Genomic DNA, 55,723 nt, shown 5'->3' on the forward strand with positions numbered 1-55,723 from the left:
TGCTGCAGGCGCGCGGGGCGATCGCCTCCGCGTTCATCCGCAAGCCGGGTCCCAAGCTCTCGGCCCAGGACATCGCGGACCTCGACCGCCTGGTGCGCCGCCAGGACAAGCGCCTGGCCGAACTCGGCTGACGACGCATGGACCTGGCTCGCGCCTTCGACGCCCTGGCCACGCAGCGCCGCTCGGTGCGCGGCTTCCTCGGCACGCCCGTGCCGCAGGCGACGCTGCGCGAGCTGCTGGCGCTGGCGCGGCGCGCGCCCAGCGGCGCCAACCTGCAGCCGGGCGCCTTCCTCCTCGTGGAGGGTGAGGCGCGCCAGCGACTGAGCGAGGCGCTGGTCAACGCCTTCCGCGCCGGCGAGGAGGAGGCCGAGGACTACGACTACTTCCCCCGTCCCATGCCGATGACGCTGCGCAGGCGGCAGGTGGCCTCGGCGCAGGCGCTCTATGGCGCGCTGGGCATCGCCCGCGACGACCGCGCCGGGCGCGACGCGCAGTTCGAGCGCAACTTCCGCTTTTTCGATGCGCCGGCGGCCCTGGTCGTCACCATCGAGCGCGGCATGGGCGCCGGCTGCTTCATGGACCTGGGCATGTGCCTGCACGGGCTGATGCTCGCCGCGCAATCGCGCGGCCTGGCCACCTGCGCCATCGGCGCGATCGCCTCCTACCCCACCCTGGTGCGCCGCGCGCTGGGGCTGGACGACCGCTCGCTGGTGGTGTGCGGCCTGGCGATCGGCCAGGCGGACCCGCAAGCGCCGGTGAATGCGACGCAGACCGAGCGCTGCGAGGTGGACGAGTATTTCCGGGTGATCCGCTAGGGCCTGCCGGCGGATTCGCCGGCGCGCTCCCGGCGCAATCTGCCCCGCCCGGACGGCCCGCGCCGCCGCCGGCGTCAGAGCCGCTCGACGACCGCCGCCGCGCCCAGCCCGCCGGCCCCCGCCACCGCCGCCAGCCCGCGCGCGCCGCGCACCGCGTCGCGCTCCAGGTCCGACAGCAGACGCACCAGCGCGATCGCCCCCGACGCCCCGATCGGGTGGCCGCGCGCCAGCCCGCCGCCGCGCCGATTGAGCGCACCCGGCTCCAGGCCCAGCGCCTGCGCGAAGTCCAGCCCCTGCGCCGCGAAGGCGTCGTGCAGCTCGACCACCGCCATCGCCTGCGCATCGGCCTCGCCGCTGCGCCGCAGGGCCTCCTGCGCGGCGCGGGCCGCACCGAGCAGCGGCGTCTCGGGCGCCACGCCCACGCTGGCCCCGGCGACCCAGCGCGCGCGAGGCAGCAGGCCCAGGCGCTCGCAGGCCTGCGCCGAGGCGAGCAGCACGAAGGCCGCGCCATCCGCCTTGGCGGACACGTGCAGCGTGCTCATCGCGCAGTCGCCGGGGCCGCCCGCGGCACCGGCGTCGCCAGCCTCCCGGGCCGCGCCTTTCAGGACGGCGGGCATGCGCGCCGCCCTGCGCGCGTCGATGCGGCGCGGGTAGGCGTCGCGTGCCTGCCCCTGCACCGGCACGATTTCGCCGGCGAGGTCGGCCTCGGCCGCCACCGCGCGCTCGTGGCCGAGGCAGGCGTGGGCATCCTGCTGCGCCCGCGTCCAGCCGCGCGCCGCGGCATGGCGCTGGGCGGACTCCAGCATGTCCGGGTCGCGCGCCGGGTCGGGCGCGAAGGCGGGCCGCTCGTAGGGCACCGCCGCCTCGCCGGCCTGCAGCGGACGGTGCGCCCGCACCGGCGCGCGGCTCCAGGCCTCCACGCCGCCGGCCAGCACCACCTGCGCCTCGCCGCTGGCCACCAGGGCCGCGCCCAGGGCCACCGCGTCCAGGCCGGCGCAGCACTGCGTGTCCACCGTCAGCGCGGGGCAGGCGTCGGGCAGGCCGGCCGCCAGGGCCAGCATGCGGGCCGGGTTGCCGCCCGCGCCCAGGGCATTGCCCGCCACCACCGCGTCGACAGCGCCGGGCGGCACGCCGGCGCGCCGCAGCACCTCGCGCACCACCGGCGCGGCGATCTCGTGCGCCGCGAGCCCGCCGAAGCCGCCGCCATGCGGCAGCACCGCGCTGCGGGCCCAGGCCGCGATCAGGACAGCGGGCGAAGGCATGGCGTGCCCTCCTGCATCGCCAGCATCGCGGCGATGCGCGCGTGGTCGGTCTTGCCGCTGGTGGTCAGGGGCCAGTCCTCGCAGGCCAGGAAGCGGCGCGGCGCCTTGTACGGCTCGAGGCGCTCGCGGCAGGCCGCGGCGAGGTCCTGCGCGGTGGCGGGCGCCACGCCGGGCGCGGGGCGCACCACCGCCACCACCTGCTGGCCGCGCACCGGGTCCGGCACGCCGTGCACCGAGGCCGCGGCCACGCCGGCACAGGCGCCCAGCACCGCCTCGACCTCCTCGGGAAACAGGTTCTTGCCCTGGGTCACGACCATGCGGTTGCGTCGGCCGGCCAGGCACAGCCGGCCGGCGTCGTCGATCCAGCCCATATCGCCCACCGAGAGCCAGGCGCCGTCACGCACCGCCGCCGTCGGGTCGGCCTGGCCGCCCACGTAGTCCGTGAACAGCATCGGGCTGCGCACGAAGATCGCGCCGCTGCCGTCGGCCTGGCGCTCGCGGATCTCGAGGTCCACGCCCGCGAAGGGGCGGCCCACCGCCTGCGCGGGGGCGTTCTCGTCGGCGTCCATCCAGGCGATGAAGCTGGTCTCGGAGGCGCCATAGAACTCCACGATCCGCGCCCGCGGGAACAGCGCCCGCAGTTGCGGGGTGCGCTCGCGCATCCAGCGCGCACCACTGATCAGGATGAGGCGCACACCCTCCACCGGCGCGAGCGCGCGGCGCGCGGCCAGCTCCAGCATCATCGCCAGCTGGCTCGGCACGGCCACCAGGCAGGGCGTGCGGCCCTCGCGCAGGGTCTCCAGCGCGCGCGCCGCGGAGAAGCGCTCCTGCACCACCGCGCCGCCGCCGCTCCACACCCCCAGCAACATCGCGAAGAGGAACAGCGAATGCGAGATGCGCCCGGGCGCCAGCACGCAGGCCGCGGCGTCGGGCCCGAAGGTGTCCACGCACAGGCGGAAGCTCTCGGCCCAGGAGCGGTGGTCGCGGCGGAAGCCCTTGGGCAGGCCGGTGCTGCCCGAGGTGAAGCCGATGTAGAAGGGGTCGCCCGGCGACGGCGGGGCCGCGTCGGCGGGCGCGCTGGGCAGCGCCGCGTGCACGCGCTCGCGCACCGGGGCGCTCCAGTCCGGGTCGCCGACCGCGGCGCAGCGGCCGCTGGCGATGATGGCCAGGAACTGCACCACCTGGTCCAGCGTGGGACGCTGGCCGTCGACGAGGACGGTGCGCGGCGCGCGCGCCGCCGCGAGCGCCTGCGCGCCGCGCTGCACCGCCTCGTGCAGCTGCCGGAAATCCAGGGCCTGGCGGCCGTCCGCGAGGGCCGGCGCGTCACCGCGGACGGCGGCCCAGTGCGCCAGGGGCGCATGGACCAGGTCGGCCGGCGCGGCGGGGGTCACGGCCTCTCAGTGCGCGGCGCGGCCGCCGAAGCGCCAGTCCGGCAGGCCGCGGGCCACGGTGTGGACCACCAGGGCGCAGACCGCGCACTTGACCAGGTCGCCGGGCACGAAGGCCAGGGTGGCGGTGGCGGCCTGCAGCCAGGTCATCTGGGTCATGAAGACCAGGCCGGCCACGCCGCTGGCATGCACCACCAGCAGGCCGCCGACGAGGCTGGCGACGAAGGCGCTGGCCGCCGCACGGCGCGGCGTGGCCGCCGGCAGCGAGGCCATCACCAGGCCAGCCACCAGGGCGCCGACGGGCCAGGCCACCAGGTAGCCCACCGAGGGGCTGGCGAACACGCCCAGGCCGCCGCGGCCACCGGACAGCAGCGGCAGGCCCAGGGCCACCGCGCCGAGGAACAAGAGCAGCGCCTGCAGGCCGCGGCGCGGGCCGAGCATGCAGCCGGCGAGCATCACGCCCAGGGTCTGCAGGGTGATGGGCACGCCGAACGGCAGGTCGATCTTGGGGATGAGGCCCAGCACCGCGACCAGCGCGGCGAACAGGGAGACGAGGGCCAGGGAATGGCGGGAGGTGTTCATGGAATCGCTTTCGAATGGGGAGCCGGGGCTGGCGGCGGGGCCGTCACTTGCCGAGGCGGACCTGGAGTGTATCGGCCACGCGCCGGGCGGCCGTCAGCATGTGGATCACCAGGGGGCCGAGGATGCGCACGCCCCCGGGGCGGCCGGTACGCAGGCGGTGCGCCTCGTCCAGCCGGGACCAGACCACGAAGAACTGCTCGGTCCACCGCAGCATCAGCGCGAACTGCAAGGCGATGTCGCCGGTGCGCACGCCCACCCGCCGCAGCGGCGACAGCAGGCACTCGAGCACATGCAGCGACTCGTCGTAGCGCGTGGTGAGGGTGTAGGCCGCGCCGAGCAGCGCCGCCCCGAGCAGGCGCAGGGCGCTGGCCACGCCCAGCACCCATTGGCCCATGAGGGCCTGGAAGGCGATGACCAGCAGGCCGGCGACGAGCACCGCGACGACCAGCCTGCGCGCGCGCAGGCCGGCCGCGCCGAGCGAGGCGAATACCGCCACGCAGGCCGCGGTGACGGCCAGCAGCGGGCCGAGGCGGCCGGTCATGAACAGGCCGGTGCCGACGCCGGCGATCACCGCCAGCTTCACCCCGGCCGGCACGCGGTGCAGCCAGGTGCGCTGGTCGCTGTAGAGGCTGACCACGGCTTCTCAGTCCGACGCCGTGGCGGCGGACAGGTCGAAGGACAGCACGTGCTCGCGCGCGCGCCGGGCGATGTCGGCCTCGTAGTCGGCGCAGACCTGCGCGCCCGGGCCGTCGCCGCGCACGCGGCCGCGGTCCAGCCAGATCACGCGCTCGAAGCGGCGCACGTGGTCCAGCAGGTGGGTGGAGACCAGCACCTGCTGCGGCGCCCGGGCGATCTCCTCGCGCAGCAGGGCCTGGCCGGGCAGGTCGAGGCTGGCATAGGGCTCGTCGAGCAGCAGCACGCGGGGCGCGGCGATCAGCAGCGCGAGCCAGCACACATGCTGGCGCTGGCCCTGGCTCAGGCTGGAGATCGCGCGCCCGGCCCAGTGGCCGAGGCCGCGGCCGGCGAGCCATTCGCGCGCACGGGCCTGCGCCTCGCGCCGCGCCAGGCCCTGCGCGGTCAGGCCCAGGGCGAGCTCCTCGTCCACCGTGGGGAAGATGATCTGCTCGTCGGGGCTCTGGAACATCATGCCGATGCGGCGGCCCGCGCCGGCGCCCTCGCCCGGCGCCTCGCCGTCCACCAGCACCCGGCCGGCGCGCGGGCGCTCCAGGCCGCAGGCCAGGCGGAACAGGCTGCTCTTGCCCGCGCCGTTGTCGCCGATGAGGCCGATGCGGGGCTCGCGCAGGTGCAGGCTCAGGCCCTCGAATACGGGGCTGGCGCCGCGCACGAGGGTGATGTCCTGCAGGCTGATTCCGGTGGCGTCGGGTGGCATGGCGGGGAGCGCTGGCCGCGAGGCCAGGGCGTGCATGAAAACCTTCGATTATCCGGGGCCGCAGGCGGCGCACTTCGCCAGGCGCCTGGTCCACGGCGCCAGGGCCGCCGGCGCGAGGCCCCCGAGCAGGTCCACGTCGACCACCTGGAGGCCGTCCGCCATGGCGACGTGGCAGCCAACGGTGAAGGCGACCTCCAGCTCAACGAGCGGGACCCGCGCCGCAAACCGAGCGCGGGCTGAGGCCGGCGCAGCTCCCCGTCAAGCCAGCGTGGCGGTCGCCTGCATGGCCAGCGCGCCGGCCGGCGAGCGCGCCCACAGCGTGGCCACGCGCCCTTCCAGCCGTCCGCACACCTCGAAGGGCGCGATGTCGAACAGCGGGCTCACCGCACGGAACTCGTAGGCCGCGATGCGCGCGCCCGGGTGCGCCTGGCGCAGGTTGTCCAGCAGCAGCGTGGCGATCAGCGGGCCGTGCACGATCAGGCCCGGGTAGCCCTCCACCTGCGTGACGTAGGGCTGGTCGTAGTGGATGCGGTGGCCGTTGAAGGTCAGCGCGGAGTACCGGAACAGGAGCACCGGGTCCGGCACGATGGTGCGGGCGAACTGTTCGTCGGTGGGCGCGGCCTTCGCCGCCGCAGGGGCCTGGCCGGGCGCCGGCGCCTCGCGGTACACGATGTCGTGGAACTCGGAGATGCACAGTCCCTGCGCGTCGCTCACCTCGTGGGCCACCTTGACGAACACCAGCGGGCCGGTGCTGCCGGCCTTCTGGCTCACGTCGGCGATGCGCGAGACGCGGCGGATCTGCGCGCCCACGTGCAGGTCGCGGTGGAAGGTGAACTGGCTGCCCGCCCACATGCGGCGGGGCAGGTCCACAGGCGGCAGGAAGTCGCCGCGGCGCGCGTGGCCGTCGGGGCCGATGGCCGACTGCCGCTCGCCGGGCAGGAAGTACATCCAGTGGCCCAGCGGCGGCACCACGCCGCCGGGGGCGAAGGCCTCCAGGTCGCGGTCCAGGGTGGCGGCCAGCAGGCGCATGGGGGCGGGGCTGGCCACATCGTCCAGCGTCATGCTGCGGCCAATCCACTGCGTCAGGTCGGGGGTCGTCATCGGGGGTCCTTTCAGGGGGCGCGCGCGCCCCCTGAAGTATCAGTCGGCGTAGACACCGGCGGCGCGGATCACCGGCCCCCAGCGGTCGGTCTCGGCCACCAGCCAGGTGCGCAGGCCTTCCGGCGTCTGCTTGGCCTCGGGCACCACCTCCGCGCCCAGGTCCTTCATGCGGGCCTGGAACTGCGGGTCCTTGAGCGCGGCGCGCACGGCGCCATTGAGCCTGGCGATCACCGGCTGCGGCGTTCCCTTGGGCGCATAGACGCCGTGCCACACCACCACCTGGAAGCCCTTGAGGCCCTGCTCGTCGAGCGTGGGCGCATCGGGCATCGAGCCCAGGCGGGCCGTCGAGGTGAGGCCGAAGTTGCGCACGGTGCCGGCCTTGATCTGCGGCGTGGTGCTGGTGGTCTGGTCGCACAGCAGGTCGACCTGGCCGGCGAGCAGCGCATTCATGGCCGGCGCGGTGCCCTGGTAAGGCACCGTCTGCAGGTCCAGGCCGATGGCCTGCCGGAACATCAGGCTGCACAGGTGCGACACCGCGCCGAGGCCGGCGTGCGCCATGTTGATCTTGGACGCGTTGGCGCGCAGGTAGGGCACCAGCTCGCGCAGGTTGCTCGCGGGCAGGTCCTTGCGACCCAGCAGGGTCATGGGCACATCGATCGCCTGGCTGATGTACTCGAAGTCGTTCAGCGGCGTCGCCTGCAGCTTGCGGTACAGGGCCGGCGCGGTGGCCATGCCGTTGTGGTGGATCAGGATGGTGTAGCCGTCGGGCGCGCTGCGCGCCACGTGCGCCGCCGCCACGGTGCCGCCGGCGCCCAGCTTGTTCTCCACCACCACGGACTGGCCGAGGTGGTTGCCCATGAGGGTGGCCATCGTGCGGGCCACCACGTCGGTGGGACCGCCGGCGGCGAAGGGCACCACCAGCGTCACGGGCTTGCGGGGGAAGGTGTCAGCCTGGGCCTGGGCCTGGGGCTGGGTCGGGGCCTGGGCCAGCGCAGCGCCAGAGGCGAGCGCGAGCGCCAGGCCCAACAGGGTCTTGCGGCGAATCATGGGTGTGTCTCCTCGGTTCTTGTGGGAAGGCCTGTCGGCCCGCGGGCGCTTCATGCGGCGCCCTGACTGGCAGCCCCGATCATAGGAATCGATCGATAACCCTTCTAGATAGAATTTGGGCGTCATTTCACGGGCGCCGCGCGATCTTTCCGCCGCATGCCGGCCCCACCCCGCGGCAGCATCCCCGAAGGCCGGCGAATGATCGACCACCTGGACCACCTGGTCCTCACCACCGCGCGGCCCGAGGCCTGCGTCGACTTCTACACCCGCGTGCTCGGCATGCAGCTGGAGACCTTCATCGGCGGCACGCCGCCCGTGGCGCGCCAGGCCTTGCGCTTCGGCCAGCAGAAGATCAACCTGCACGTGCAGGGCCGCGAGTTCGAGCCCAAGGCCCACCTGCCGGTGCCCGGCGCGCTGGACCTGTGCTTCATCGCCTCGATCCCGCTGCAGCAGGTGATCGAGCGGCTCGGGGCCTGCGGCTGGCCCGTGATCGAGGGCCCGGTCGTGCGCACCGGGGCCACCGGGAAAATCCGCTCCGTCTACGTGCGCGATCCGGACTACAACCTCATCGAGATTTCCGAACCGGTCGCCTGACCGGCCCCAGCCCTCCCCCACCCTCCGCCATGAAGATCGTCTTCCTGGACCGCGACACCCTGTCGCCCCAGACCACGCTGCGCCGCCCCCGTTTCGAGCACGACCTCACCCTGTACGACCGCACCGCGCCCGCCGAGGTCGCGGCGCGCATCGCCGAGGCCGACATCGTGATCCTGAACAAGGTGCGGCTCACCGCCGACCACCTCGCCGCCGCGCCGCGCCTCAAGCTGGTGGCCGTGGCCGCCACCGGCACCGACAACGTGGACCTCGCCGCCTGCCGCGCCCGCGGCGTCGTGGTGAGCAACATCCGCAACTACGCGGTGCACACGGTGCCCGAGCACACCTTCGCGCTGATCTTCGCCCTGCGCCGCAGCGTCTGCGCCTACCGCGACGCGGTGCGCGCCGGCCGCTGGCAGCAGGCCGGCCAGTTCTGCTTCTTCGACCACCCGATCCGCGACCTCGCCAACTCCACGCTCGGCGTGATCGGCGACGGCGTGCTGGGCCAGGCCGTCGCCGCCATGGGCCGCGCCCTGGGCATGCGCGTGCTCATGTCAGGCCACAAGGGCCGCACCGGCCAGGGCCGCCTCTACACCCCCTTCGAGCAGGTGCTGGCGCAGTCCGACGTGATCACCCTGCACTGCCCGCTCACGCCCGCCACCCGCCACATGATCGGCGCGCCCGAGTTCGCCGCCATGGCCCGCCGCCCGCTGCTGGTGAACACCGCGCGCGGCGGCCTGGTCGACGAGGCCGCGGTGGGCCCGGCGCTGCAGGCCGGCCACATCGGCGGCGCGGCGTTCGACGTCACCTCCACCGAGCCGCCGCCGGCCGACCACCCGTTCATGGCCCTGCTGGATCGCCCCGACTTCATCCTCACCCCGCACGTCGCCTGGGCCAGCGACGAGGCCGTGCAGTCCCTGGCCGACCAGCTGGTGGACAACATCGAGGCCTTCGTCGCCGGCACGCCGGTGAACGTGGTGGAGCCCAAGGCGTGACGGCCGTCCTCCAGGACCCGGGCAGCCTGAAGGACCTGAACGACCCGCGCGCGCTGCTTCGGCACCTCTACGAGGTCGCCGTGCGCAGCGCCCAGCCCCTGCACGGCCTCGGCCCGCACCTGCCTGCGGTGCCGCGCGGGCGCACCGTCGTCATCGGCGCGGGCAAGGCCGGCGCCGCCATGGCCCAGGCCGTGGAGGCGCTGTGGCCCGCCGACGCGCCGCTGTCGGGGCTGGTCATCACCCGCTACCACCACACCCCGCCGCGCCCCGCGGGCCTGGCGCAACGCATCGCCGTGCGCGAGGCCTCGCACCCGGTGCCCGACGCCGCCGGCCTCGCCGCCACGCGCGAGATGGTCGCGTTGTTGCAAGACCTGACCCCGGACGACCTCGTCCTGTGCCTGATCTCCGGCGGCGGGTCGGCGCTGCTGGTGCAGCCGGCCCAGGGCCTCACGCTGGAGGACAAGCAGCGCATCAACCGCGAGCTGCTGCTCTCGGGCGCGCACATCGGCGAGATGAACTGCGTGCGCAAGCACCTCTCGCAGATCAAGGGCGGGCGCCTGGCCGCCGCCTGCGCGCCCGCGCAGCTGGTGACGCTGGCGATCAGCGACGTGCCGGGCGACGACCCGGCGGTGATCGCCTCCGGCCCCACCGTGCCCGACCCGACCACCTGCGCCGACGCGCTGGAGATCCTGGACCGCTACCGCATCACGGTGCCCGCCGAGGTGCGCGCGCGCCTGGAGCGCGGCGAGCTGGAGACGCCCAAGCCCGGCGACGCCGCCTTCGCCCGCAGCCGCTTCACCCTGGTGGCCACGCCCTGGCAGTCGCTGCAGGACGCGGCGCAGGCCGCGCGCGCCCTGGGCCTGCCGGCCCACGTGCTGGGCGACGACCTGGAAGGCGAGTCGCGCGAGGTGGGCAAGGTCCATGCGGCGCTGGCACGCAGCGTCGCCCGCCGCGGCCAGCCCTTCACCCGGCCCTGCGTGATCCTTTCCGGCGGCGAGACCACGGTGACGGTACGCCCGGTGCCCGAGGGCCAGCCGCGCGGGCGCGGCGGGCGCGCCGGCGAGTTCTGCCTGGGCCTGGCCCAGGCCCTGCAGGGCGAGCCGGGCGTGTGGGCCCTGGCGGCCGACACCGACGGCATCGACGGCGTGGAGGACAACGCCGGCGCCTGGGTCACGCCCGATACGCTGGCGCGCGCCGCCGCCGCCGGCCGGTCCGCCCTGCAGCACCTGGAGCGCAACGACGCCTACGGCTTCTTCGCGCCCCTGGGCGACCTGCTGGTCACCGGGCCCACGAACACCAACGTGAACGACTTCCGCGCGCTCCTGGTGCTCTGAGACGCCGCGAACGGGCCCGCCCCAGGCCCGCCAGGCCCGCCTTTCCCGCGCCCGGGGCGCGGGCCGGCAGGCTCAGCCCGCCACCAGGCTCGCCGGCCAGGCCTTGGAGCGCACCAGCGCGCGCAGTTCCTCGCACACCAGCTCCCGCACCGCGGCCGCCGCCGGCGTGAGCGGGCGCGTGAGCGAGCTGGCGCAGACGATGGTGCGCACGATGTGCGGCGCGCGCAGCGTGGCGCTGGCCAGCCGGCCGGCGGCCACCTCCTCGGCCACCGCCCCGGGCGAGAGCACGGTGCAGGCCATGCCGGCCTCGACGGCCTTCTTGATCGCCGGCAGCGAGTCGATCTCGCCCACCACGTCGAGCGCGACATCGTGCTGCTGGCAGGCCTCGTCGACGATCCGCCGCAGGCCATGGTCGCGCCCGGGCAGCAGCAGCGGGTAATGCGCGAGCCGCGCCAGCGGCAGGCTCGCGGGCAGGTGCTGCCCGGCCGCCGCAGGGAGGCCGGCGCCACCGCAGGGGCCGATCAGCGAGAGCTTCTCCCGCAGCAGCGGCGTCTGCAGCAGCCAGGCCTCCGCAGGCCCCTCGAACAGCACGCACAGGTCCAGCCGGCCGTCACGCAGCCATTCGCGCAGGTAGCCGCTGTGGCTCTCGACGAGGCGGGGCCGCACGCGCGGGAAGCGCTCGCGCAGCCGCAGCAGCAGGGGCAGCGTGGCCACCAGGGCCACGGTGGTGGGCAGGCCGATGCTGACCTCGCCCGCGAAGTCCTGCTCGCCGGCCTGCACCGAGATGCGCGCGCGCTCCACATCGGCCAGCACCACGCGGGCATGCTCGAGGAAGCGGCGGCCGCTGGCGGTGAGCGCCATGCCGCGGCTGGAGCGCTCGAACAGCGTCGCGCCGAGCTCGGCCTCCAGGGCCGCCATGTGCTGGCTCAGCGCGGGCTGGGCCACGTGCAGGGTGCGCGAGGCCTTGAGCAGGCTGCCGGCGTCGCTGACGCCGACGAAGTAACGGAGTTGTCGCAGGTCCATGGGCAAGCGCGGTCGGGGCCGCAGCTTAGCCGACGGCCTGCCGGCGCTCCGGGGCGCCGCCTCGATCAGTCGACGCTGGCGCCCGACGCGAGCACGATCGGCTTCCACGCCGCGAGGTCGTTGCGCAGCATGGTGGCCAGCGTGTCCGGCCCGCCGGTGAGCTTCTCCACGCCGAGGGTGGCGAACTTCTCGATCACGTCCGGCGCGGAGACCGCGGCCTCCACCTCCTGGGCCAGCTTGCGCACGATCGCGTCCGGCGTGCCGGCAGCGACGAACAGGCCCACCCACAGCTCCCCCGAGAACCCGGGCAGCGTCTCGGCGATCGCCGGGATCTCCGGCGCATAGGGCGAGCGGCGCGGCGAGCTCACGCCCAGGGCGCGCAGCTTGCCCGCCTTGATGTGCTGGATGCACGAGGGCAGGCTGGCGAAAGCCATGGGGATCTGGCCGGCGAGCACGTCGTTCAGCGCGGGGGCCACGCCCTTGTACGGCACATGGCCCAGGGTCAGGCCGGCGGCCTGGTTCAACATGGCGCCGAGCAGGTGGTTCAGCGAGCCGTTGCCGGCCGAGGCGTACTGGTACGGCGGCTTCTGCGCCTTCGCGGCCTCGACGAACTCGCGCATGGTGCGCGCCGGGAACGAGGGGTGGACCACCAGCACGTTGGGCACCACGCCCACCGGCGCCACCGGGGTGAAGTCCTTCACCGGGTCGAAGCCGGTGCGCTTGTACAGCCAGGGGTTGATGGCCTGGGCGCTGCTGATCGTGAGCAGCAGCGTGTGGCCGTCCTTGGGCTGCTGCGCGGCGTGCACCGTGCCGATGTTGCCGCCGGCACCGGGGCGGTTGTCCACCACCACGGACTGGCCCAGCTTCTCGCCCAGCTTCTGGGCCAGGATGCGGCCGACCGCGTCGTTGGTGCCGCCGGGGGCCTGGGGCACCACCATCTGGAGGGTGCGGCTCGGCCAGGCCTGGGCGAAGGCGGAGCCGGCCAGGCCGGCGGCGGTGGTGGCGATGCAGAAGTCGCGGCGGGAAATCATGGGAGTCTCCTGTGTGTCTCGGTGTTTGTCTTGGAAGGGGACGGGCCGTGGCCGGCAATCAGCGGGACGCGAGCCCGGCCTCGCGCAGCAGGCCCAGGGCCCGCAGGTACACGGGCTTGTCGATCATGCGGCCCTCGAACTTGATGGCGCCCTGCCCCTGCGCGTAGCCGTCCTCGAAGGCGGCCACCAACGCGCGGGCGTCGGCGACCTGGGCGTCGGTGGGCGTGTAGCAGGCATTGACCGCCTCCAGGAACTTGGGGTGGACCACCACCGCGCCGCGGAAGCCCAGCGAGCGGGCCTGCTCCAGCACGCGCGTGAAGGCCTCGACCTCGCCGAGGTCGGCGATGGAGGCGATGAAGCCGATCGGCTGGATGCCCGCCGCGCGCGCCGCGTGCAGCAGCATCAGGCTGGGGCCGTACAGGGCCTCGGGCGTGGGGTGGCCGCCGCAGTCCAGCGAGAAGTCCTCGCTGCCGAGCATCATCCCCAGGGTGCGCGGGTCGGCCGCGGCGATCTCGTGCAGGCGCGGCAGGGCCACGCAGCTCTCGACCTGCAGCACGAAGCGCACGCCGCCGGGCGGCATGCCGGCAGCGGCCTCCAGCGCGCCCACCAGGCCGGACAGCAGCTGCACGTCGCGCGGGTGTTCCACCTTGGGCAGCAGCACCACGTCCAGCCCCGGCCGCACCGCGGCGCGCAGGTCGGTGACGGCGGTGTCCAGGTCGCCGTTGATGCGCACGGCCGCGGCCTGGCCCGCGGCCTTCACGGCGGCGATGCTGGCGGCCAGGCGGTCGCGCGCCAGGGCCTTGCGCGCCGGGTGCGTGCCGTCCTCCAGGTCGAGGATCACCACGTCGGCCGGCTTGCCGGTGGCGCTGGCGAGCAGGCGCTCGTTGTCGGCGGGGACGAAGAGGAAGGAGCGGTACAGGCCGCGGGCCGTGGCCTGGGTCGCGGCCCGGGTCATTGCGCGCCCTCCCTGGCGGCCGGGCGCAGCCAGCGTTCGTTGTCCTGCCCGATCGCGGGCGCGGCGCGGCGGATCGGGGGGCGCTGGCCGTTGATCTTGTAGGGCGCGGCATGGATCGCGAGCGCCTGGCCGTCGGGCGCCTGCGTGGGCACCAGCAGTTCGCGGTCGCGGATGTAGGGGTGGTCCATCAGGTCGGCGATGTCGCAGACCGGGCCGGCGGTGATGTCGCGCTCGGCGAAGAAGTCGAGCGCCTCCTCCAGCGTGAGGGTGGCCAGGTGGTCCTGGATCAGGCCGTCCAGCGCGTCGATGTTGGCCAGGCGCGCCTCGTGCGTGGCAAAGCGCGGGTCGCTCAGGCCCTGGGGGTAGCCGATGCCCTCGAACAGGCGCGCCAGCGTGCCCTCCATGCCGGCCGAGAGCGCGACCCAGCGGTCGTCACGGGTGCGGTAGGCGTTGCGCGGGGCGTGGGTGGGCGAACGGCTGCCGGAGCGCGGCACGACCTGGCCCGTGAGCTGGTACTCGGCGGCCTGCGGGCCGAGCACCGAGAACAGCGGCTCGAACAGCGACAGGTCGATCTCCTGCACCTGGGGCGCGGCGCTGGACTTCTGGCGGTGGAAGGCGGCCAGGGCCAGGGTGGCGCCGTAGAGGCCGGCCACCGAGTCGGCCATGGCGAAGGGCGGCAGCACGGGCGGTCGGTCGGCGAAGCCGTTCATGGCGGCGAAGCCGCTCATGGCCTCGATCAGCGAGCCGAAGCCGCCCTTGCCGGCGAACAGGCCGGTCTGGCCCCAGCCCGAGATGCGGGCCACGACCAGGCGCGGGTTGAGGGACTGCAGCGTGTCCTTGCCCAGGCCCATGCGCTCCAGGGTGCCGGGACGGAAGTTCTCGACGAGGATGTCGGCGCGGGCGATGAGGTCGCGCAGGTGGGCCATGCCGGCGTCGGTGCGCAGGTCCAGCTCCACGCTCTGCTTGTTGCGGGCATAGGCCAGCCAGTAGGTGCTGACGCCCTTGCGGCGCCAGCCGCGCAGCTCGTCGCCCTTGCCGGGAGGCTCGACCTTGACGACATCGGCGCCCAGGTCGGCCAGCACGTGGGTCATCAGGTTGCCCGACACCAGCCGCGAGAGGTCGATGACGGTGACCCCGGCCAGGGGCAGTTCGGCAGGGGGAAGGGATGCGGATTCTTGGGTCATGGGGCTCCTCGGAGCCCGCATCCTAGGCACACGCAAGATATCGGGGAAATAGAGTCTTCACCTACCGGGTAGACGGATTCCGTCTACCCCGGCGACCCCAGCTCCCCCGCCAGCCGGTCCAGGTTCTGCTCGTTCGCCGGCTCGACGATGTGGGCCACGGCCGGCGGAAGCGCCGGCCCGGGCGCAGGAAGGGTCAGGCGACCTTGGCCTTGCGCCGGTACATGTCCTGGTCGGCGTGCATCAGCAGGGCATCGGCGCTGTCGCCGTCGTCCGGGTAGACCGCCAGGCCGATGCTGGCGCCGACCTGCATCTCGATGCCGCCGATCGAGATGGGCGCGGTGAGCGTGCGGGCGATGCGCGCGCGCAGCTGGACCAGCGCATCGTCCTCCGGCAGCGGGTCGAGGACCACCACGAACTCGTCGCCGCCGATGCGCGCCGCCATGTCGCCGCCGCGCACGCAGGCGCGGATGCGGCCGCCCACCACCCGCAGCACCTGGTCGCCGGCCGCATGGCCGAAGCGGTCGTTCACCGGCTTGAAGCCATTCAGGTCCATGTACAGCAGGCCCACCCGCTCGCCATTGCGCGCCGCATGCGCGACGGCCTCGTTCAGGTGGTTCATCAGCGCATGGCGGCTTTGCAGCCCGGTCATCGAATCGGTCATGGCCACCTGCTCCAGTTCTTCGCGTTGACGGGCCTGCGCGCTGACCCGCCGCGCCAGCAGGGCCATGCCGATGCCCGTCACCCACATCAGGCCCAGGCCGACGACGGTCTTGAGCTGGTCCTCGGCGATGGCCCACTCCACCGGCTGGTAGACCGTGCGCGAGCTCAGGCCCAGGACGACGTACACCGGGTAGGGGTCCAGCCGCTGCCAGTGGCTGATGCGCTCGACGTCGTCGATCAGGGAACGGGCGATGAAGCGGCCGGCCGGTGCCGCGCCCGGCGCCAGGAACGGGCGCGTGGGGTCAGCGCTCTTGCCCAGGGCCGATTCCATCTCGCGGTTGCGGGCCATGAACTCGCCGGTCTGGCGGATCACCGTGAGGCTGTCGTCGGAACCCAGCGTCACGGCGGCCAGCGCCTCCTGCAGGTAGCCGGGCGACATCGACATCACCAGCACCCCGGCGAACTGCCCGTCCCGCGTGATGGGCCGGCTGAACTGGATGGACCACTGCCGGGAGACGCGCCCCAGCAGCGGCTTGCTGATGAAGAGGCGGTCACCGCCGCCCTCGCGGTGGACGGTGAAATGCTCGCGGTCGCCGAGGAAGACCTTCCCGGACATGCCGAGGTTGGAGTAGGCGAGGTAGCCGTCGGCGCCGATGACGGCGATCTGCAGCACCGCGCCGGCGGGCAGCCGCTCGATGGCCGTGCGCACCAGCGGCTCGAACCCGGCGCCACGCCCTTGCGCATAAGCCGCGGCGAGGTCGCGCGCGGTGATGTCGACGGTGCGGAACAGGAGGGAGACGGCCGAGGTCGCCGCGCTGGTGACCTGGGCCGCGCGCAGCTGGGCCTGGGCCTCGGTTTCCGCGCGCAGGCGGGCGGAGGAATTGGCGTGCTGCCACACCAGCGCCCCCGAGACGAGCAGCAGCAACGCGACGACCGCCGTCCCGAAGGTGCGGGATTCGCTCCAGTGCTTTTTCTGTTGGGGCACCACAGGGGCGCCCTGCGGGGGCTGGGGGGACATGGGCGACCGCGCGGCGCGGGCGAAACGTCAATGACGCAAATAGTAGTCCAAAAACGGATTCATTTGCATACAAACATAACAATCGAAGTACAAAAAACGCTCGATTCGAACGGTAAGTGTTGCATCCGGGACACAACGAAGTCTCCGGCATTCACCGTCGCCGATTCGCAACTTTCGAAATAGATTATTTGTCCCGTATTTCCAGCGAAAACGGGGTTTTCTCGCATCAAATAATTTCTAATATGGCGAGAATGGGTGGTTCCGTCCGCGCGGCCGATGCCGGCCCGTGGCGTCGCAGGAGATCGAATGCTGGGACTGGTATTTACCGAACTCATTGAAATGGTCGAGGACCGGTTTTCGCCGGAGGTCGCGGATCGCATGCTCGAGGCCGTGGAGGACCAGGGCGGCGGCGTCTACACCGCGGTCGGCTCCTACCCCCACGAGCAGGTCGGCGCCATGGTGGCGCGCCTGGCCGAAATCACCGGCGTGCCCGCCGACGACCTGGTGCGCGCCTTCGGCCGGCACCTGCTCACGCGCTTCGCCTCCTCCCACCCGGCGCCCTTCGTGCGCCACCCCGACGTCTTCGACTTCCTGGCCTCGATCGACACCGACATCCACGTCCAGGTGCGCAAGCTGTACGCCGCGGCTACGCCGCCGCGCTTCCAGGTCCTCGAGCGTGACGAGCGCACGCTGCGCCTGCAGTACCTCTCGCCGCGGCGCATGGAATCGCTGGCCCTGGGGCTGATGGAGCAGCTCGGCGAGCACCTCGGCCAGCCGTTGCACATCGAGGTCGAGCCGGGCGACGGGCCCACCGTCTTCAGGATCCACAAGGTGGCTGCGTGAGCGTTCGCGAGCCGCCGCAGGAAGCCGCGCCCGGGCTCCTGCAGGAACTGCACGAGAAACTGCAGGCGCAGGCCCTGCAGTTCAAGCGCCTGGAGCGCCGCAGCGAGCGCGAGCGCCTGGCGCGCAAGGAGGCCGAGCGCCTGCTGGACTTCAAGAGCGCCGAGCTGTTCGAGGCCCTGCAGCAGACCCGCGAGAGCGAGCGTCACCTGCAGCTGGCCCTGTGGGCCAGCGGCGAGGGCATCTGGTCCTGGCAGGCCGAGGGCGACCTGATGGAGGTGCGCCACCTGGTCATGGCCGACCAGCCCGTCGAGCCGCTGCAGGACACCGCCACCCGCCTGCGCCACATCGTCCACCGCGAGGACATGCTCGGGTTCTCGCTGGCCTGGAGCCTGGTGACCACCGGCTCGCGCGCCGACATCGACGCCGCCTGCCGCGTGCGCTGGCGGGGCGAGTGGCGCTGGGTGCGCCTGCGCGGTCGCGGCGTGGAGCACGGCGCGCAGGGCCAGGCCCGCCGCATCGTCGGCACCATCAAGGACATCACCCGCCAGCGTGAGGCCGACCGCTCCCTGCGCCTCATGGCCCACGCCTTCGCCAACACGCATGACGCGATGGCGGTGGTCGACGGGCGCTGGCGCGTCGTCGAGGGCAACGTGGCCCTGGCGCGCCTGCTCGCGATGCCTCCCGCGGAACTCCCCGGCCTCGCGCTGCTGGACCACCTGAACCTGCCCGTCTACAAGCTCACGAAGGACGAGGCCTGGCGCGGCGAGCTGCTCCTGAGCGGCCGCGGCCAGCCGGTCGAGGTCGACGTGGTCGTGACCGCGGTCGACCCGATCGAGGGCGAGAGCCAGTACACCGTGGTCGCCCTGCAGGACGCGCGCGAGCGCAAGCGTGCGCAGGAGGAGCTGCGCCGCCAGGCGCTGTCCGACGCGCTGACCGGCCTTCCCAACCGGACAGCCATCCTCAAGCACCTCGAGGAGGTGCTCCAGCGCGGCGAGCCGGCCGGGCTGCTGTTCATCGACCTGGACGGCTTCAAGCAGGTGAACGACGCCGCCGGCCACGCGGCGGGCGACGACCTGCTGCGCGAGCTCGCCATGCGCCTGGGCTTCGCGGTGCCCCCGCCCGCCTTCGTCGGCCGCTGGGGCGGCGACGAGTTCGTGGTCGTGGCGCCCGGCCAGGCCGAGGAGCACCAGGTCCGCGCGCTGGGCCACGCCATCCTGGAGCGCTGCCGCCAGACCGTGCCCACGCTGGACCGGCAGGTCGCGGTGGGCGCCAGCCTGGGCGCGGTGCTGGCCCCGCGCGACGGCCTGGACGCGGCCACGCTCATCCGCCGCGCCGATGCCGCCATGTACCGCGCCAAGGAGAGCGGGCGCAACCAGCTCGCCTTCTTCGAGCCGGCCCTGGAAACCGCGGTGCGCCGGCGCGCCGGGCTGATCACGCAGCTGCGCCTGGACGCGGAGCAGGACGGCTTCGACTTCCATGTGCAATCGATTGTCGACCGCACCGGCACCGTGGTGGCCGGCGAGATGCTGATGCGGTGGAGCACGGCGGCCTTCGGCGCCGTCTCCCCGGCCGAGTTCATTCCCCTGGCCGAGGAGGCCGGTCTGATGCCGCGCATGGGGCTGCACGCGCTGCGCTGCGCGACGCAGGCCGCCCTGCAGCTCGACGGCCTGGGCAGCCCGGCGCAGCTGGCGGTGAACCTGTCCGCCCGGCAGTTGCAGGACAGCGGCCTGGCCGACCGGCTGCTGGCCATGTGCGCGCAGCGCGGCGTGCCGCCCCGGCGGCTGGTGCTGGAGCTGACCGAATCCACCTACCTCGGCGACATGGCGGTGGCGGTGCCGCAGCTGCATGCCCTGCGCGAGGCCGGCTTCGGTCTGGCGCTCGACGACTTCGGCACCGGCTACTCCTCGCTGAGCCAGCTGTGCGACCTGCCCTTCTCCAAGGTGAAACTGGACCGCACCTTCGTGCGGGAGCTGGGGAGCAGCCCGCGCGCCAGCGCCATGCTCGAGGGCGTGGTCCAGATCTGCCGCGGCCTGGGCGTGACCACGGTGGCCGAGGGCGTGGAGACGCAGGACCAGTACCAGCGCCTGATCGACCTGGGCGTGGACCTGTTCCAGGGCTACCACCTCGGGCGCCCGCAGCCGCTGGAGCAGTGGCTGCAGGCGGTAGGCGCGGCGGTGCGCTGAGGCGCCGCGGCCGCCGGGTCGCCCGCGGGCATGCCGGACAATGCCGGCATGAACGACAACCACGAGAACGAAACCCTGCAGGCCCCCGTGCTGATCGCCGGCGGCGGCATCGGCGGCCTGAGCCTGGCCCTCACGCTGCACCAGCTCGGCGTGCCCTGCCTGGTGTTCGAGGCGGTGGCCGACCTGCAGCCCCTGGGCGTGGGCATCAACCTGCAGCCCAACGCGGTGCGCGAGCTGTTCGACCTGGGCTTCACCGAGCAGGCGCTGGACGCGGTGGGCATCCAGGCCCGCGAGTGGGCCCTGGTGGGCCGCAACGGCAAGGACATCTACGCCGAGCCGCGCGGCCGGCTGGCGGGCTACCACTGGCCGCAGTACTCGGTGCACCGCGGGCAGCTGCAGATGATGCTGTACCGCGCCGCGCTGGAGCGCCTGGGCGCGGGCTCGCTGCGCCTGGGGCACCGGGTCACCGGGTACCGCAACGAGGCCGACGGCGTGGTCGCACGTATCGAGACCCGGGACGGCCGCCTGCTGGAAGCGCGCGGCGCGCTGCTGGTGGCGGCCGACGGCCTGCACTCCGCGGTGCGCGCGCAGATGCACCCGCAGCAGCCCCCGATCCACTGGGGCGGCGCGATCATGTGGCGCGGCACCACGCCGGGCGTGCCGATCCGCTCCGGCGCCTCCTTCGTGGGCCTGGGCAGCCTGAAGCACCGGGTGGTCTTCTACCCCATCTCGCAGCCCGATGCGGCCACCGGCCTGGCCACCATCAACTGGATCGCCGAGATCACGGTGGACAACCGCGAGGGCTGGACTCAGGGCGACTGGAACCGGCGCGTCGACGTGGCCGACTTCATCCACCACTTCGAGGGCTGGGACTTCGGCTGGCTGGACGTGCCCGCGATGCTGCGCGGCGCCACCGAGGTCTTCGAGTACCCCATGATCGACCGCGACCCGGTGCCCACCTGGGTCGACGGCCGCGTCGCCCTGCTGGGGGACGCCGCCCACGTGATGTACCCGGTGGGCTCCAACGGCGCGAGCCAGGCCATCGTCGACGCCCGCGTGCTCGGCGCGGCGCTGGTGCAGCACGGCGTGCGGCCAGAGGCCCTGAAGGCCTACGACGAGCGCCTGTGCGCCGACATCTCGGCCCTGGTGCTGCGCAATCGCGGCGCCGGCCCCTTCGGCCTGCTGGGGCTGGTGGACGAGCGCTGCGGCGGCGTGTTCGACGACATCGACGCGGTGATCCCCGCCGCCGAGCGCGAGGCCTTCATGGCCCGCTACAAGGCCGCCGCGGGCTTCGCCATCGAGACGCTGAACGCGGCCCCGCCCACCCTCGCGCCGGGGGCGCGGGTGGCGGGCTGAGGCGCGCGGCCCCGGCTGCGGCGAGGGCGCGCAACGCGGGCCGGCGCAACGCGGGCCGGCAATGCGGCCCCGCGCGGCCTCAGTAGTGGCCGGCGATGCGCCCCGCCGGCGCGTCCTTGCGGAAGCGGGCGGCGGCGGCGTCCAGGCCGTTGCGCAGGACCAGCATGTCCAGGGCCACGGCGACGAACTGCGCGCCCAGGTCCAGGCACTCGCGGGCGCGGGCCTCGTCCACCATCAGGATGCCGGGGGCCTTGCCGCAGGCGCGGATGCGGCGGATCGCGTCGTTGATCGCGGCGTCCACCTCCGGGTGGCGCAGGTTGCCCGGGTGGCCCAGGCTGGCGGAGAGGTCGGCCGGGCCGATGAAGATGCCGTCGACCCCGTCGACCGCGGCGATGGCCTCGATCTGCCCCAGCGCCTCGCGCGTCTCCACCTGCACCAGCAGGCACAGCTCCTCGTGGGCACGGGCGACGTAGTCGGTGGTGCGGCCGAAGTTGGAGGCGCGCACCGAGCCGCCCATGCCGCGGATGCCCTGGGGCGCGTAGCGGATGGCGCGCACCGCGGCGCGGGCTTCGTCGGCGTTCTGCACGAAGGGCAGCAGCAGGCTCTGCGCGCCGATGTCGAGGTAGCGCTTGATCATGACCAGGTCGTTCCAGGCGGGCCGCACCACGGCCGACACCGGGCGCGCACCCGGGGCCGGCGTGGCGGCGGCGGCGGCCTGCAGCTGGCCCAGCATCTGCGGCACGTCGGAGGGCGTGTGCTCGGTGTCCAGCAGGATCCAGTCGAAGCCGGCGCCGGCGGCCAGCTCGGTGACATAGGGCGACGGCAGGGTCGACCAGACGCCGATCTGGGGCTGGCCCGCCTGCAGGGCGCGCTTGAACTCGTTGGGTCGCAGGGACATGCTCACTCCACGCGGATGTTGCCGGTCTTGACCACCTTGGCCCACTTGTCGACTTCTCCGCTGATGTAGTCCGCATTGTCCTGCGGCGTACCGGGGCTGGGCGTCATGCCCAGGCTGGCCAGGCGCTCCTTCACCTGGGGGGACTGGATCGCGTTGTTCAGGGCGCGGTTCAGGCGCTGCACCAGGTCCGCCGGCATCTTCGGCGGGCCGGAGATGCCCACGTACGACTCGGCCACCACGCCGGGCAGGCCGGCCTCGGCCAGGGTGGGCACGTCGGGCAGCGAGGCCAGGCGCGTGTGGCCGGTGACGGCGAGCGCGCGCAGGCGGCCGGCCTTGACCTGGGGCACGGCCGATGCGCTGTTCACGAACAGGAACTGCACCTGCCCGCCCAGCATGTCGGCGACGGCGGGCGCGTCGCCCTTGTAGGGGACGGCGGTGACCTCCACGCCGGCCACCTGCTTGAGGAGTTCCATCGACATATGGCCCGAGGCGCCCAGGCCGGTGATGGCGAAGGTGGCCTCGCGCGGCTTCGCCTTGGCGAAGGCCACCAGGTCCTGGACCGACTGGCCCTTGAACGCGGACGAGGCCAGGAGCACGTTCGAGGTCTTGGCGACCAGGCCGATGTGGGTGAAGTCCTTGCGGGCGTCGTACTTGACGTTGGGGTTCACCAGCTGGTTGATGCCGTGGGTGCCGGGGCCGGTGGCCACCAGGGTGTAGCCGTCGGGCGCGGCCTTGGCCACCTGGTCGGAGGCGAGCGATCCGTTCACGCCGGGCTTGTTCTCGATCACGATCGGCTGGCCCAGCTCGCGCGACATGGGCTCGGCCACCGCGCGGGCCACCACGTCGGTCTGCCCGCCCGCGGGGAAGGGCACGACCAGGGTGATGGGCCGGGCGGGCCAGCGGTCCTGGGCGAAGGTAGGCAGGGGGACGGCGGCGGCGGTGGCGAGGCCGAGCGCGAGTGCGGCCCGGCGCGTGGTGTGCTTCATGGTGGCTCGTGAGTGGATGGACTCACGATCATTGACGAGCGCTCCGGGCGGTCCACCTCGTGGATACCCTCGCCCTCCCGGGCCCCCGCCCCGGGAGGCCGGGCCTCAGGCCAGCCAGCCCCTGACCCGCTGCCCCAGCACCTCGCGGCTGATGCCGTAGCGGTCATGCAGCGTGGGCAGCGCGCCGGCGTCGAGAAAGGCGTCGGGCAGGCCGGCGAGCTGGAAGCCTGCGGGCTGCACGCGATGGCGCAGCAGCGCGCTGGCCACCGCCTCGCCCAGCCCGCCGACCACGCTGTGGTTCTCCGCGACCACCACCAGGCGCGGCTTCGCGCCCACCGCCGCCACGATGGCGGCCTCATCCAGCGGTTTGATGGTGGGGCAGTGCAGCACCGACACGCCGATGTTGTCCTGGGCCAGGTCCTGCGCCACTTCCAGCGCGCGCATGGTCATGATGCCACTGGAGATCACCAGCACGTCGTTGCCTTCACGCAGCATCTTGGCCTTGCCCAGTTCGAAGCGGTAGCCCTCGATCTCGTCCAGCACCAGCGGCACGTTGCCCCGCAGCAGGCGCATGTAGACCGGGCCCTGGTGGGCGGCAATCTGCGGCACGGCCTGCTCGATGTCCAGCGCGTCGCAGGGGTCGACGATGGTCAGGCCCGGCACGCCGCGCATCATGGCCAGGTCCTCGGTGGCCTGGTGGCTGGGGCCGTAGCCGGTGGTCAGGCCCGGCAGCGCGCAGCAGATCTTGACGTTGAGGTTCTCCTCGGCGATCACCTGATGGATGAAGTCGTAGGCGCGCCGCGTGCCGAACACCGCGTAGGTGGTGGCGAAAGGCACCAGCCCCTCCTTCGCGAGGCCCCCTGCCGCGCCCATGAGGAGCTGCTCGGCCATCCCCATCTGCATGAAGCGCTCGGGGTAGGCCTGTGCGAACAGGTGCAGGTCGGTGTACTTGGCGAGGTCGGCGGTCAGGCCTACGACCTCGGGCCGGTTCGCCGCGTACTCGACGAGCGCCTTGCCGAAGGGAGCGGCCTTCACCCGCTGCCCCTCGGAGGCGATGGAGGCGATCATCGCCGAGGTGGTCAGGCGGGGCTTCTTGTCTGCGACGGCGGCGTTCATGCCGAGGCTCCTTCGAGGGTGGGGGCGGTCTGGTCGAGGATGTCGAGGGCCTGCTGCCACTCGGGCGGGTCGACCCGGATGAAGTGGTTCTTGTCACGCTGCTCGAGGAAGGGCACGCCCTTGCCCATGAGGGTGTCGAACAGGATCACGCGCGGCTGGGGTTCCTTCAGCGCGCGTGCCGTGTCGAAGGCGGCGAGGACCGCGGGCAGGTCGTTGCCGTCCACGCGCTGCACGTGCCAGCCGAAGGCCGCCCACTTGTCCGCGAGCGGCTCGAAGCCCAGCACCTTGGTGGAAGGGCCGTCGGCCTGCTGGTTGTTGATGTCCACCAGGCAGACCAGGTTGTCCAGCCGGTGGTGGGCGGCGGACATGGCGGCCTCCCAGGTGGAGCCTTCGTCCAGCTCGCCGTCGGACATGGAGTTGTAGACGAACGCCGGGTTCTTCTTCTGCTTCAGGCCCAGGGCCATGCCCACGCCGATCACCAGACCCTGGCCCAGCGAGCCGCCGGAAATCTCCATGCCGGGCGTGTACGTGGCCATGCCGGACATGGGCAGGCGGCTGTCGTCGCTGCCATAGGTTTCCAGCTCGGCCTCGGGGATGATGCCGGCCTCGATCAGCGCCGCGTAATGGGCGATGGCGTAGTGGCCGTGCGAGAGCAGGAAGCGGTCGCGGCCCTCCCATTCGGGATCCTCCGGGCGCAGGTTCAGGGCGTGGCGGTAGGCCACGGCCAGCACGTCGGACCAGCCCAGGGCCTGGCCCACGTAGCCCTGGCCCTGCACCTCGCCCATGCGGACCGCGAAGCGGCGAATGCGCCAGGCGGCCGAAGCCAGTGCCGCCAGCGTGGCGGGGGATTGGTTCATTGGAAACTCCTTGAAGGGGTGGGGGGCGGCTTCAGCGCAGGATGCTGGCCGGCACGTAAGACACCAGGGCGAGCACGCCGAAGGCGACAAAGTAGAAGGGCCCCAGCTCGCGCACCGTCTGGCCGACCTTGACCTTGGCCAGGGCGCTAGTGATGAACAGGGTGGTGCCCACGGGGGGCGTGTACAGGCCGATGGCCAGATTGACCACCATCATGATGCCCAGCTGGGTCATGTCCATGCCCACGGACTGCGCCAGGGGAACGAATACCGGCGTGAGCAGCAGGATCGCGGCGGGCAGGTCGATGAACATGCCCAGGAACAGCATCAGCAGGTTCATCAGCAGGATCACCAGCCACTTGGACTGCACGTTCGCCTGCACCCACTGGCTCACGCCCTGCGGCATCTGGTCGAAGGTGAGCAGCCAGCCGATCGCGGCCGAGGTCATGATGACCAGCAGCACAACCCCGGTGGCCAGGCCCGCATGGACGACGGCGTCGTTCAGCCGCTTCCAGCCCAGGTCGCGGTAGATCACCGCCGAGACCAGGCCGGCGTACAGCGTGGAGAGCACGGCCACCTCGGTCGGCGTGGCAATGCCGAAACGCAGGAAGATGATGATCAGCACCGGCAGCACCACCGCCGGCGAGGCGTAGGCCAGGTGCCGCAGGAAGGCAGCCCGGTCGAACGGCGTGAGGTCGCGGGGGAAGTTGCGGCGGCGGCCGACCCACCAGCACGCGGCCATGAAGCCCCCGCACATCAGGATGCCGGGCAGCACGCCGGCCACGAACAGCGCGGCGATGGAAGCGTTCGAGCTGAGCGCGAACAAGATCAGCGGGATCGACGGGGGAATCAGGATGTCGATCGTGGCGGCCGAGGCCAGGGTGGCGGCCGAGAAGGCGGCGGGGTACCCGAGGCGCTTGTGCCAGGGAATCAGCAGGGAGCCGATGGCCGAAGCGTCGGCCACGGCCGAACCCGAGACACCGCCGAAGAGCGTGGACGACAGCACGCCCACCTGCGCCGGGCCGCCATGGAAGCGGCCGATCAGCGCGGACAGCACGCCCACCAGCGCCTCGCCCAGCTTGCCGCCCATCATCAGGGTGCCGGTCAGCATGAAGAACGGGATGGCGATCAGGGGGAAGCTCTGGACCTGGGCCACCATCTGCTGCACCAGCAGGTCCAGCGGCACCTTGTCCGAGGCGGCGGCGGCCGTCATGGCTGCCATCAGCAGCGCATGCGCGATGGGCATGGCGATCACCGCCGAGCCCAGGAAGACGAAGAGGATCAATGCGCTCATGGCAATTCCTTCAGGGGTGACCCCTCACCAGTGTGCGGTGGGCACGTGGTGCGGGTCGGCGGCGCCGGCCTGGGCCGGCCGGCGCCAGGCCCGCCAGGCCGATTGCGCCGCCAGCACGGACAGCAGCGCCATGCCACCCATCACGCAGGCATAGGTGATGGAGCCGGGCAACTGCAAGATGGGGGACTTCTCGTCGTGGACCACCTCCAGCATGCGGAAGGTCGCGACGGTGAGGGTGGCGTACAGCACTGCGACCACGCTCCAGCTCACCACGGTGACGATGCGGCGCGCGCCGGCGCCCACCGCCTCCATCAGGAAGGTGGTCGCGATGTGCGCGCCCTGCAGGGATGCAAGCACCACCCCGGACATCACCAGCCAGGGAAACAGCAGTTCGGGAACCTCGTTGGCCCACTGCAGGCTGGCGCCAGTGGCATAGCGAAGGACGGTATTGGCCACCAGGATCACGAAGATCACCGCGGTGGACAGCCACAGCACGAGCCGGCACAGGCCGGCCACGCCGCGCTCGATCACGCTGGATTCGGCGGTTTGCATAGGAATCTCTCCGGAGGGGGACACGGCACCCCGCGGCTCGCGCGGAGTGCCTGCGGGCGGGCTTACTTGGCGCGCGCGGCGGCGACGACCTTCTTGACGTACGGGCCGATGTTGCCGGCCATCCACTTCTCGGTGACGTCACCGGTGGCCTTGGCGAACGCTGCATGGTCCGGCGTCGTGACCTGCACGCCCTTGGACTTGAGGTCCGCCAGCAGCTTGTCGTCGGCCTCCTGCGACAGCTTGCGCTGCAGCGCGGTCGCCTCGGCGGCAGCCTCCTGCACCGCCTTCCGGTCGGCCTCGGAGAGGCGGTCCCAGCTGCGCTTGCTCATAAGGAAGGGCGTCATCTGGAACTGGTGGCTGGTCAGGGACAGGTGCTTCTGCACCTCGTACAGCTTGCTGGCATGGATGTTGACCAGCGGGTTCTCCTGACCGTCCACCACGCCCTGCTGGAGCGCGACGTAGAGCTCGGCGAACTTGATCTGCTGGGCCTCGGCGCCCACCGACTTCATGATGTCCACCAGGGTGGCATCGGGCGGCACGCGCATCTTCAGGCCCTTCATGTCGTCCACCTTGGAGATCGGGCGCTTGCTGTTGGTCATGTGGCGGATGCCGTTGTCCCAGGTGCCCAGGAGCACCATGCCCTTCTCGATGGAGCGCTCGCCCAGCTCCTTGCCCAGGGGGCCATCGAGCAGCCTGAAAGCCGCGGCGGGCGAAGCGAACAGGAAGGGCATGCCGTAGGCGTTGAACTCCGGCACGGCGTTGGCCACCGCGCCCTGGGAGTTGGCGGACATATCCAGCGCGCCGGTGCGCAGCGCCGTCACCATCGCGGCATCGTCGCCGAGTTGGGCGGAGGGGGCCACCTGCACCTCGATGCGGCCGCCGGTCTTGGCCTTCAGGACTTCGGCGAACTTGACCGAGGCCTCGTGGCGCGGGTTGCCCGGCGCGGCGCCGTGGCCCAGCGTGAGCTTGACGGCCTGGGCCTGGGCGGCCAGGGGCAGCAGGGCCATGGCGACGGCTGCGAGCAGGGTGCGAGTGAACGTCTTGCGTTGCATGGTGTGTGTCTCCGGGTTTTCTGGTGATCGGGGTAGGGGTCAGTGAATCAGCATGCCGCCGTTCACGTCGAGCGTGATGCCGGTGCAGTAGGCGGACAGGTCGCTGCCGAGGAAGACGCAGGCGCCGGCCACGTCGTCGGCGCGGCCCAGGCGAGCCAGGGGAATGGTGTCCTCGATGTCCTTCTTGCGCTCGGGGCTGAGTTTGCCTTGCGTGATGTCGGTCTCGATCAGGCCCGGGGTGATGCAGTTCACGCGGATGCCCTCGATGCCGAACTCGCGGGCCATGGCGCGGGCAAGGCCCAGCACGCCGGCCTTGGCCGCCGAATAGTGCGGGCCGCCGAAGATGCCGCCGCCGCGCTGCGCGGAAACCGAGGAGATGCAGACGATGGAGCCGCCCTTGCGCTCACGCATGGCGGGCAGCACGGCCTGCGACATGTAGAGCGTGCCGCGCAGGCTCACGTCCAGGATGCGGTCGTAGTCGGCGCCGGTGATCTCCAGCGTCTTCACCGGCTGGGTGATGCCGGCGTTGTTCACGAGGATGTCGATGCGGCCGAAGGCCTGAAGCACGGCGGCCGCGGCGGCCTCGCAGGCGGCTTTGTCGGTCACGTCGCCCACCAGGCCCAGGTGTCCCTCGCCCAGGCGGGCGGCGGCGCCGGCCGGGTCGGCGCGCTCCAGGTCCATGATCACCACGCGGGCGCCCTGAGCCGCCATCTGGCGTGCGGTGGCGAAACCCAGGCCGTTGATGCCGGCGCCGCCGGTGATGACGGCCACTTTGTCTTTCAGAAGCATCGGTCTTGTCTCCAGTGAGGGGGTCGTTTCGGGGGGCGGGCCGGGGGCGGCCTCGTCCATGCCGCGAATGATCGGGAGCCCCCTGCATTACGACAAGCGATGAGTTTTCAGCCTAAGATGACAAACCGTCATCTGACCTCAGGGTTGCCCCCATGCCGGCCTTGCCCCCCATCACCAACCTCCAGGCCTTCGAGGCCGTGGCCCGCCGCCGCAGCTTCGCCCTCGCCGCCGCGGAGCTTCACCTCACCGCCTCGGCCATCAGCCACCAGATCGCGCGGCTGGAGGCGCAGCTGGATGTGCGCCTGTTCGAGCGCAGCGCGCACGGCGTTCGCCTGAGCCCCGCGGGCGAGCACTACCTGCTGCGGGTGGGCGCGGCGCTGTCCGCCATCTCGGCGGCCAGCGACGACCTGCGCCAGGGCGTTCGCAACAGCCTGTACGTGCACTCCGCCCCCAGCATCGCCTCGCTGTGGCTGATGCCGCGGCTGCGCCGCTTCGCCCAGGCCTACCCCGAGATCTCGCTGAACCTCTCGGCCGCCCACACGCCCAGCGACTTCGCGCTGGGCCAGGCCGACATCGACATCCGCTACGGGGTGCCGCAGTGGGGCGACCTGGTGGTGGAACCCCTGTTCGAGGAGGCCATCGTGCCCCTGGCCAGCCCCGCCTTCATCAAGGAGCACAAGCTCAAACGGGCGGAGCAGTTGCTGGAGGTGCCCCTGATCCAGAGCAACGTGAGCGTGGTGCAGTGGTCGGACTGGTTCACCCGCTTCACCTCGCTGCGCGCGCCCGACCGCTTCCCGGTGCGCTTCGACCGGGCCCAGATGTCGCTGGACGCCGCCACCCAGGGCCTGGGCGTGGCGCTGGAGAGCGCGGTGAACGCCGGCGGCCACCTGGCCGAAGGCAAGCTCAAGCCGGTGTTCGGCATGGACCGGGCCATCGGGGTCAAGGCCCACTTCGCCGTGTACCCCGAGCGCCATGCCAAGCGGCCGGCAGTGGAAGCCTTCCTGTCGTGGCTGCATCGGGAGGCGGCGACGACGCCGGGGCGCATGCGCTGAGGGCGGCCCGGCGCGGGGCGCCGAATCATCCGTTTTCCTCATCATTATCAGGAAAATAATGCATTGGACACATGGTTTTCCAAGGCCTAGGATCCGCTCCGCCTGCTGCCGACACGCTGGGCAGCGCGATCCCGAGAACCCTGGAGACACGCCATGACCCCTTCCCGCCGCCACCTGTTCCGCCATGCCGCGGCCGCCCTCGCCGCCCTGGGCCTGGCCGGCGCCGCCCTCGCGCAGCAATTCCCCGGCAAGCCGGTGACGCTGATGGTCCCCTACCCCGCCGGCGGCCCGTCGGACGTGGTGGCCCGCAGCTTCAACGTGCAACTCGGCAAGGCGCTGGGCCAGCCGGTGATCGTGGAGAACCTGGGCGGCGCCACCGGCGGCATCGCCGCGCAGAAGGTGCTCAATGCGCCCGGCGACGGCCACTACCTGTTCCAGGGCTCGCCCAATGAATTGATCCTCTCGCCCCTGGCCAACGCCTCGGTGAAGTTCCGCAGCGAGGACTTCCGCCTGGTGCAGATGATCGAGGCCTCGCAGATCGGCTTCGTGGCCCGCAAGGACCTGCCGGTGAACAGCGTGGACGAATTCCTCGCCTACGCCCGCAGGCAGGCCGCGGCCGGCAAGCCCGTGACCTATGCCAGCGTGGGGCCCGGCTCGTTCTACCACCTGCTCGGCGAGCACCTGTCCAAGGTCACCGGCATCCCGATGACCCATGTCCCCTACAAGGGCGCCGCGCCCGCCAACCAGGACCTCCTGGGCGGCCAGGTCGACATCTTCCTCAGCCCCTACGGCAAGAACTACGACGAGATGGCCAAGCAGGGCAAGCTCAAGGTGCTGGCCCTCCTGAGCAAGGAGCGGGTCGAGGGCGCCCGGGACGTCCCCGCCATCGGCGAGAGCAAGGCGCTGAAGGACTTCACCTTCCACATCTGGTCCGGCATCTTCGTGAAGCGGGACACGCCCGAGCCGGTGGTGCAGGCGATCCACAAGGCCCTGGGCGAGGCGCTGGCCGACCCGGCGGTGCGCGCTTCGCTGGAGGCCAACAGCCGGACCCCGGCGAAATCGCAGCCCCTGCCGGCGATGGCCAAGGTCTATGCCGACGGCATCGCGCAGTTCCGCGCCATCGCCAAGTCGATCGACCTGCAGCCCCAGTGAGGCGATGGGCACGATGGGCACGATGGGCACGATGGGCGAGATGACCGGGATGCGCGAAACGCACGGCGGGCGCGGCCTGGCCGGCGTGACCGGGATGGTCGAGGCGCTGCGCGCCACGGCCGACGAATTCGTCGCGCTGCGCCGCGACATCCACCGCCACCCGGAGCTGGGCTACCAGGAGTTCCGCACCAGCGACCTGGTGGCCGAGCGCCTGGCCGCCTGGGGCTACGAGGTCACGCGCGGCCTGGGCGGCACCGGCGTGGTGGGGCAGCTGCGACGGGGCGACGGCCAGCGCCGCCTCGGCCTGCGCGCCGACATGGACGCCCTGCCGATCCACGAGCAGACCGGCCTGCCGCACGCCAGCGTCCATGCCGGCCTGATGCATGCCTGCGGCCACGACGGCCACACCGCGATGCTGCTGGCCGCCGCCCGGCACCTCGCCGAGCACGGGCGATTCAGCGGCACGCTGAACCTCATCTTCCAGCCCGCCGAGGAAGGCCTGGGCGGCGCCAGGAAGATGATGGAGGACGGCCTGTTCCAGCGCTTTCCCTGCGACGCGGTCTTCGCCATGCACAACATGCCGGGCTTCCCGCGCGGCCGGCTGCTTCTGCGCGAGGGACCGACGATGGCGGCCAGCGAGAACATCACCATCACCCTGCGCGGGGTGGGCGGCCATGGCGCCATGCCGCACCACGCCGCCGACCCGGTGGTGGCGGGCGCGGCCATCGTCATGGGCCTGCAGACCATCGTCTCGCGCAACGTGGCGCCGCTGCAGATGTCGGTGATCACCGTGGGCGCGTTCCAGGCCGGCCAGGCGAACAACGTGATCCCCAACGAGGCCACCCTGAAACTGAGCGTGCGCTCGCTGGACCGCGAGGTCCACAAGACCCTGAAGCGCCGCATCGGCGAGCTGGTGGACCTGCAGGCGCGCAGCTACGGCGTGCAGGCGACCGTGGACTTCCAGGGCGGCTACCCGGTGCTGGTGAACACGCGGGCCGAGACCGAGTTCGCGCGCCAGGTGGCCCTGGAGCTGGTGGGGCCGGACCAGGTCACGCTGCAGGCCGAGCCGCTCACCGGCAGCGAGGACTTCGCCTTCATGCTGGACGAGGTGCCGGGCTGCTACCTGTACATCGGCAACGGCGACGAAGCCACCGGCGGCCACGGGGCCTGCATGGTGCACAACCCGAACTACGACTTCGACGACGCCAACATCCCGGTGGGCGCGGCGTACTGGGCGCTGCTGGCGCAGCGGTTCCTGGCGGACTGAGCGCCCCCGCAAGGCCCGGGCCCTGGCGGCCCGGACGCCTCGACGCTAGAGGGCCACCACCTCCACCGCCTGCGTGAGCACCGGCCCCACCAGGATCCGGTAGCCATCGGCATCGAATCCCGCCGCCACGCTGCGCAGCGCGCGGGCCTCGTCGAGGCTGGCGGCACTGCCCAGGTAGCACCAGTTGCGCACCACATGGACCTGGGTGAGGTCCGCGTCGCGCTCGACCAGCCCCACGGCGCCCGGGTAGGGCCAGCACGCCACCCGCAACCGCTCCAGGCGGGCGAGCAGGCGCTCGTGGTGCGCCTCGGGCGGCTCGTCGCCGCGGCACACGCCCGCGCACTGGCGGATCGCGGCGCGGAAGCACGCCTTGCCCGGCGGCAGCTTCTCCAGGCCGAGGCCGCCGTAGCACAGGCGCGCCTCGTCGGCGATGTCGCGCAGCGCCTCGAGCGCCGCATGGCGGCTGGAGAACAGGCCGTACAGCTCGGGCGCGGTGGCGAAGTCCAGGTCCTTGGAGTAGACGACCTGCGGCCTCCCCTCCACCAGCTGCAGGCTGCACAGCTGCCGGTTGCGCCGCAGCTTCTGGTTGAACAGCGGATGCAGCTGCTTGATCTGCTGCGCCTCCAGCAGCAGCGCGCCGATCTCGCCGGCGGTGCGGGTGCAGGTGATGCGGCGGGTCTGCCGCAGCAGGCGGGCCTCGTCGGGGTTGCGCAGGTGCGAGAGCAGGCGCGCGCGCAGGTTCACGCTCTTGCCGATGTACAGGGGCAGGTCGTCCGCCTCGCCGTGGAAGGTGTAGACCCCGGGGCCGGCCGGCGCGCCCTCGATGGCCGCGCGCAGGTGCTGCGGGTACTCGTAGGCGCTGGCGGGCTCGAAATCGCTGCGGCGGCGGGTCAGGTGCATGGGCAGGGGCGCGGCCGGGCGTGGGCGCCGGCGCAGCCGATACCGTAGCATGGGCCGGCCGCCGGCAGGCGCGGCGGCGCAGGCTTGGGCGGCGGCCTGCGGGGTGTCTAGAATGCGCCGCTTTGCCCGCGCGCCGCCGGCCGCGCCCTGCCCCATGCCCCACACCGCCCCGACCCCGGCCGCCCTCCCGAACGCCCCGGCGCTGGGCATCGACTTCGGCACCTCCAACAGCGTCGTCGCCGCGGTCGACGCCGGCGGCAACGCCCGCCCGCTGCCGGTGGAGGGCGACGCCACCACCCTGCCCACCGCCGTCTTCTTCAACGCCGAGGACAAGACCGTGCACTACGGCCGCGAGGCCATGGCCCTGTACCTCGCCGGCACCGAGGGCCGCCTCATGCGCTCCCTCAAGAGCCTGCTGGGCACGCCGCTGATGGACGAGCACACCGCAGTCGGCTGGGGCGAGCAGAAATTCCAGGACATCATCGCCCGCTTCCTCGGCGAGCTGGCGGCGCGGGCCCGCGCCCATGCGCCCGGCGCCGGCCGGCGGGTGGTGCTGGGGCGGCCGGTGCACTTCGTGGACGACGCCCCGCAGCGTGACCGCCAGGCCCAGGACTCGCTGGCCCAGGCGGCCGCCAGCGCCGGCTTCGAGGAGGTCAGCTTCGAGCTGGAGCCGATCGCGGCCGCCTTCGACTACGAGCGCCGCCTGGACCGCGAGGCCCTGGCCCTGGTGGTCGACATCGGCGGCGGCACCTCGGACTTCTCGGTGGTGCGCCTGGGCCCTGCCCGCGCCCGCCTCGCCGACCGCGGCGCCGACATCCTGGCCACCGCCGGCGTGCACATCGGCGGCACCGACTTCGACCGCAGGCTGAGCCTGGCGCACGTGATGCCCCTGCTCGGGCTGGGCCACGCCGGCCCGCAGGGGCGCGAGGTGCCCAGCGGGATCTTCTTCGACCTCGCCACCTGGCACCTGATCAACTTCCAGTACCAGCCGCGCGTGCTGCGCGCGGTGCAGGAGCTGCGGACCAACTACGCGCAGCCGCAGCTGCATGCCCGCCTCATGACCGTGCTGCGCGAGCGCCTGGGCCACCGCCTGGCCAGCGAGGTGGAGCACGCCAAGATCTCCTGCTCGGTGAGCGGCCATGCCACCCGCATCATGCTGGACGAGGTGGAGGCCGGCCTGTCCGCGCCGCTGGAGCCGGCGCGCCTGGCCGGCGACCTCGACGCCCTCCTCGCCCGCGTGGTCGATGCCGCCGGCGAGTGCCTGCGGCGCGCCGGCCTGGCCGGCGCCGCGGCGCCGGACGCGATCTACCTCACCGGCGGCTCCTCGGCGCTGGCCACGCTGCAGGCCCGCCTGGCCGCGCGCTGGCCCGGCGTGCCGCTGGTGCAGGGCGACCTGTTCGGCGGCGTGGCCGCCGGCCTGGCCTACACGGCGCAGCGGCGGTACGGGGCCTGAGGCCCGGCCCGGGCGCGGGCATTCGAGGGGGGAGACGGCCGGATTCGATGGTTTAATTCACACTCACTTACATCTCACTTTGGGAATGAAAGTGATTTCGACCATCAACCTGGCCGCCCCCATGATGCGAACCCGGCAGTCCTCCCCGCTCCTCGGAGGCCTTCTCGGCGGCCTCCTCGTCACGGCGGCCCTGGCGGCCTCCCACCCGGCCTGGGCCGCGGCGGACGCCGGCGAATTCATCCGCCGCTACCAGGACGAGACGGCACGGCGGCTGGCTCCCAGGCCCTCGGGCGCGGCGCCGCTGCCCCCCGAGGCGCAGTCCCGCTCCCGGCAGGTGGCGGCCACCAGCCGCGAGCGGATCCAGGTGGCGGCCTTCGAGGTCACCGGCGTCACCCGCTTCACCGCCGACGAGGTCGCGGCCGTCCTCCAACCCTTCCTCGGCAGGGAGCTCGATACCGAGGGCCTGCACCGCGCGGCCGACGCGCTGAACGCGCGCTACCGCCAGGCCGGCTACTTCGTCGCGCGGGTCTTCATCCCGCCCCAGCAGGTCGCCGGGACGCTGCGGCTCGAGGTCCACGAGGGCGTGCTCGACGCCAACGGGGCCTATGTCGCCAACCGGGGCCAGCGGGTCGACACGAAGGTCGTCCAGGGCATCCTGGACGCCCACCTGCGGCCCGGCGAGCCCCTGCGGCGTGACAGCGTCGAGCGGGCGCTGCTGCTGGCCGAGGACCTCCCGGGGATCACCACCGCGTCCGTCCTGTACCCGGGGGAACGCGTCGGCACCGCCCGGCTGCGGACCACGGTGACCGACCTGCCCCTGGTCTCCGGGAACGTGGACCTCGACAACTTCGGGTCGCGGTCGACCGGTCAGACCCGGCTGGGCACCACGCTGTACCTGAACAGCCCGAGCCGGACCGGCGACCAGGCGGTGGCACGGCTGGTCACCTCGGGTGAGCGCTCGCGCTACGCCTACCTGACCTACCTGGCCCCGGTGTCCCCGACCGGGACGCGCGCCGGGGCGAGCCTCGACCATTTCAGCTACGACGCCGACGACATCGCCGGCGCCGGCCGGTCCTCCGGGCATGCGTCGGACTTCCGCCTGTACCTGACCCATCCCGTCATCCGCTCGCGCCACGGCAACCTGAACCTGCGCGCCGACCTGTCCCACCTCGAGGTCAGCGACCGCAACGAGCTGCCGGTCGACGCGAAGCGGCGCATCCGCAGCGTCGCCGTGTCGCTGCAGGGCGACGACGACCGCGGCTGGGGCGGCACGGGACTGTCCACGTTCGGCGCCTCGGTCACGACCGGCTCGGTCGATGTGCGGGGCGACGCCGCCTACGAGGCGCTGGACAGCAGCACCGCGAGGACCGCCGGCGGGTTCACCCGGGCGAACCTCCAGCTGTCGCGGCTGCAGCACCTGGGCGGGCACTGGGAGTTCCTGGGCCGGGTCGGCGCCCAGTGGGCCTCGGCCAACCTCGACACCTCGCAGAAGTTCTACCTCGGCGGCGGCACGTCGCTGCCCGGCTACCCGCTCGGCGAGGCCGGGGGCGACAGCGGCACGGACCTGCACCTCGAGATTCGCCGCGACGTCCTCGCGCCCTGGAGCGGCACCCTGCATGCCGGCCTGTTCGTCGAGCAGGGCTGGGTGCGCAACCACAAGGCGACCTGGCCGGGGTGGCAGGGCGCCACCCCGGGCCTCGACAACCACCTCTCGCTCAAGTCCGTGGGGCTGAACGTCAACGCGACCCTGGGCACGGCCTGGGTGGCGCGGGCCACGCTGGCCCGGCAGGTCGGCGGCAACCCGATGCGCCAGCCCGCCACCGGGGCGGCGAGTGACGGGCGCACGTCCCGCACCCGGGCCTGGTTCCAGGCCATCCACTACTTCTGAGGAGCCCGCCATGTCGAAGATGCGTCTTGCCGCGGCGATCGCGTCGCTGGTCCCCAGCCTGGCGATGGCGGCTGCGAACTGCCACCGGTCCGGCGGTCAGCACCACTGCCAGGCCGTGAATGCCAACACCCATCCGGCCAGCACGCATCCCGCGCAGGCCCTGCCCCAACCCGGCCCGCAGGGCGGCACGCCGAACCCGCCCCTGGGCAGCCTGCCCCCGGACCACCACAACGTCGTCCTGGTGCCCCAGGCACCGGCGCTCGTCGTGCCGCCCCGGCAGCCGACGCTCGCCCCACCGCTCACCCAGTCCGCGCCCCTGCTCGCGCCGCCGCAGCCACTGCCTCCCAACGTGCCGCCGCTGCAGACCGTCAACGCCCCGCCGGTCACGCAGTCCGCGCCCCTGCTCGCGCCGCCGCAGCCGCTGCCCCCCAGCGTGCCGCCGCTGCAGACCGTCAACGCCCCGCCGGTCACGCAGTCCGCGCCCCTGCTCGCGCCGCCGCAGCCGCTGCCTCCCAGCGTGCCGCCCCTGCAGACCGTCAACGTCCCGCCGGTCACGCAGTCCGCGCCCCTGCTCGCGCCGCCGCAGCCGCTGCCTCCCAACGTGCCGCCCCTGCAGGCCGCCACCGTCCCGCCGGTCACGCAGTCCGCGCCCCAGCTCGCGCCGCCGCAGCCGCAGCCTCCCAGCGTGCCGCCCCTGCAGGCCGCCACCGTCCCGCCGGTCACGCAGTCCGCGCCCCAGCTCGCGCCGCCGCAGCCGCTGCCTCCCAGCGTGCCGCCCCTGCAGGTCGTCAACGTCCCGCCGGTCACGCAGTCCACGCCCCAGCGCGTGCCGGCGCAGGCCGTCCTGGTCATCACGGCCGCCACCCCGTCCGCCGGCGCGCCGGCCAGCGTGGTGACGCACCAGTTGGTGGTCCACGAGCCGCAGCGCCCACAGCCCGTGACCTCCGGCGAGCCGCAGGTCACGCGGCCTTACTCGCTGGAGTTCATCGAGCCGGGCATCCAGAACCACAAGGTCGAGGTCTATCGCAGCCGCGATGCGCAGGAAGCCCTCTACAAGGACACGATCCCGCTGAGCTCCGGCGGCTTCCACCTGACCGTCATCGGCATCCGCCACCCGGGGTATTCCAACTGAGCGGACGCAGCGCCATGCGTCTTCTTCTGCAAGCCACCCGCCCGCCACGAGGCCCTGGCGACCCGCAGGGGCGGCGCCAGGGCCTGCGGCGGCTCGCCGCCGCAGCCGCCCTCGCCTGGACGGCCCTCGCCGCCCAGGCCGCGCCGCCCGACCCGGACCGCCTCGCCAGGCCGGTACGCCTCGCCGAGGGACAGTCCTCGGCCGAACTCCGCGGCCGGGTCACCGGGCGCCAGTACATCGACCACACCCTGCGGGCCAGCGCCGGCCAACGCCTCACGCTCAGCCTGCGCAGCCCGCACCAGGCCCTGTACTTCAACCTGCTCCCCCCAGGCGAACGCGAGGCCGCGATGGCCATCGGCGAGCAGTCGGACAACCGCTTCGACGGCCTGCTCCCGGATGACGGCACCTACACGGTCCGGGTGTTCCTCCTGCGCGCCGCGGCCCGTCGCAACGAGAGCGCCGGCTTCACCCTGTCGGTCGGCCTCGCCGGCGCCCCGCTGCGGCCCCTGCCGGCGCACGCCGATGCGCGGGTGGCCGGCACCCGCTACCACGCCATCGCCGCGACGGCGTGCGAACCCATGTACACCCGCACCCGCGAGTGCGAGGCCCGCGTCGTGCGCCGCGGCACCGACGGAACGGCAACGGTGGAGCTCGCCTGGGACGGCGACCGCAGGCGCCGCATCCTCTTCCTGCACGGCGAGCCGAAGGCGTCCGATACGCACCAGCCGATGAGCGCGGTGCGCACCGGGCAGGGGTGGCGCGTGAGCTTCAACGCCGAGGAGCACTTCGAGATTCCCGACGCGCTCGTGCACGGCGGCTAGGCCTCGCGACCCGCGTCGGCGTGCCGAGCGCCCGCGGGCCGGGTCCCCCGCCGGCGATAAACTGCCGGGCCCGTACCGCGGAGTCCCGCGATGGCCCGAACGGACCCGGCCGCGCGAACGGGTGGAAGGACGCCACCGATGATCACCCGACTGAAACGCACCGCCGCCCTCCTGGCCCTCCTGCTGGCCGGCAATGCCCTCGCCGCCTTCCCCGAGAAGCCGATCCGCATCGTCATCGGCTTCCCGGCGGGCGGCCCGCTGGACCAGCATGCCCGCCTGCTGGCGGAACGCCTGGGCGCCGCGCTGGGCCAGCCCATCGTCATCGACTACAAGGCCGGCGCCGGCGGCACCGTCGGCGCGCAGGAGGTGATGCGCGCGCCGGCCGACGGCTACACCCTGATGCTGGCCAACACCGGCGTGATGGTGATCAATCCCGCGCTCTACACCCGACTGCCCTACCAGACCCTGCGCGACTTCACCCCCATCGCGCGCACCGCCATGCAGCCGCTCGCGCTGCTGGTGAACCCGAACCTGCCGGCCCGCACCCTGCCGGAGTTCATCGCCTACGCGAAGGCCCGGCCCGGGCAGGTCAACTACGGCTCGGCGGGCAACGGCGGCATCAGCCACCTGGTGCCCGAGATGTTCAAGAGCGCCACCGGCCTGTACATGGTCCATATCCCGTACCGGGGCAGCGCGCCGGCGTTCACCGACCTGATGGCAGGGCAGGTGCAATTCATGGCCGAGTCCATCCCGCAGGCGGCGGCTTACCACAAGCAGGGCAAGGTGCGGGCCCTGGCCGTGACCAGCCGCGAGCGCAACCCCGCCCTGCCCGACACGCCCACGGTCATCGAGAGCGGCCTCCAGGGCTTCGAGGTGGTCGGCTTCTACGGCTTCCTGGCGCCGGCGAACCTGCCGCGCGACGTCACCGCCCGCCTGAGCGACGCCTTCCGGCAGGTGCTCACCGCGCCGGAGATCCGCGCCCGCATGACCTCGCAGGGGGCGGACCCCGCCTTCCTGGGCAGCGAGGATTTCGCGAAGTTCCTCGCCGCCGAGATGCCCAAGTGGGCAGCCGCAGTCGCCAAGTCCGGCGCCAAGCTGGACTGAGGGCGGCGGGGCGCTGGCCCCTGCCCGGCGGCCACGCCTCGACTATCTATTTTCGAAGTATTCAAAACGACAGCCACTAGCGATCTCTTAACTTGTGTTTAGTAAGCCCCTAATTTGCAACTGAAGCTAAGATGAGGGCGTACAAGACACGAGCGTACAGGAGACACGCAATGACCCAGTGGCTGGCCCGATTCACGATCCGCGCGCGACTGCTTGCCCTCGTCGGGCTGACCTTGTTCGTGCTGACGCTCTTCGCCCTGGAGGTCGTGGCCGAGCGCTACCAGCAAGGCCAGGCCTTCGAGCGGGGCGCCCGTGCCATGGAAGAAGCCGCGCTGGCCGGCGACCTCGTGCACCAGGTGCAGAGCGAGCGGGGCCTGAGCGCGGGCTTCATCGGCGCCCAGGGCGCTGCCCAGGCGGCCGAGCCCCTGCGCCAGCAGCGCGCCCAGGCCGACCAGCGCCTGCGCGCCCTGCAGGCGGCCCTGCCGGCCGACGCCGCCGGGCCGCGCAAGATGCTCGAGGAACTGGCCGCCGGCCTGGCCGAGACCCGCGGCAAGGTCGACACCCTGGCGCTGGACGCCCCGACCGCGGTGGCCTGGTACAACGCCCGGATCGAGCAGTGGCTGGCCCACATCGGCGCCCTGCAGCGCCAGGCGCCCGATGCGAACTTCGCCCGCCAGGTCACCGGCTACTTCTACCTGGTGTCGGCCAAGGAGTACTACGGCCGCGAGCGCGCGCTGGTCAATTCCGTCCTGAGCAGCCGCAAGCCCCTGGGTGACCAGGGCGTGCGCAACCTGAATGTGATCGTGGCCCGCCAGGCCACCTTCGAGGCGCTGCTGCGCGCCACGGCCGACCCGGCCGACGCCGCCCAGTTCGACGAGGCCCTGAAGGCCCCGGCCTCGGTGGCCGCCCTGGAGATGCGCAACGCGGTCATCGAGAACGCGGCCAAGGGCGACTACCCGGTGGCCGCCGCCGACTGGTGGACCCAGATCAGCGCCAAGATGGCCGCGGTCAAGCAGGTCGACGACAAGATCGCCAGCCGCCTCACCGCCAACGCCCGCGCGCTGGCCCACGAGCGCCAGCGCCAGCTGTTGCTGGCCGCGGCCGCCAGCGCGGCGGCGCTCCTGATCAGCCTCGGCCTGGCCTGGGCCGTGGCACGCAGCATCCGCCGTCCGCTGGAACAGCTGCAGGGGGCCATGAAGGAGATCGGCGAGAGCTTCGACCTGTCCCGCCAGGTGGCGGTGACCGGCCGCGACGAGATCGCCCAGACCGCCGGCAGCTTCAACCGCATGATGCGCACGCTCTCGGGCGCGATCGGCGAGGTGGACACCGCCATGCGCGGGCTCGCCGCCGGCGACTTCTCGCGGCCGATCCAGGCCCCGCTGCGCGGCGACATGGAGCGCCTGAAGCAGTCGGTGAACCAGACGCTGGCGTCGGTCGCCGAGGTGATCCAGGGCCTGAGCGGCGTGACGCGGGCCCTGCAATCGGGTGACCTGTCGGCCCGCATGAGCGTGCAGGCGCGCGGCGCCTTCGAGCAGGCGGCCACCCAGCTCACCAGCGCGGTGGCAGCCCTGCAGGCCATGACCGGCGACATCGGCCGCGTGATGAGCGCGGTGGCCGGCGGTGACCTGCGCCTGCGGGTGGCGGCCCAGGCCCAGGGCGACCTGCTGCGCCTGAAGAGCGACATCAACGGCTCGCTGGATTCGCTGGCGGGCACGCTGCGCCAGGTCAACACCAACACCCGCCAGGTCGCCACGGCCTCGGGGCAGACCAGCACCGCCATCAGCCAGATCGCCGACGGCGTGCAGAACCAGACCATGGCCCTGAGCCAGGTCGCCACCGCGGTGCGCCAGACCGCCACCGCGGTCGCCGATGTCTCGCGCAACACCGAGTTCGCCAGCGGCCAGGCCCGCGAGGCGGCGACGATGACGCGCTCGGGCATCGAGAAGATGGAGCGCATGGTCGAAGTGGTCGGCCGCATCGCCTCGAACTCCGAGAAGATCAGCAAGATCACCGAGGTGATCGAGAAGATCGCCAACAAGACCAACCTGCTGTCGCTGAACGCCGCCATCGAGGCCGCGCGCGCCGGCGAGCATGGCAAGGGCTTCTCGGTGGTGGCCGAGGAAGTGGGCAAGCTGGCCCAGAGCAGCGCCGAGAGCTCCCAGGAGATCGCCGCGCTCGTGGCCGAGGCGGTGCAGGAAACGCGCAACGCCGTCGCGGCCGTGGGCGAGGTGCGCGCCGACATGAGCAACCTGGAAGCCAGCGCGCAGCAGACCCGTTCCATGCTGGAGCGCATCGCCGCGGCGATGGAGCAGCAGTCCAGCGCGGTCGAGGAAATCAACGCCAACCTGGCCAGCCTCGACCAGATCGCCGCCGCCAACGCCTCCGCCTCGGAGGAGATCACGGCGACGGTGATCGGACTGTCGAAGCTCGCGGATTCGACGCGCGAGGAAGTCGAGCGCTTCGCGATCTGAGGACCGGCGCGCTGGCGGGCTCAGCCCTCCAGCGCGATCGCCAGGGCGCGCATGTTCGCCAGCGTGGTCGCCAGTTCGGCCGCCGAGTCCACGCCCAGCTTCTCGAACACCCGGGCGCGGTGCACTTCGACCATGCGCTCGGAGACCTCCAGCTTCGCCGCGATGACCTTGTTCAGGTCGCCGGCCGCCACCAGCAGGGCGACGCGCCGCTGCTGCGGCGTCACCTCCTGCCACATCGAGGCCAGGAACTCGCGGCGCCGGGCCTCGGCCTGCCACTGCGCCTCCAGCGCGAAGGCGCGGCCCAGGCGCTCGATCAGCGAGTCGTCGGTGTAGGGCTTCTCCAGGAAGTCCACCGCGCCGCGCTGCACCGAGGCGACCGCCATCGGGATGCTGCCGTGGCCGCTGAGGAACAGGACCGGGTTGCGCGCGTGCAGCCCGCGCGCGATCAGGGCCTGGTGGACCTCCTCGCCGCCCATGGGCTCCATCCGCATGTCCAGCAGGAAGACGCCACGCACCGGGGCGGGCGCGGCATCGACGGCCGCCAGCAGGTCGGCGCCGCGCTCGAAGGCGAACACCTCCATGTCGTGCTGCTGCAGCAGGAACGCCAGCGCGCCGCGCACGGCGGGATCGTCATCGCACAGGTAGATGGTCTTCATGCGGGAGTCAGCTCGCGGGAGGTGGGGCCGCTGCCGCAGGCGCGGACGGCGCGGAAGGCGCGGCGGGAAGGGTGAACCGGAACAGCGCGCCGCCCTCGGGCGCCGCCGCCAGCGACAGCGCGCCGCCATGGGCCTCGACGATCTCGCGGCAGATCCCCAGCCCCAGGCCCAGGGAGGTCGACTTGTCCTTGGTGGTGTAGAACGGCGCGCACAGCGCCTCCAGGCTGAGGCCCTGCACGCCCGGGCCGTTGTCGGCCACCTCCACCCAGGCCGCGCCGCCCTCGCCGCCCTCGCCGCCCTCGCCGCCCGCCACGTCCCCGGCGCCGGTGCGCACGGCCACCTGGCGCGGGCCGGGCTGGCCAGCCAGCGCGTCAGCCGCATTGCGAAGCAGGTTGGTGAGCACCTGCTCGATCCCCACCCGCTCCATGGACACCGGGGGCAGGCCGGGCGCCAGCTCGCAGGTGAGGGCCACGCCCTGGCGCCGGATCGCGGCGGCCCGCAGGTCGCACACGGCGCGGACCACGGCGTTGAGGTCCTCCGGCCTGCGCTGCGGGTCCTTGCGCTGGGTCTGGCGCCGGATCCAGTGGACGATGTCGCCGGCGCGGCGCGCCTGCTCCTGCACCTGCATCGCCGCCTCGACCACCGCCGATTCGCCGCCCGCATGGGTGCGGACCCATTTGAGCAGGCCGGCGCTGTAGCCCATGACCGCGGTGAGCGGCTGGTTCAGCTCGTGGGCGAGCTCGGACGCGAGCAGCCCCAGGTCGTTCAGGCGCGCATGCTGGGCGACCTGTTCGACATGCCGGCGTTCGCGCTCCTCGAGCTGCTTGCGCGCGCTGATGTCGACGATGGACCCCATCCAGCCGACATGCTCGCCTTCGGAGTTGAACAGGCGCGACTCGAAGATCATCACGTCCAGCGGCCCGCCATCGCGGTGGATCCAGCGGGTCTCGTAGCCGCTGGCGGGCGCGCCGCCGGCCAGCGTGTCGAGGTTGCGCGCCATCATCGCGTCGATCGCGTCGGCCGGCCAGAACGGCAGCGGTGGCACCAGGCCCACCAGCTCCTCGCGGGTGTAGCCCACCATCTCGCACAGCGTGCGGTTGACGTACAGGATGCGCCCCTCCAGGTCGCGGGCGCGCAGGCCCACCAGGGCCGAATCCTCCATGGACTGCCGCCACGCCGCCTCGTGGCGGGCGCTCACGACCGCGCGCTGGACCCGCTGCATCTGGCCCCGCAGCAGCCACGAGCCGGCCGCGCCCAGCACCAGCAGGCCCGCCAGCAGCAGCACGGTCTGGGTGCGCTGCCACCAGGGCAGCGGCACCTGGAACGGGCGCAGCACCACCGAGACATCGCCGGTGCCCGCGAGCCGGCGCTCGAAGGCCACCTGAGAGGGCACGCCGTGGCGGCCGGCGGTGGTGGCGATCACCTCGCGCAGCTCGGAGAGGAATTCGACCTCGTAGCGGCGGTTCAGCCAGACCCAGTCGGTGCTCCCGAGCAGGTCGGAGAGTTCGTAGCGCGCCAGCAGCCAGCCGGAGCCCGCGGCGCCCGCACCCGGCACCTCCACGCGCAGGTGCTGCGCCTGCCCCCGCGTGCGGATCAGGAGGTCGGGGCGCGCGGCGCCGTCCGGGCCGCCGCGGCGCTCGGCCCGCGCCAGCACCTGCTGGTCGGCGTCCAGCCACACCACCCGGTTCCACAGGCGCTGCAGGCCGGCCGCCACGCCCGGCACCGCCGCGAGCGCGGCATCGGAGGCGGCGCCCGGGCCAGCGAGGCGGTCACTGATCTCGCGCAGGCGGGCGCGCTCGGCATCCTGGCGCGCCAGCAGCTGCGCCTCGACGCTGGCCACGTCGGCCTCCAGCGTGCGGCGGAAGGCCTCGCGTTCGTCGGCATCGATGCCATGGGCCCAGGCCACCACCAGGAGGGCGAAGCCGGCCGCGGTCAGCAGCGGCAGCAGCCACAGCGCGCGCCGCCAGCCCGCGTTGGCGGCGGACGGCTCGAGCGGCAGGGGGGCGCGGAGGAAGGCCACGGGCCATTCTAGGGAGCGGCGGGGGCGCCGCCGCCCCGGGCATGCGCCGAGGTGTGGAAACCCACACCTGTGGAACCCCACACTGGCCGCGCCGGGCCCTGCCCCTAGACTGTAGTCAATCCGACTAACACCACGCCGACGCCATGTCCGCCTCCAGCCCCCGCATCGACACCCGCCGCCGCCGCCAGCTGCTGCGGGCCGGCGCCGCCGCCTGCGCCGGCGCGCTGGCGCCCTCGAGCCACGGCGCCAGCCGCGCCCGGCCGATCCTGGTCGAGTTCAGCCACGTGGTGTCCGCGGACACCGCCAAGGGCCGGGCCGCGCTGTACTTCAAGGCGCTGGCCGAGGCGCGCACCGGCGGCCGCGTACGGGTCGAGGTGCATCCGGACAGCACCCTGTACAAGGACCGCGAGGAACTCGAGGCGCTGCGCATGGGGGCGGTGCAGATGCTCGCCCCGTCGCTGTCCAAGCTCTCCGCGCTGGGCATCGGCGACTTCGAGGTCTTCGACCTGCCCTTCCTGTTCCGCGACCAGGCGGCTTTCCGCGCGGTGGCCGACGGAGCGCTGGGCGCCGGCCTGCTGCAGCGGCTGGCGCCGCTGGGCCTGCAGGGCCTGTGCTACTGGGACAACGGCTTCAAGGTCTTCACCGCCAACCGGCCGATCCACGGCCCGGGCGACGTGCGCGGGCTGAAGGTGCGGGTGCAGGCCTCGCGTACCCTGGTCGAACAGATGCGGACACTCGGCGCGCAGGTCTCGGTCTCGCCCCTGGCCAACGTGTTCGAGTCCCTGCGCACCGGCCAGCTCGATGGCCAGGAGAACGTGCCGAGCAACATCCACAGCCAGCGCCTGCACGAGGCGCAATCCCACCTGAGCGTGACCCGGCATGGCTACCTGGCCTATGCCGTCCTCACCAACCGCCGCTTCTGGGAGCGGCTGCCCGATGACATCCGCCAGCACCTGCAGGCGGCCCTGCGCGAGGCCACGCGCTTCGCCAACCAGATCGCCGAGGCCGAGAACCACCAGGCGCTGGAGCGCATCGCCGCCAGCGGCCGGGTGACGATGTTCACGCCCTCGCCGCTGCAGCTGCGCCAGTGGCGTGAGGCGCTGGCCCCGGTCGATGCCGCCACGCGCGGCTGGATCGACCCGCAGCTGGCGGCCGCCTTCCGCCGCGCCGGCGCGCCGCCGCCCTGACCCCGCGCGCCCGCCGGCGCCCTTCCCCCCACCGCCCTCGCGAGCGGCACGCCCCGTGCCGCGGGGAGAGCCTTTGCCCGCACGTTCATCACTCCAGGAGAAACGACATGACAAGTTTGACGAGATCCCCCGCATCGCCCGCGATCCCGTGGCTGCGATGGGCCGCGGTCGCCGGCGGCGTGGGGCTGCTGGCCCTGTTCGCGCCTGTCCTCTGGCTGGCCGCCGCCGGCGGCCTGGGACTGGTGGTCACCGGCCTGCTGCTGGGCCTGGCCTATGCCGCCGTCCAGGCCCTGCCCTGGCTGGGGCAGCGCCTGGAGAACCGGCTGCTGGCCGCCCGCAAGGCCGAGGCCCGGCGCAACCCGATCGAGCAGCTGCAGAACGAGCTGCTGCGGCGCGCACAGCGCCTCAAGGCGTTCCGCGATGCGCTGGTGGTGGTGGGCGGCCAGGTCGAGACGATCTCGCAGATGCTGGCGCAGCGCCGCCACCACGACCCGCAGCACGCGCTGGACCGGCAGGAAAAGGCACTGGCGCGGCTGCAGCAGTTCCACGCGCTGAACATCGCCCGCCTGCAGCAGGCACAGGCCGCCCTGGACGATTTCCGCGCGGCGATCGAGCGCAAGGAGAGCGAGTGGCGCATCGCCCTGGCCATCGACGAGGCGACGGCCATGCTCGACCCGCGCGCCGCCGACGCCCTGGTGCAGGACCTGCTCACCGACACCGCGCTGAGCGCCGTGCAGGAGCGTTTCAACAGCGTCTTCGCCGAGCTGGACGTGCAGATGTCCAGCGTGGACGGCCCCACGCGCCGGCTGCTGGAGCCGGACAGCCTCTCGCGCATGGACGCCCTCGAACTGCCCACCCTGCGCACCGGGAGCGCGTCATGAACTTCTGGCAACGCTTCCGCCGCTGCGCGCAGGTCGTGCTCGCCGTCCTCGCCGTGGTCGCCCTGGTGGGCGCCCTCACCTCCCCCGCCCCCCAGCCGGGTGCGCCGCGCAGCGGCACCACCGGCCTGTGAATCCCCAACCCCGAACCATGGAAAGGAAACGAGACATGAACACGAATCCCCTGAGCCCGAAGCTCCCGATGGCCGCGGCGATCACCCTGGCCCTCGGGCTGGCCGCCGGCGCGCACGCCCAGCCTGCGCCGTCCGGCCCGCCTGCCGCAGCCGCCCTGCCCGCCGCGGCCGATGCGAACCGCATCCTGCGCATCGCCACCGGCGCCAAGGGCAAGGGCTTTTCCCGCGTCTTCGCCGACGTCCAGTCGGTGTGCGGCGCGCAGGTGGCCATGACCGAGGTGACCAGCGAAGGCGGCCTGCAGAACCTCACGACCCTGGCCGCCAACCGGGCGGACCTCGGCTTCGTGCAGCTCGACACGCTGCGCGAGCTCAGGACCTCGGATGAGGCCATCGGCCAGCTGCAGATGGTGCAGCCGATGAACGCCAACCTGCTGCACCTGGTGGCCCGCCAGGACGGCCACCCGCGCTGGTGGCTGCCGGTGGACCACCGCTGGGTGAACAAGCCGATCACCCGCTTCACGGACCTCCAGGGGCTGCCGGTGGCGGCCGTCGGCTCGGCCCGGTCCCTGGGCCGGCTGCTCGATCGCCAGCATGACCTCGGCCTCGTGTTCAAGGACGTGGAGACCGACGAACAGGCCCTGCAGCTGGTGAAGTCGGGCCAGGCCGCGGCCATGCTCACCACCAGCGGCTGGCCCAATGGCCCGGTGCAGCGCCTGGGCCGCGCGGACCGCCTGATGCTCCTGCCCTTCGACCTGCCGGTGAAGGCGCCCTACCAGCTGGTGCGCAAGAACTACGACAACATCGACACCTTCAACTTCGACTTCCTGGCCAGCCCCAACCTGCTGGTGACGCGCCCCTTCGCCCCGGGCGGCGCCAAGGGCCAGGCGGTGCAGGCACTGCGCACCTGCCTGCAGAAGAACCTGCGGGTGCTGCAGGAGGGCGCCTTTGAACCGGCCTGGCGCGAGGTGCGCGAGCGCCAGGACGGCGAGAACGACCTCTGGCCCGCGTTCGGCGTTGCGCAGCCCGCCCCGGCGATGCCGGCGGTCAAGACCGTCAAGGTCCAGCGCTGAGGGCCGGCCCGCCCTCAGGCCGCCGCCTTCACCACGTTGCGCCCGCCGCCCTTGGCCTCGTACATGGCGCGGTCGGCGCGGCGCATCAGGGCGTCCAGGGACTGCCGGGGTTCATGGGCGACGACGCCGAAGCTGGCCGTCACCACGCCCACGCCCGGGATCGCGTGCTCGGCGAACGAGGCCCGCAGCTTCTCCGCCACCGCGTAGGCGCCGGCCAGGCCGGTGTTGGGCAGCAGGAGCAGGAACTCCTCGCCCCCCCAGCGAAACAGCAGGTCCGACTTGCGGATCACGTGCTGGGCAACCATGCTCAGTTCGACGAGGACGCGGTCGCCGGCCATGTGGCCGTGGGTGTCGTTGATCTGCTTGAAATGGTCGACGTCAAGGAGCACCAGCGACAGCGGCAGCTCGTGACGGTCGGCCTTGGCCATCTCCGCGACGACCACGTCGTCGAAGTGCCGGCGGTTCCACAGCCCGGTCAGGTTGTCGACGATGGCCACCTGGGCCAGGCGCTGGTTGGCCGCCTCCAGCGTGCGGTTCAGGGACTCGGCGGTCTCCTTGGCGCGCCGGAGTTCTTCCTCGTGCTGCTTCTGCTCCGCGAGCTGCCGGCGGGTCGCCTCCTCCAGCTCGATCATGCTGCGATGGTGGGCCTTCTCCAGCCGGTAGGCCAGGAAGCCGACCGTTGTCAGGATGGAAAAGATCGTGTAGGCGAGAACGATCGAGGTCGAAAACGGGTTGGGGGCGAACATCGGTTGCGACTGCCCCTCGGCCAGGACACTGACCAGCCGGGCCAGGTTGACGAAGGCCACCGGCAGGATCCCCGCGCCGACCATCACCAGGCCGCGGCTGCGCAGCGGCCGGCCCACGGTGTAGATCTGGTACACCAGCGCCGTCTCGAGGACGACCAGTGCCACCGAGGTCAGGATGACGCCGGCCGAGCCGTACAGCCCCCGCCACTCGATGGCGGCGTAGGCCAGCAGCAGTGCCGCCAGCGGCGGCGCCACCCACCGCCACCGGGCCGGCGGCCGGCCGGCTTCCCGCCGCATCGCCTCCACGAACAGCCACGTGCCGGCGACCATCGTGCTGCCGGTGATGCCGTTGGCGCGCTGCACGAAACCCAGGACCAGGCTGCTGAAGGTGATGACGCACAGGCCGGCGAACCACAGCCGGGTGGCCCGGTCCTCCGCCTCGCGCAGGTGGCCCCAGGAGATCGGGGTCAGCCCGATGATCAGGAGCTGGCACAGCCAGATCAGGAGGTGCGTGGCGGTCTGGACGGTCGGCTGCAGCGGCCCGGTCTCCGCGGCGAAGGCGGAGCCCGAGCAGGCGCTTGCGGCCAAGGCGACCGCGGCGCCTGCCGTCGACGGCCCTGTTGCGCCGTGAAACCTGGTACCTAGAACATGGTAGATCGTCATGTTTCAATCTGAAACATATTTCCTACCGAACTTTACAAGCAAATGGTGGCGAGCGGCTCCCGCGTCGGATAGATCCTACCCAATCTGATCAGGAATTGAGTGACCCGCGCGGGCGGCCCGGGAGGGCGACGGGAAGGGCGCCGGCGCCCGGCGACCCCGGGCAGGGAGCCGGGGCTCAGGGCGCCGGGCAGGCGCCGTCCAGGCCCGCCATGCCGGCCAGCTTCTGCAGGCGCGAGCGCTGCTCCAGGCAGGCCTGGCGCTGCGCCTCGGCCTCCTTCTGCCTGGCGAGGCGGGTGGCCTGCTCGCGCGCGGCCTGCAGCTGCGCGATGCGCTCGCGGATCTGGGGCATGGCCGCCAGGGCGGCCTTCTCGCCCTCCAGGATGGCGCTGGCACGCTGGGTGAAATCGGCGCCGCCGATGTCCAGGACCTGCGGGCGCACGATGACGTCGGCCCGGGCCAGTTCGGCCTGGCCGAGCCGCTGTCCCATGATCGCGATGGACTGGCTGAGCGTGCCCAGCATGCCGGAGGGCGTCTGGCCGCGGGCCTTGCTGGAGATGTCGACCGCGACCACCAGGTCCGCGCCCAGCTCGCGGGCCGCGTCGACGGGCACCGGGCTGACGACGCCGCCATCGACGAAGTGGTACCGGCCGATGGTGACGGGCTGGAACACGCCCGGCACGCTGCTGGAGGCCCGCACGGCCTGGCCGGTGTTGCCGCGGGCGAAGACCGTGCGCTCGCCGTCCTCCAGGCGCGTCGCCACGGCCACGAAGGGCTTGGCGAGCCGCTCCAGCGGCTGGCGGCGCACCTGCTCGTTCACGTAGTCCTCGAGCTTCTGCCCGAGCAGCAGCCCGCCGGAGGACAGCTGCAGGTCGCGGATCTTCGCCTCGTCGAGCGCGACGGCCTTCTCCTGCAGCTCGAACGCGTTCATGCCGCTGGCGTAGAGGGCGCCGACCACGCTGCCGGCGCTGGTGCCGGCCACCACGGCGGGCGCCAGGCCATTGGCCTCCAGCATCTTGATGACGCCGATGTGCGCGAAGCCCTTGGCCGCGCCGCCACCCAGGGCGATGCCGATCTTGACGGAGGGCGAAGACGGGGCAGCGGCCTGCGCCGGTGCCGCGGTCACCGCGCCCGAAGGTGCGCCGGCGGGCGGCGTGCTGCCGCAGGCAGCCAGGGCCGCCACGCCCAGGAGGGCGAAGGGGCGGCGCAGGGCAGTCAGGAGGGTGGAGACGGTCGGGACGGGCAGGGGCATGCCGGGAGAACGCAGCGCTGGGGGGAAGGTGGGGAGTTTATCGGCCGCGTCCGGGGGCCGCATCCGGGCGGGGAAGTGGCCTTGCCGGGGTGGCAAGGAATGCCGGCCCCTCGTTCACTGGAGTGGGCGATGCGATTCGGGGTCGAGCTCCACGGTCCATTGTTCCGCGTCCCTCGCCGCGTACCCATCGCCATCAACGGTGAAATGGTCGCCATCCAGGAAGGAGACGGTGATTTCATCCCCCTCCTTTTCGCACGCCAGGGGAAACGGCCCCTCTCCCGTCGTCAGGTTCGACACGGCGGAGTCGTAAACCCCATCGGGCGGACCCGCCGTGCTGGCGGCGGCGGGCGCCGGCGGGGCCAGGGCCAAGGGCTGGGGGGGGCTGGCGCTGGCGGCGTCGGCAACCGGAAGTCGTGCACCGGGCGGGTCCGAGGCTGCGAGCCAGATCGCTCCGGCGAGAGCGGCGGCCGGTATGCGGGCGCGCATGATGGCCCGCCGGCAGATTGCGAACTTTTCCATGAATCGCCTCTTCAGGGAAAGCACGTCACAAAAAGTATTTCATGACCGGCGGCAATTCAATCCATTTGCAGTCCGCCGGAGCCGGTCCGGCGTGATGCAGGGCGGGCACTTTACGGGCCGTGATGCCGTTCCGCCGGGGGCTGCTGCCGGGCCGCCACGCCCGCGACGAATCGGCCGAACGCATCGAGCAGCGGCGCGGACTCGAAGGCCGGCCCCTCGAGCAGGGCCAGCGCCTGCACGGTGGCCTCCAGCGTCGAGACCTGGTCCGCCCGGCGCGCGGCGCGGATCGCGCGGTAGCAGGTCGGCGCCGGCGCCTCCAGGGACAGCCGCGGCAGCGCCGCCAGCGCCGGATGCTCCAGCAGCATCCGCAGGCTCTTGCGCCACGTGGCGTCGATCACCACGAGCCGCACGGGCGCCGCGGGGACCGCCGCGGCCGGCGGCGCCGGCGCGGCCGGGACGTCGGGGTACAGCAGCCGGGTCTCGCGCCCCGGCCGATGCAGCAGGGCCTGCAGCACCTCGGGGGCGAAGCGCTCCCCGACGACCACCTCGCACTGCGCCAGCGACAGGCGCAGCAGCGCCACGCTGTTCTTCGCCTGGCGCTGCTCCTGCGGGTGCTGGAGCACCAGGACCTCGGTGCGGTGGGGCGTCGGCCGCGCCAGCGCGCACAGGCAGGTCGACTGCGGGCGCAGGCAGTGCCCGCAGGTGGCGCGGCGAGGCAGGGGCGGAGCGTTCATGCGCGGGCGTTTCGGGGGCCGCGGACCGGCCTCGTCCGGCCCCGCGGTCCTCGTCATTCCAGGGCCAGCTTCCCGATGACGTGGCGGCGGAAGCTGTCCAGGATCGCTTGCCATCCGGTTCGCTGCTGCTCCTCGGAGTGCGTCCGTTCGGCGTCGAACGTGACGGTGACGGTGACACCATCCGCACCGTCCTTGAATTCCACCTTGCCGGTGCGATCGCCGAAGACGTACTCGATCAGCTCGAGGTGGACGATGCGGGTGTACTGGCCCGCGAAGTCGAAGCCGAAGGAGCCGTCCTTGGCCTCCATGCGGGAGCTGAAACTGCCGCCGGGCCGCAGGTCCACCGTCGCCGCAGTCGTGTGCCAGTCGGGGGAGGCCGTGTTCCAGGCCTTGATGTCTTCCGGCGTGGTGTACGCGGCCCACACGGCGTGCAACGGCGCGGGGACGACGGTCGAGACGATGATCTTCATGGTGGCTCCAGTCTGCGGCGGTGGGGCAGGTCGCGGGGGCTCGGGCGCGCCAGGCCCGCAAGGAGTGTACGGGCCGGCCTGCCGGCGAGGGCCGGTGCCGACACGGGCCGGCCCGGCCGACCGCGGGGACGCCGGCGCAGGGCGGTCGTCGCCGCATGCCGCCTTTGAGACAATCCCCGCATCGGGCCCAACGAGCAGGAGCGCCATGAGCGAGGCAGACAGGTCATCCCGCATCCGCTACAGGCTGCTGTCGGCGCGGGACCTGCTGATCTCGGTCGCCCCCTTCGCGCTGCTGGGTGTGGCCTTGCTGGTGCTGGCGTACCTCTGGCTCGACCCCATGCCGCCCCAGCGCGTGCGCCTGGCCACCGGCCCGGCGCAAAGCGCCTACGAGGAGTTCGGCAAACGCTACCGCGCCGCCCTGGCGCTCCAGGGCATCGAGGTCGTGCTGGTCCCCAGCGAGGGCTCGCTCGCCAACGAGCGGCTCCTGCGCGAAGGCGGGGCGGACCTGGCGTTCGTCCAGGGAGGCACCGCGCCGGCCCACGCGAGGGACGACACCTCGCCCGACCTGGTCTCGCTGGGCAGCCTGTTCGTGGAGCCGTTGTGGCTGTTCTACCGGCCGCAGACGGTCCGCCGCCACGTGCCCGCGGGCACCCTGTCGGGCCTGCCCCAGCTTAAGGGCCTGCGCCTGAACGTCGGCACCCGCGGCAGCGGCGTCCCGCGGCTCATGGACCGGCTCCTCGAGGCCAACCGCATCGACCCGTCCGAACTGCAGGTCTCGGAACTGGACCAGACCGCGGCGACGATGGCGTTCCTGGACGGCCAGGTCGACGCCCTGGTGTTCGCCTCCGCGCCTGAATCGTTGATGGTGCAGATGCTGCTGCAGACGCCGGGGGTCCGGTTGATGGACCTGCCTCAAAGCGAGGCGTACTCCCGGCGCTTCGGCTTCCTGGCGCCGGTGGTGCTGCCGAGAGGGGTGGTCGACCTGGCGCGTGACCTGCCGCCGCAGGATGTGCGGCTGGTGGCCACCACCACCTCGCTGCTCGCGCGAGCGCAGACGCATCCTGCGCTGGTCCAGCTCTTCGCGCAGACCGCTGCTTCACTGCACGGGTCGGCGGGCTGGTTCAACCGGGCCAGGGCCTTCCCCAGCATCGAGCAGAACGAGTACCCGCTTTCGCGCGAGGCCGAGCGGGCGATCCGGTCCGGCGCCCCCTTCCTGCAACGCTACCTGCCGTTCTGGCTGGCCAACCTGGTGGAGCGCATGTGGCTGGCGCTGGGCATCATCATCGCCATCCTGCTGCCGCTGTCACGCATCGTGCCGCCGCTCTACACGTTCCGGATCCGCTCGCGGGTGTTCCGCTGGTACGGGCAGTTGCGGGCGCTGGAGGAGCGGGCAACCCAGGAAGCCGGCGACCGGTCCGACGTGCAGCGCGAGCTGGACGCCCTCGAGCGGCGGGTGGCGCGGCTGACGGTGCCGCTGTCGTACGCCGACGAGCTCTATGCCCTGCGAGCCAATATCAACCTGGTGCGCGCGAGGCTGGAAGCCCGGCCCCGGGAGTCCGCCTCGCCGGCGCAACAGGGTTGAATGGAGGCGGTGCAGGCGGGCTTGCCGGGGTGCGGGCGGGGCGCTGCGGGAGATCAAGTGGGCGGGTGAACGGTTTGCAGCGGGAGCGGTCCCTCGCGGCCACCTTGGCCGATGCCTGCTCCCGACCCGGAGCGGACAGTCACCCTCTTTTTGCGAGCGACCGCTCCAGGACGCGGATTAGTTGCCAATAAAGGCAGCTCCTGTTTCTTGTCGAACATCGCTCGTAGTTTCGTCAAGGCCCTGGCGCTTTGTGCAAGCCTGGATGGCTATGCAATTCAGCCAGGGTGCGCTGGTAGTTGACCAGATCCGGTATCGGGCGAGCGGCGACGCCGGCTCTTTGCGCGGCGCTGGCAACGGCCACAGCCAAACGTGGGAGCAAGCGACGGTCAAAAGGTGACGGGATGAAGTACTGGCGACCAAACGCCCGTCCGGTCCCTTCAGCGCCAACCTCGCCTTCGCGCGCCAATTTCGCCAACTCGGTGACACAGGCCAACTTCATCTCGCGGGTAATGCGGGACGCACCACAATCAAGCGCACCACGAAAAATGTAGGGAAAGCAAAGGACGTTATTGACCTGGTTCGGATAGTCCGAGCGACCTGTGGCAATGATGCAGTCGCCACGCGCAGCCATCGCCAGCGCCGGGCGAATCTCCGGTTCAGGGTTCGCGAGTGCCAGGATGATCGGATTGGGAGCCATCGTGCGAACCATCTCGGGCGTCAGAACCCCTGCGGCCGAACACCCGAGGAAAGCGTCAGCACCCTCAACTGCGTCCTTCAACGTGCGCGCCCTGGTTTCGAGTGCGAACGGCACTTTCGATGGATCCAGATCCTGGCTGCGTCCCGAATGGATCACACCCTTGGAGTCAACCAACAGGAGGTTCTCCCGGCGCACTCCCAACTCCAGCATCATCTCGGCGCATGCAAGGGCAGCGGCGCCTGCTCCGGAGACCGCAATCCGGATTGTTCCCAGGGACTTACCCGCTAACTCGCAGCCATTGAGCAGTGCTGCGGCGGCGATGATGGCCGTGCCGTGCTGGTCGTCATGGAACACCGGTATGGAAACGCGTTCCTGCAGCTTGCGTTCGATGTAGAAGCACTCTGGCGCCTTGATGTCCTCCAGATTGATGCCACCCAGTGTCGGCTCCAGGGCCGCAATGATGTCCACCAGCTTGTCAGGGTCAGTTTCCGCCAGTTCGATGTCGAACACGTTTACGCCGGCGAACTTCTTGAACAAGCAGGCCTTGCCTTCCATCACAGGCTTGCTGGCCAGAGGGCCGATATTGCCCAAACCCAGAACAGCCGTTCCGTTGGTGATGACTCCCACCAGATTCCCGCGTGCGGTGTATTCATTGGCCAGGGCGGGTTGAGCCTGGATCTCCAGGCAGGGGTAGGCAACCCCTGGCGAGTAGGCAAGAGCGAGGTCTTCAACGCTGTCCAGCGCTTTGGTGGGAGCCATCTCGAGCTTTCCAGGCTTGCCAAGACGGTGGTAGTCCAGTGCGGCCGCGCGCAGCGTCGCTTCTTGTAGGAGCTTCATGTGTGGATTCGAGTACGAGAGGTCCGCGCCCTCCCGTTGTTCTTCGTGTGGATCCGGCCCGCGACGGACACTGCCCTGGTTGGGTTAACGGACTGCTTTCAGCCACAGCCCCGTATGTGCCCTATGGGTACAGGCCGCGCTCGGCCCGAGCGGAGAGGATGCGCTCGCATGCCACAGCGAACGTCGCAGTGCGCAAAGAAATCCGATGCTGCTCGGATGTCTCCCAGATCCGCTCCAGGGCACCGACCATGATCTGCTCCAGCCGTGCGTTGATTTCGGCCTCGCTCCAGAAAAAGCTGGAGAAGTCCTGGACCCATTCAAAGTAGCTCACGGTCACGCCGCCAGCGTTGCAGATCACATCCGGGACGACCCGGATGCCCCGCACGGCCAGCACGTCATCGGCTTCGGGCAAGGTCGGGCCGTTGGCGCCTTCGAGCACCAGCCGGGCCTTCAGGCGCTGCGCACGCGCGGCGGTGATCTGTCCTTCCAGTGCCGCGGGAATCAGGATGTCGCACGGCAAGTCCCAGAACTCCTCGGTGGTGACCGACTGCGCGCCGGGGAAGCCTGCCACCGACCCTGTTTCCCGGTGGTGGGCCTGGAGCGCCGGCAAGTCCAGTCCTGCCTCGGCGAACACCGTGGCCGCATGGTCCTGCACCGCGCACACCTGGCAGCCGGCCTCGGCAAAGAGTTCGGCGGCAATACCGCCCACATTGCCGAAGCCCTGCACCGAAACGCGCGCTCC

The 55,723-nt window shown here is 72.3% G+C and carries 51 protein-coding genes and 1 pseudogene (2 of these 52 running past the window's edge); 22 read left to right on the forward strand and 30 right to left on the reverse strand.

The features are described 5' to 3' along the window. A protein-coding gene (locus ACT80S_RS02455; RefSeq protein ID WP_377412156.1) for a dihydrodipicolinate synthase family protein crosses the window boundary here: on the forward strand, positions 1–131 show its final stretch. The gene continues 802 nt to the left of window position 1, outside the view; only the last 131 of its 933 coding nucleotides appear in the window; its start codon lies off the left edge, out of view; it ends in the stop codon at positions 129–131. Between the two features lie 6 nt (positions 132–137). Next, positions 138–815: a nitroreductase gene (locus ACT80S_RS02460; protein WP_377412157.1), complete on the forward strand. Its 678-nt coding sequence runs from the start codon at positions 138–140 to the stop codon at positions 813–815. A gap of 74 nt (positions 816–889) precedes the next feature. On the opposite strand, the gene ACT80S_RS02465 is transcribed toward ACT80S_RS02460, so the two are convergent. From ACT80S_RS02465 to ACT80S_RS02495, 7 genes are all read right to left on the reverse strand, one after another. Further along, positions 890–2,077 (reverse strand): acetyl-CoA C-acyltransferase, encoded by a 1,188-nt coding sequence (locus tag ACT80S_RS02465; protein ID WP_377412159.1) that lies wholly within the window; start codon positions 2,075–2,077, stop codon positions 890–892. Further along, on the reverse strand, positions 2,056–3,468 hold the full coding sequence (locus tag ACT80S_RS02470) for an AMP-binding protein (RefSeq protein ID WP_377412163.1): 1,413 nt from the start codon (positions 3,466–3,468) through the stop codon (positions 2,056–2,058). The genes ACT80S_RS02465 and ACT80S_RS02470 overlap by 22 nt, the downstream gene beginning before the upstream one ends. Before the next feature lie 6 nt (positions 3,469–3,474). Continuing rightward, the gene (locus ACT80S_RS02475) at positions 3,475–4,047 is read right to left on the reverse strand and encodes a biotin transporter BioY (protein WP_377412166.1); all 573 of its coding nucleotides are present in this window, start codon (positions 4,045–4,047) and stop codon (positions 3,475–3,477) included. A gap of 43 nt (positions 4,048–4,090) precedes the next feature. Further along, positions 4,091–4,684, reverse strand: a complete 594-nt coding sequence (locus tag ACT80S_RS02480; protein WP_377412168.1) for a CbiQ family ECF transporter T component — start codon at positions 4,682–4,684, stop codon at positions 4,091–4,093. A gap of 6 nt (positions 4,685–4,690) precedes the next feature. Next, the gene (locus ACT80S_RS02485; protein ID WP_377412170.1) at positions 4,691–5,437 is read right to left on the reverse strand and encodes an energy-coupling factor ABC transporter ATP-binding protein; all 747 of its coding nucleotides are present in this window, start codon (positions 5,435–5,437) and stop codon (positions 4,691–4,693) included. Positions 5,438–5,695: 258 nt separating this feature from the next. Then, complete coding sequence (locus ACT80S_RS02490) at positions 5,696–6,538, reverse strand: FAS1-like dehydratase domain-containing protein (RefSeq protein ID WP_377412173.1); 843 nt, start codon at positions 6,536–6,538, stop codon at positions 5,696–5,698. Positions 6,539–6,577: 39 nt separating this feature from the next. Then, entirely contained in the window at positions 6,578–7,585 is a 1,008-nt protein-coding gene (locus ACT80S_RS02495; protein ID WP_377412176.1) for a tripartite tricarboxylate transporter substrate-binding protein, read from the reverse strand. A 198-nt stretch (positions 7,586–7,783) separates the two neighbouring features. On the opposite strand from ACT80S_RS02495, the gene ACT80S_RS02500 reads away from it, so the two are divergent. Genes ACT80S_RS02500 through ACT80S_RS02510 form a run of 3 tightly spaced genes read left to right on the forward strand, consistent with a single transcriptional unit; the run spans position 7,784 to position 10,505 of the window. Continuing rightward, positions 7,784–8,179, forward strand: coding sequence for a VOC family protein (locus ACT80S_RS02500; protein WP_377412179.1), 396 nt, complete (start codon positions 7,784–7,786; stop codon positions 8,177–8,179). Between the two features lie 29 nt (positions 8,180–8,208). Continuing rightward, on the forward strand, positions 8,209–9,171 hold the full coding sequence (locus ACT80S_RS02505; RefSeq protein ID WP_377412181.1) for a D-2-hydroxyacid dehydrogenase: 963 nt from the start codon (positions 8,209–8,211) through the stop codon (positions 9,169–9,171). Next, positions 9,168–10,505 carry a glycerate kinase type-2 family protein gene (locus ACT80S_RS02510; RefSeq protein WP_377412184.1) on the forward strand — a complete coding sequence of 446 codons (1,338 nt, stop codon included), beginning with the start codon at positions 9,168–9,170 and terminating at the stop codon, positions 10,503–10,505. Before ACT80S_RS02505 ends, ACT80S_RS02510 begins: the two co-directional genes overlap by 4 nt. A gap of 72 nt (positions 10,506–10,577) precedes the next feature. Here the strand turns inward: ACT80S_RS02510 and ACT80S_RS02515 are convergent, their stop codons facing one another. The 5 genes from ACT80S_RS02515 to ACT80S_RS02535 form a co-directional block, all read right to left on the reverse strand. Further along, complete coding sequence (locus tag ACT80S_RS02515) at positions 10,578–11,528, reverse strand: LysR substrate-binding domain-containing protein (RefSeq protein ID WP_377412187.1); 951 nt, start codon at positions 11,526–11,528, stop codon at positions 10,578–10,580. Positions 11,529–11,593: 65 nt separating this feature from the next. Beyond that, complete coding sequence (locus ACT80S_RS02520) at positions 11,594–12,559, reverse strand: Bug family tripartite tricarboxylate transporter substrate binding protein (RefSeq protein ID WP_377412190.1); 966 nt, start codon at positions 12,557–12,559, stop codon at positions 11,594–11,596. Positions 12,560–12,617: 58 nt separating this feature from the next. Continuing rightward, a complete protein-coding gene (locus tag ACT80S_RS02525; protein WP_377412192.1) occupies positions 12,618–13,514 on the reverse strand; it encodes an HpcH/HpaI aldolase/citrate lyase family protein in 897 nt (298 codons plus the stop codon). Next, entirely contained in the window at positions 13,511–14,698 is a 1,188-nt protein-coding gene (locus ACT80S_RS02530) for a CaiB/BaiF CoA transferase family protein (protein WP_377412195.1), read from the reverse strand. Before ACT80S_RS02530 ends, ACT80S_RS02525 begins: the two co-directional genes overlap by 4 nt. A gap of 193 nt (positions 14,699–14,891) precedes the next feature. Continuing rightward, positions 14,892–16,343, reverse strand: coding sequence for a diguanylate cyclase domain-containing protein (locus ACT80S_RS02535; RefSeq protein WP_377412198.1), 1,452 nt, complete (start codon positions 16,341–16,343; stop codon positions 14,892–14,894). A 339-nt stretch (positions 16,344–16,682) separates the two neighbouring features. Between ACT80S_RS02535 and ACT80S_RS02540 the strand changes: the two genes are divergently transcribed. The 3 genes from ACT80S_RS02540 to ACT80S_RS02550 are packed head-to-tail and all read left to right on the forward strand — an operon-like array spanning position 16,683 to position 20,758. Further along, positions 16,683–17,219: a heme NO-binding domain-containing protein gene (locus ACT80S_RS02540; RefSeq protein WP_377412201.1), complete on the forward strand. Its 537-nt coding sequence runs from the start codon at positions 16,683–16,685 to the stop codon at positions 17,217–17,219. Then, a complete protein-coding gene (locus tag ACT80S_RS02545) occupies positions 17,216–19,402 on the forward strand; it encodes a putative bifunctional diguanylate cyclase/phosphodiesterase (protein WP_377412204.1) in 2,187 nt (728 codons plus the stop codon). The genes ACT80S_RS02540 and ACT80S_RS02545 overlap by 4 nt, the downstream gene beginning before the upstream one ends. A gap of 48 nt (positions 19,403–19,450) precedes the next feature. Further along, positions 19,451–20,758, forward strand: coding sequence for a flavin-dependent oxidoreductase (locus ACT80S_RS02550; protein ID WP_377412206.1), 1,308 nt, complete (start codon positions 19,451–19,453; stop codon positions 20,756–20,758). Positions 20,759–20,837: 79 nt separating this feature from the next. Here the strand turns inward: ACT80S_RS02550 and ACT80S_RS02555 are convergent, their stop codons facing one another. From ACT80S_RS02555 to ACT80S_RS02590, 8 genes are all read right to left on the reverse strand, one after another. After that, entirely contained in the window at positions 20,838–21,656 is an 819-nt protein-coding gene (locus ACT80S_RS02555) for an aldolase/citrate lyase family protein (protein WP_377412208.1), read from the reverse strand. A gap of 2 nt (positions 21,657–21,658) precedes the next feature. Further along, on the reverse strand, positions 21,659–22,642 hold the full coding sequence (locus ACT80S_RS02560) for a Bug family tripartite tricarboxylate transporter substrate binding protein (protein ID WP_377412210.1): 984 nt from the start codon (positions 22,640–22,642) through the stop codon (positions 21,659–21,661). 105 nt (positions 22,643–22,747) lie between these two features. Beyond that, positions 22,748–23,758 (reverse strand): transketolase family protein, encoded by a 1,011-nt coding sequence (locus ACT80S_RS02565; protein WP_377412212.1) that lies wholly within the window; start codon positions 23,756–23,758, stop codon positions 22,748–22,750. Continuing rightward, positions 23,755–24,615 carry a transketolase gene (locus tag ACT80S_RS02570; RefSeq protein ID WP_377412215.1) on the reverse strand — a complete coding sequence of 287 codons (861 nt, stop codon included), beginning with the start codon at positions 24,613–24,615 and terminating at the stop codon, positions 23,755–23,757. Before ACT80S_RS02570 ends, ACT80S_RS02565 begins: the two co-directional genes overlap by 4 nt. A gap of 31 nt (positions 24,616–24,646) precedes the next feature. Further along, a complete protein-coding gene (locus tag ACT80S_RS02575; protein WP_377412217.1) occupies positions 24,647–25,906 on the reverse strand; it encodes a TRAP transporter large permease in 1,260 nt (419 codons plus the stop codon). Between the two features lie 24 nt (positions 25,907–25,930). Next, a complete protein-coding gene (locus ACT80S_RS02580; RefSeq protein ID WP_377412219.1) occupies positions 25,931–26,458 on the reverse strand; it encodes a TRAP transporter small permease in 528 nt (175 codons plus the stop codon). 62 nt (positions 26,459–26,520) lie between these two features. After that, the gene (locus ACT80S_RS02585; protein WP_377412221.1) at positions 26,521–27,510 is read right to left on the reverse strand and encodes a TRAP transporter substrate-binding protein; all 990 of its coding nucleotides are present in this window, start codon (positions 27,508–27,510) and stop codon (positions 26,521–26,523) included. A 39-nt stretch (positions 27,511–27,549) separates the two neighbouring features. Further along, positions 27,550–28,299 (reverse strand): SDR family NAD(P)-dependent oxidoreductase, encoded by a 750-nt coding sequence (locus ACT80S_RS02590; protein WP_377412223.1) that lies wholly within the window; start codon positions 28,297–28,299, stop codon positions 27,550–27,552. Positions 28,300–28,451: 152 nt separating this feature from the next. Here ACT80S_RS02590 and ACT80S_RS02595 point away from each other — a divergent pair, with 152 nt between their 5' ends. The 3 genes from ACT80S_RS02595 (at position 28,452) to ACT80S_RS02605 (ending at position 31,770) form a co-directional block, all read left to right on the forward strand. Further along, a complete protein-coding gene (locus ACT80S_RS02595) occupies positions 28,452–29,351 on the forward strand; it encodes a LysR substrate-binding domain-containing protein (protein ID WP_377412225.1) in 900 nt (299 codons plus the stop codon). A 153-nt stretch (positions 29,352–29,504) separates the two neighbouring features. Further along, positions 29,505–30,503 carry a tripartite tricarboxylate transporter substrate binding protein gene (locus ACT80S_RS02600; protein ID WP_377412227.1) on the forward strand — a complete coding sequence of 333 codons (999 nt, stop codon included), beginning with the start codon at positions 29,505–29,507 and terminating at the stop codon, positions 30,501–30,503. Positions 30,504–30,597: 94 nt separating this feature from the next. Further along, complete coding sequence (locus ACT80S_RS02605) at positions 30,598–31,770, forward strand: M20 aminoacylase family protein (RefSeq protein ID WP_377412629.1); 1,173 nt, start codon at positions 30,598–30,600, stop codon at positions 31,768–31,770. Positions 31,771–31,815: 45 nt separating this feature from the next. Here ACT80S_RS02605 and cho read toward each other — a convergent pair whose 3' ends face one another. Beyond that, positions 31,816–32,670 carry an excinuclease Cho gene (gene cho / locus ACT80S_RS02610; protein ID WP_377412229.1) on the reverse strand — a complete coding sequence of 285 codons (855 nt, stop codon included), beginning with the start codon at positions 32,668–32,670 and terminating at the stop codon, positions 31,816–31,818. A 154-nt stretch (positions 32,671–32,824) separates the two neighbouring features. Here cho and ACT80S_RS02615 point away from each other — a divergent pair, with 154 nt between their 5' ends. The 6 genes from ACT80S_RS02615 (at position 32,825) to ACT80S_RS02640 (ending at position 41,539) form a co-directional block, all read left to right on the forward strand. Beyond that, positions 32,825–34,123 (forward strand): Hsp70 family protein, encoded by a 1,299-nt coding sequence (locus tag ACT80S_RS02615; RefSeq protein ID WP_377412231.1) that lies wholly within the window; start codon positions 32,825–32,827, stop codon positions 34,121–34,123. 85 nt (positions 34,124–34,208) lie between these two features. Continuing rightward, complete coding sequence (locus ACT80S_RS02620) at positions 34,209–36,011, forward strand: ShlB/FhaC/HecB family hemolysin secretion/activation protein (protein WP_377412233.1); 1,803 nt, start codon at positions 34,209–34,211, stop codon at positions 36,009–36,011. 10 nt (positions 36,012–36,021) lie between these two features. Next, complete coding sequence (locus tag ACT80S_RS02625) at positions 36,022–37,143, forward strand: hypothetical protein (RefSeq protein ID WP_377412235.1); 1,122 nt, start codon at positions 36,022–36,024, stop codon at positions 37,141–37,143. A 14-nt stretch (positions 37,144–37,157) separates the two neighbouring features. After that, positions 37,158–37,964: a hypothetical protein gene (locus ACT80S_RS02630; RefSeq protein ID WP_377412238.1), complete on the forward strand. Its 807-nt coding sequence runs from the start codon at positions 37,158–37,160 to the stop codon at positions 37,962–37,964. Positions 37,965–38,102: 138 nt separating this feature from the next. Next, the gene (locus tag ACT80S_RS02635; RefSeq protein ID WP_377412240.1) at positions 38,103–39,068 is read left to right on the forward strand and encodes a Bug family tripartite tricarboxylate transporter substrate binding protein; all 966 of its coding nucleotides are present in this window, start codon (positions 38,103–38,105) and stop codon (positions 39,066–39,068) included. A gap of 170 nt (positions 39,069–39,238) precedes the next feature. Continuing rightward, positions 39,239–41,539 carry a methyl-accepting chemotaxis protein gene (locus tag ACT80S_RS02640; RefSeq protein ID WP_377412242.1) on the forward strand — a complete coding sequence of 767 codons (2,301 nt, stop codon included), beginning with the start codon at positions 39,239–39,241 and terminating at the stop codon, positions 41,537–41,539. A gap of 20 nt (positions 41,540–41,559) precedes the next feature. Here the strand turns inward: ACT80S_RS02640 and ACT80S_RS02645 are convergent, their stop codons facing one another. Both ACT80S_RS02645 and ACT80S_RS02650 read right to left on the reverse strand, forming a co-directional pair. Beyond that, on the reverse strand, positions 41,560–42,195 hold the full coding sequence (locus ACT80S_RS02645; RefSeq protein ID WP_377412244.1) for a response regulator transcription factor: 636 nt from the start codon (positions 42,193–42,195) through the stop codon (positions 41,560–41,562). Between the two features lie 7 nt (positions 42,196–42,202). After that, positions 42,203–44,215, reverse strand: a complete 2,013-nt coding sequence (locus tag ACT80S_RS02650) for a sensor histidine kinase (RefSeq protein WP_377412246.1) — start codon at positions 44,213–44,215, stop codon at positions 42,203–42,205. Positions 44,216–44,358: 143 nt separating this feature from the next. Between ACT80S_RS02650 and ACT80S_RS02655 the strand changes: the two genes are divergently transcribed. From ACT80S_RS02655 to ACT80S_RS02670, 4 genes are all read left to right on the forward strand, one after another. Continuing rightward, on the forward strand, positions 44,359–45,402 hold the full coding sequence (locus tag ACT80S_RS02655; protein WP_377412248.1) for a DctP family TRAP transporter solute-binding subunit: 1,044 nt from the start codon (positions 44,359–44,361) through the stop codon (positions 45,400–45,402). Between the two features lie 107 nt (positions 45,403–45,509). Next, positions 45,510–46,283: a hypothetical protein gene (locus tag ACT80S_RS02660; protein WP_377412250.1), complete on the forward strand. Its 774-nt coding sequence runs from the start codon at positions 45,510–45,512 to the stop codon at positions 46,281–46,283. Beyond that, positions 46,280–46,414, forward strand: a complete 135-nt coding sequence (locus tag ACT80S_RS02665; RefSeq protein ID WP_377412252.1) for a hypothetical protein — start codon at positions 46,280–46,282, stop codon at positions 46,412–46,414. The genes ACT80S_RS02660 and ACT80S_RS02665 overlap by 4 nt, the downstream gene beginning before the upstream one ends. A gap of 35 nt (positions 46,415–46,449) precedes the next feature. Next, positions 46,450–47,484 (forward strand): hypothetical protein, encoded by a 1,035-nt coding sequence (locus ACT80S_RS02670; protein ID WP_377412254.1) that lies wholly within the window; start codon positions 46,450–46,452, stop codon positions 47,482–47,484. A gap of 14 nt (positions 47,485–47,498) precedes the next feature. Here the strand turns inward: ACT80S_RS02670 and ACT80S_RS02675 are convergent, their stop codons facing one another. The 5 genes from ACT80S_RS02675 to ACT80S_RS02695 all read right to left on the reverse strand — a co-directional run bounded on the left by ACT80S_RS02675 (position 47,499) and on the right by ACT80S_RS02695 (position 51,865). After that, positions 47,499–48,818, reverse strand: coding sequence for a GGDEF domain-containing protein (locus ACT80S_RS02675; RefSeq protein ID WP_377412256.1), 1,320 nt, complete (start codon positions 48,816–48,818; stop codon positions 47,499–47,501). 250 nt (positions 48,819–49,068) lie between these two features. Beyond that, positions 49,069–50,142, reverse strand: a complete 1,074-nt coding sequence (locus ACT80S_RS02680) for a patatin-like phospholipase family protein (protein WP_377412258.1) — start codon at positions 50,140–50,142, stop codon at positions 49,069–49,071. 114 nt (positions 50,143–50,256) lie between these two features. Continuing rightward, entirely contained in the window at positions 50,257–50,661 is a 405-nt protein-coding gene (locus ACT80S_RS02685) for a hypothetical protein (protein WP_377412262.1), read from the reverse strand. A 110-nt stretch (positions 50,662–50,771) separates the two neighbouring features. Beyond that, complete coding sequence (locus tag ACT80S_RS02690) at positions 50,772–51,395, reverse strand: tRNA-uridine aminocarboxypropyltransferase (RefSeq protein ID WP_377412264.1); 624 nt, start codon at positions 51,393–51,395, stop codon at positions 50,772–50,774. A 53-nt stretch (positions 51,396–51,448) separates the two neighbouring features. Beyond that, positions 51,449–51,865, reverse strand: a complete 417-nt coding sequence (locus ACT80S_RS02695) for an SRPBCC domain-containing protein (protein ID WP_377412266.1) — start codon at positions 51,863–51,865, stop codon at positions 51,449–51,451. Positions 51,866–52,070: 205 nt separating this feature from the next. On the opposite strand from ACT80S_RS02695, the gene ACT80S_RS02700 reads away from it, so the two are divergent. Then, a complete protein-coding gene (locus ACT80S_RS02700; protein ID WP_377412268.1) occupies positions 52,071–53,447 on the forward strand; it encodes a TAXI family TRAP transporter solute-binding subunit in 1,377 nt (458 codons plus the stop codon). 241 nt (positions 53,448–53,688) lie between these two features. Here the strand turns inward: ACT80S_RS02700 and ACT80S_RS02705 are convergent. Both ACT80S_RS02705 and ACT80S_RS02710 read right to left on the reverse strand, forming a co-directional pair. Next, positions 53,689–54,981, reverse strand: a pseudogene (locus tag ACT80S_RS02705) (malic enzyme-like NAD(P)-binding protein); the annotation flags it as partial. A gap of 121 nt (positions 54,982–55,102) precedes the next feature. Beyond that, positions 55,103–55,723 carry the 3' end of a Glu/Leu/Phe/Val family dehydrogenase gene (locus tag ACT80S_RS02710; protein ID WP_377412270.1) on the reverse strand. Its footprint extends 690 nt past the window's final position, so the window shows 621 of its 1,311 coding nt (coding positions 691–1,311); its start codon lies beyond the right edge, outside the window; its stop codon occupies positions 55,103–55,105.

Source organism: Ramlibacter sp. MAHUQ-53 (genome assembly GCF_052600055.1).

Coding starts and splice junctions, on each gene's coding strand:
- ACT80S_RS02460 (WP_377412157.1), top strand. CDS start 138: ATGGACCTGGCTCGCGCCTTCGACGCCCTGGCCACGCAGCGCCGCTCG.
- ACT80S_RS02465 (WP_377412159.1), bottom strand. CDS start 2,077: ATGCCTTCGCCCGCTGTCCTGATCGCGGCCTGGGCCCGCAGCGCGGTG.
- ACT80S_RS02475 (WP_377412166.1), bottom strand. CDS start 4,047: ATGAACACCTCCCGCCATTCCCTGGCCCTCGTCTCCCTGTTCGCCGCG.
- ACT80S_RS02485 (WP_377412170.1), bottom strand. CDS start 5,437: ATGCCACCCGACGCCACCGGAATCAGCCTGCAGGACATCACCCTCGTG.
- ACT80S_RS02490 (WP_377412173.1), bottom strand. CDS start 6,538: ATGACGACCCCCGACCTGACGCAGTGGATTGGCCGCAGCATGACGCTG.
- ACT80S_RS02495 (WP_377412176.1), bottom strand. CDS start 7,585: ATGATTCGCCGCAAGACCCTGTTGGGCCTGGCGCTCGCGCTCGCCTCT.
- ACT80S_RS02500 (WP_377412179.1), top strand. CDS start 7,784: ATGATCGACCACCTGGACCACCTGGTCCTCACCACCGCGCGGCCCGAG.
- ACT80S_RS02505 (WP_377412181.1), top strand. CDS start 8,209: ATGAAGATCGTCTTCCTGGACCGCGACACCCTGTCGCCCCAGACCACG.
- ACT80S_RS02515 (WP_377412187.1), bottom strand. CDS start 11,528: ATGGACCTGCGACAACTCCGTTACTTCGTCGGCGTCAGCGACGCCGGC.
- ACT80S_RS02520 (WP_377412190.1), bottom strand. CDS start 12,559: ATGATTTCCCGCCGCGACTTCTGCATCGCCACCACCGCCGCCGGCCTG.
- ACT80S_RS02525 (WP_377412192.1), bottom strand. CDS start 13,514: ATGACCCGGGCCGCGACCCAGGCCACGGCCCGCGGCCTGTACCGCTCC.
- ACT80S_RS02530 (WP_377412195.1), bottom strand. CDS start 14,698: ATGACCCAAGAATCCGCATCCCTTCCCCCTGCCGAACTGCCCCTGGCC.
- ACT80S_RS02540 (WP_377412201.1), top strand. CDS start 16,683: ATGCTGGGACTGGTATTTACCGAACTCATTGAAATGGTCGAGGACCGG.
- ACT80S_RS02550 (WP_377412206.1), top strand. CDS start 19,451: ATGAACGACAACCACGAGAACGAAACCCTGCAGGCCCCCGTGCTGATC.
- ACT80S_RS02555 (WP_377412208.1), bottom strand. CDS start 21,656: ATGTCCCTGCGACCCAACGAGTTCAAGCGCGCCCTGCAGGCGGGCCAG.
- ACT80S_RS02560 (WP_377412210.1), bottom strand. CDS start 22,642: ATGAAGCACACCACGCGCCGGGCCGCACTCGCGCTCGGCCTCGCCACC.
- ACT80S_RS02565 (WP_377412212.1), bottom strand. CDS start 23,758: ATGAACGCCGCCGTCGCAGACAAGAAGCCCCGCCTGACCACCTCGGCG.
- ACT80S_RS02570 (WP_377412215.1), bottom strand. CDS start 24,615: ATGAACCAATCCCCCGCCACGCTGGCGGCACTGGCTTCGGCCGCCTGG.
- ACT80S_RS02575 (WP_377412217.1), bottom strand. CDS start 25,906: ATGAGCGCATTGATCCTCTTCGTCTTCCTGGGCTCGGCGGTGATCGCC.
- ACT80S_RS02580 (WP_377412219.1), bottom strand. CDS start 26,458: ATGCAAACCGCCGAATCCAGCGTGATCGAGCGCGGCGTGGCCGGCCTG.
- ACT80S_RS02585 (WP_377412221.1), bottom strand. CDS start 27,510: ATGCAACGCAAGACGTTCACTCGCACCCTGCTCGCAGCCGTCGCCATG.
- ACT80S_RS02590 (WP_377412223.1), bottom strand. CDS start 28,299: ATGCTTCTGAAAGACAAAGTGGCCGTCATCACCGGCGGCGCCGGCATC.
- ACT80S_RS02595 (WP_377412225.1), top strand. CDS start 28,452: ATGCCGGCCTTGCCCCCCATCACCAACCTCCAGGCCTTCGAGGCCGTG.
- ACT80S_RS02600 (WP_377412227.1), top strand. CDS start 29,505: ATGACCCCTTCCCGCCGCCACCTGTTCCGCCATGCCGCGGCCGCCCTC.
- ACT80S_RS02605 (WP_377412629.1), top strand. CDS start 30,598: ATGGTCGAGGCGCTGCGCGCCACGGCCGACGAATTCGTCGCGCTGCGC.
- cho (WP_377412229.1), bottom strand. CDS start 32,670: ATGCACCTGACCCGCCGCCGCAGCGATTTCGAGCCCGCCAGCGCCTAC.
- ACT80S_RS02615 (WP_377412231.1), top strand. CDS start 32,825: ATGCCCCACACCGCCCCGACCCCGGCCGCCCTCCCGAACGCCCCGGCG.
- ACT80S_RS02620 (WP_377412233.1), top strand. CDS start 34,209: ATGAAAGTGATTTCGACCATCAACCTGGCCGCCCCCATGATGCGAACC.
- ACT80S_RS02625 (WP_377412235.1), top strand. CDS start 36,022: ATGTCGAAGATGCGTCTTGCCGCGGCGATCGCGTCGCTGGTCCCCAGC.
- ACT80S_RS02630 (WP_377412238.1), top strand. CDS start 37,158: ATGCGTCTTCTTCTGCAAGCCACCCGCCCGCCACGAGGCCCTGGCGAC.
- ACT80S_RS02635 (WP_377412240.1), top strand. CDS start 38,103: ATGATCACCCGACTGAAACGCACCGCCGCCCTCCTGGCCCTCCTGCTG.
- ACT80S_RS02640 (WP_377412242.1), top strand. CDS start 39,239: ATGACCCAGTGGCTGGCCCGATTCACGATCCGCGCGCGACTGCTTGCC.
- ACT80S_RS02645 (WP_377412244.1), bottom strand. CDS start 42,195: ATGAAGACCATCTACCTGTGCGATGACGATCCCGCCGTGCGCGGCGCG.
- ACT80S_RS02655 (WP_377412248.1), top strand. CDS start 44,359: ATGTCCGCCTCCAGCCCCCGCATCGACACCCGCCGCCGCCGCCAGCTG.
- ACT80S_RS02660 (WP_377412250.1), top strand. CDS start 45,510: ATGACAAGTTTGACGAGATCCCCCGCATCGCCCGCGATCCCGTGGCTG.
- ACT80S_RS02665 (WP_377412252.1), top strand. CDS start 46,280: ATGAACTTCTGGCAACGCTTCCGCCGCTGCGCGCAGGTCGTGCTCGCC.
- ACT80S_RS02670 (WP_377412254.1), top strand. CDS start 46,450: ATGAACACGAATCCCCTGAGCCCGAAGCTCCCGATGGCCGCGGCGATC.
- ACT80S_RS02680 (WP_377412258.1), bottom strand. CDS start 50,142: ATGCCCCTGCCCGTCCCGACCGTCTCCACCCTCCTGACTGCCCTGCGC.
- ACT80S_RS02685 (WP_377412262.1), bottom strand. CDS start 50,661: ATGGAAAAGTTCGCAATCTGCCGGCGGGCCATCATGCGCGCCCGCATA.
- ACT80S_RS02690 (WP_377412264.1), bottom strand. CDS start 51,395: ATGAACGCTCCGCCCCTGCCTCGCCGCGCCACCTGCGGGCACTGCCTG.
- ACT80S_RS02695 (WP_377412266.1), bottom strand. CDS start 51,865: ATGAAGATCATCGTCTCGACCGTCGTCCCCGCGCCGTTGCACGCCGTG.
- ACT80S_RS02700 (WP_377412268.1), top strand. CDS start 52,071: ATGAGCGAGGCAGACAGGTCATCCCGCATCCGCTACAGGCTGCTGTCG.